Source organism: Flavobacterium sp. FG68 (assembly GCF_057808895.1).
This window is the reverse complement of the sequence record NZ_JBMDIY010000037.1, coordinates 1-57,671: the sequence shown is the minus strand read 5'-3', so window position 1 is coordinate 57,671 and position 57,671 is coordinate 1. Positions and strand designations below refer to the sequence as shown.

The 57,671-nt window shown below is 35.0% G+C and carries 34 protein-coding genes (1 of these 34 running past the window's edge); 30 read left to right on the top strand and 4 right to left on the bottom strand.

Features of this window, described 5'->3' with window-relative positions:
• Nucleotides 1-2,071: the 3' end of an HYR domain-containing protein gene (locus tag ACODSB_RS20175; protein ID WP_488938341.1), read on the top strand. It extends 3,137 nt beyond the left edge of the window; 2,071 of the gene's 5,208 nt are visible here — the last part of the coding sequence; its start codon lies off the left edge, out of view; it ends in the stop codon at nt 2,069-2,071.
• A 3-nt stretch (nt 2,072-2,074) separates the two neighbouring features.
• Nucleotides 2,075-2,992 carry a PorP/SprF family type IX secretion system membrane protein gene (locus tag ACODSB_RS20170; protein ID WP_488938340.1) on the top strand — a complete coding sequence of 306 codons (918 nt, stop codon included), beginning with the start codon at nt 2,075-2,077 and terminating at the stop codon, nt 2,990-2,992.
• A gap of 1 nt (nt 2,993) precedes the next feature.
• Here the strand turns inward: ACODSB_RS20170 and ACODSB_RS20165 are convergent, their stop codons facing one another.
• Both ACODSB_RS20165 and ACODSB_RS20160 read right to left on the bottom strand, forming a co-directional pair.
• On the bottom strand, nt 2,994-3,635 hold the full coding sequence (locus ACODSB_RS20165; RefSeq protein ID WP_488938339.1) for a response regulator: 642 nt from the start codon (nt 3,633-3,635) through the stop codon (nt 2,994-2,996).
• A 12-nt stretch (nt 3,636-3,647) separates the two neighbouring features.
• On the bottom strand, nt 3,648-5,840 hold the full coding sequence (locus ACODSB_RS20160; RefSeq protein ID WP_488938338.1) for a tetratricopeptide repeat-containing sensor histidine kinase: 2,193 nt from the start codon (nt 5,838-5,840) through the stop codon (nt 3,648-3,650).
• Nucleotides 5,841-6,143: 303 nt separating this feature from the next.
• Between ACODSB_RS20160 and ACODSB_RS20155 the strand changes: the two genes are divergently transcribed.
• From ACODSB_RS20155 to ACODSB_RS20060, 20 genes are all read left to right on the top strand, one after another.
• On the top strand, nt 6,144-6,581 hold the full coding sequence (locus ACODSB_RS20155) for a PepSY-like domain-containing protein (RefSeq protein ID WP_488938337.1): 438 nt from the start codon (nt 6,144-6,146) through the stop codon (nt 6,579-6,581).
• Between the two features lie 134 nt (nt 6,582-6,715).
• A complete protein-coding gene (locus ACODSB_RS20150) occupies nt 6,716-7,744 on the top strand; it encodes a LacI family DNA-binding transcriptional regulator (protein ID WP_180856796.1) in 1,029 nt (342 codons plus the stop codon).
• Nucleotides 7,745-8,028: 284 nt separating this feature from the next.
• Nucleotides 8,029-10,182, top strand: a complete 2,154-nt coding sequence (locus ACODSB_RS20145) for an alpha-glucuronidase family glycosyl hydrolase (protein ID WP_488938336.1) — start codon at nt 8,029-8,031, stop codon at nt 10,180-10,182.
• Nucleotides 10,183-10,354: 172 nt separating this feature from the next.
• Nucleotides 10,355-11,092: an SDR family NAD(P)-dependent oxidoreductase gene (locus tag ACODSB_RS20140; protein WP_488938335.1), complete on the top strand. Its 738-nt coding sequence runs from the start codon at nt 10,355-10,357 to the stop codon at nt 11,090-11,092.
• 115 nt (nt 11,093-11,207) lie between these two features.
• Entirely contained in the window at nt 11,208-12,368 is a 1,161-nt protein-coding gene (gene uxuA / locus ACODSB_RS20135; protein WP_488938343.1) for a mannonate dehydratase, read from the top strand.
• A 183-nt stretch (nt 12,369-12,551) separates the two neighbouring features.
• Entirely contained in the window at nt 12,552-15,158 is a 2,607-nt protein-coding gene (locus ACODSB_RS20130) for a glycosyl hydrolase 115 family protein (protein ID WP_488938334.1), read from the top strand.
• A 210-nt stretch (nt 15,159-15,368) separates the two neighbouring features.
• Nucleotides 15,369-16,478, top strand: a complete 1,110-nt coding sequence (locus tag ACODSB_RS20125; protein ID WP_488938333.1) for an endo-1,4-beta-xylanase — start codon at nt 15,369-15,371, stop codon at nt 16,476-16,478.
• Nucleotides 16,479-16,733: 255 nt separating this feature from the next.
• On the top strand, nt 16,734-18,167 hold the full coding sequence (locus ACODSB_RS20120; RefSeq protein ID WP_488938332.1) for an MFS transporter: 1,434 nt from the start codon (nt 16,734-16,736) through the stop codon (nt 18,165-18,167).
• Between the two features lie 23 nt (nt 18,168-18,190).
• Nucleotides 18,191-19,225: a glycoside hydrolase family 43 protein gene (locus ACODSB_RS20115; RefSeq protein WP_256637185.1), complete on the top strand. Its 1,035-nt coding sequence runs from the start codon at nt 18,191-18,193 to the stop codon at nt 19,223-19,225.
• 257 nt (nt 19,226-19,482) lie between these two features.
• Nucleotides 19,483-20,490, top strand: coding sequence for a GntR family transcriptional regulator (locus tag ACODSB_RS20110; protein ID WP_488938331.1), 1,008 nt, complete (start codon nt 19,483-19,485; stop codon nt 20,488-20,490).
• A gap of 2 nt (nt 20,491-20,492) precedes the next feature.
• The gene (locus tag ACODSB_RS20105) at nt 20,493-21,974 is read left to right on the top strand and encodes a xylulokinase (RefSeq protein ID WP_488938330.1); all 1,482 of its coding nucleotides are present in this window, start codon (nt 20,493-20,495) and stop codon (nt 21,972-21,974) included.
• An 8-nt stretch (nt 21,975-21,982) separates the two neighbouring features.
• Nucleotides 21,983-23,308, top strand: a complete 1,326-nt coding sequence (gene xylA / locus ACODSB_RS20100; protein ID WP_053473041.1) for a xylose isomerase — start codon at nt 21,983-21,985, stop codon at nt 23,306-23,308.
• Nucleotides 23,309-23,911: 603 nt separating this feature from the next.
• Nucleotides 23,912-24,568, top strand: a complete 657-nt coding sequence (fsa, locus tag ACODSB_RS20095) for a fructose-6-phosphate aldolase (RefSeq protein WP_488938329.1) — start codon at nt 23,912-23,914, stop codon at nt 24,566-24,568.
• Between the two features lie 533 nt (nt 24,569-25,101).
• Entirely contained in the window at nt 25,102-28,269 is a 3,168-nt protein-coding gene (locus tag ACODSB_RS20090) for a SusC/RagA family TonB-linked outer membrane protein (protein ID WP_488938328.1), read from the top strand.
• Nucleotides 28,270-28,281: 12 nt separating this feature from the next.
• Nucleotides 28,282-29,913, top strand: coding sequence for a RagB/SusD family nutrient uptake outer membrane protein (locus tag ACODSB_RS20085; protein WP_488938327.1), 1,632 nt, complete (start codon nt 28,282-28,284; stop codon nt 29,911-29,913).
• Nucleotides 29,914-29,947: 34 nt separating this feature from the next.
• On the top strand, nt 29,948-31,315 hold the full coding sequence (locus tag ACODSB_RS20080) for a glycan-binding surface protein (RefSeq protein ID WP_488938326.1): 1,368 nt from the start codon (nt 29,948-29,950) through the stop codon (nt 31,313-31,315).
• Nucleotides 31,316-31,327: 12 nt separating this feature from the next.
• The gene (locus ACODSB_RS20075) at nt 31,328-33,526 is read left to right on the top strand and encodes an endo-1,4-beta-xylanase (RefSeq protein WP_488938325.1); all 2,199 of its coding nucleotides are present in this window, start codon (nt 31,328-31,330) and stop codon (nt 33,524-33,526) included.
• Between the two features lie 82 nt (nt 33,527-33,608).
• Nucleotides 33,609-35,237 carry a GH35 family beta-galactosidase gene (locus tag ACODSB_RS20070; RefSeq protein ID WP_488938324.1) on the top strand — a complete coding sequence of 543 codons (1,629 nt, stop codon included), beginning with the start codon at nt 33,609-33,611 and terminating at the stop codon, nt 35,235-35,237.
• 210 nt (nt 35,238-35,447) lie between these two features.
• Nucleotides 35,448-37,355, top strand: a complete 1,908-nt coding sequence (locus tag ACODSB_RS20065; RefSeq protein ID WP_488938323.1) for a sialate O-acetylesterase — start codon at nt 35,448-35,450, stop codon at nt 37,353-37,355.
• A 380-nt stretch (nt 37,356-37,735) separates the two neighbouring features.
• A complete protein-coding gene (locus ACODSB_RS20060) occupies nt 37,736-38,347 on the top strand; it encodes an LbetaH domain-containing protein (protein WP_488938322.1) in 612 nt (203 codons plus the stop codon).
• Nucleotides 38,348-38,673: 326 nt separating this feature from the next.
• On the opposite strand, the gene ACODSB_RS20055 is transcribed toward ACODSB_RS20060, so the two are convergent.
• The gene (locus ACODSB_RS20055; protein WP_488938321.1) at nt 38,674-42,624 is read right to left on the bottom strand and encodes a hybrid sensor histidine kinase/response regulator transcription factor; all 3,951 of its coding nucleotides are present in this window, start codon (nt 42,622-42,624) and stop codon (nt 38,674-38,676) included.
• Between the two features lie 390 nt (nt 42,625-43,014).
• Here ACODSB_RS20055 and ACODSB_RS20050 point away from each other — a divergent pair, with 390 nt between their 5' ends.
• The 8 genes from ACODSB_RS20050 to ACODSB_RS20015 all read left to right on the top strand — a co-directional run bounded on the left by ACODSB_RS20050 (nt 43,015) and on the right by ACODSB_RS20015 (nt 55,591).
• Nucleotides 43,015-46,017 (top strand): SusC/RagA family TonB-linked outer membrane protein, encoded by a 3,003-nt coding sequence (locus ACODSB_RS20050; RefSeq protein WP_488938320.1) that lies wholly within the window; start codon nt 43,015-43,017, stop codon nt 46,015-46,017.
• 17 nt (nt 46,018-46,034) lie between these two features.
• Nucleotides 46,035-47,558 (top strand): RagB/SusD family nutrient uptake outer membrane protein, encoded by a 1,524-nt coding sequence (locus tag ACODSB_RS20045; protein WP_488938319.1) that lies wholly within the window; start codon nt 46,035-46,037, stop codon nt 47,556-47,558.
• Nucleotides 47,559-47,642: 84 nt separating this feature from the next.
• Nucleotides 47,643-48,818 (top strand): glycoside hydrolase 5 family protein, encoded by a 1,176-nt coding sequence (locus ACODSB_RS20040; protein WP_488938318.1) that lies wholly within the window; start codon nt 47,643-47,645, stop codon nt 48,816-48,818.
• Between the two features lie 118 nt (nt 48,819-48,936).
• Entirely contained in the window at nt 48,937-49,977 is a 1,041-nt protein-coding gene (locus ACODSB_RS20035) for a glycoside hydrolase family 43 protein (RefSeq protein ID WP_488938317.1), read from the top strand.
• A gap of 268 nt (nt 49,978-50,245) precedes the next feature.
• On the top strand, nt 50,246-52,057 hold the full coding sequence (locus ACODSB_RS20030) for a glycoside hydrolase family 2 protein (protein WP_488938316.1): 1,812 nt from the start codon (nt 50,246-50,248) through the stop codon (nt 52,055-52,057).
• 102 nt (nt 52,058-52,159) lie between these two features.
• The gene (locus ACODSB_RS20025) at nt 52,160-53,182 is read left to right on the top strand and encodes a glycoside hydrolase family 43 protein (protein WP_488938315.1); all 1,023 of its coding nucleotides are present in this window, start codon (nt 52,160-52,162) and stop codon (nt 53,180-53,182) included.
• Between the two features lie 55 nt (nt 53,183-53,237).
• Nucleotides 53,238-54,413, top strand: coding sequence for an aldose epimerase family protein (locus tag ACODSB_RS20020; RefSeq protein ID WP_488938314.1), 1,176 nt, complete (start codon nt 53,238-53,240; stop codon nt 54,411-54,413).
• A 191-nt stretch (nt 54,414-54,604) separates the two neighbouring features.
• A complete protein-coding gene (locus ACODSB_RS20015) occupies nt 54,605-55,591 on the top strand; it encodes a glycoside hydrolase family 43 protein (protein WP_488938313.1) in 987 nt (328 codons plus the stop codon).
• A gap of 573 nt (nt 55,592-56,164) precedes the next feature.
• On the opposite strand, the gene hmpA is transcribed toward ACODSB_RS20015, so the two are convergent.
• Entirely contained in the window at nt 56,165-57,373 is a 1,209-nt protein-coding gene (hmpA, locus tag ACODSB_RS20010; RefSeq protein WP_488938312.1) for an NO-inducible flavohemoprotein, read from the bottom strand.
• Nucleotides 57,374-57,671: the final 298 nt, after the last annotated feature.

Here is a 57,671-nt window from a genome sequence, read left to right as displayed (position 1 = left end):
TTTTGATGATATTATTGGAAGCAGTATTATGTATAATTCTTCAGGTTCTGTAAAAATAAATGAGGATCCGGGAAGAGTATATGTTATTTACGGAAGAAAAAATATAACTGATACCGAAAAACCAGTAATAGCGAACTGTCCAGACAACGAAATTATTGCCGAAGGAGACGAAATTCCAAATTACACAAACAATATAACAGTTACAGATGATTGTGATGAATATCCTGTAATCGAGCAAAATCCGGCTCCGGGAACCATTTTTACAGGAGGAAAACAAACCGTAACCTTAACCGTAACCGATGCCAGCAGTCATTTTCAAACTTGTACTTTTACTGTTTCAGATGGTATCGACCATGAAGCACCTGTTTTAACCTGTCTGGGAAATCAGAAATTAGCTTGTGGCGAAAAAGTTCCTAACTATCTTCCATTACTAACTGTAACAGATGACCTCGATACAAATGTAACGCTTACGCAAAATCCGCCGGCAGGAACTGCTTTTTATGACGGAATGGAAGTTGTTTTTACCGCTCAAGATGATGCTGGACACTACACTAATTGCAGTATAATTATTAGTGCAACTGGTGCAGATACCAAACCCCCAACATTTACCATCCCATCAAATGTAACGCTATATTGTGGAGAATTTATCCCCAATTACGCATTTAGTCCTATAATGAATCTGCAGGATAATTGTAGTGATAATATTACTGCAGAAATGACACCGCCAGTCGGAACTCGTTTCTATGATGGGATTTCAATACACATAAAATACACAGATGAATCTGGAAATTATGACGAATGCACCTTCGTTGTACATTCGGCAGAACAAGATTTTACGCCGCCATTAATCTATAACTGTATCGGAAATCAGACTTTAGCCTGCGGATCAAAAATTCCAGACTATACACTTTTAGTTAAAGCAACAGACGAATGTGATCCATCGCCGGTAATTACTCAGGATCCAGCTGCAGGAAGTGATTTTACAGACGGAATGACCGTTACCGTAACCGCTACAGATGCATCAAATCAATATTCAGAATGCAGTTTTATTGTCAGCCTCTCTGCAGATACTACCCCGCCAGTAATAACCTGTATTGGAGATCAGAATTTGCTTGTGGGTACGTCGCTTCCAGATTATCGTTCGATGATTACAGTTTCAGATAATTGCGATTCAAACTTAACCGTAACACAAACCCCAGGCCCAGGTTCTGCAATTTCTGACGGAATGGATGTAGTAATGAATACTATGGATAATAGTGGTAATGAGACCAGTTGTTCCTTTGTGATACATATTGTATTAGATAATGAAGTGCCTGTTTTTACCTGTCTTACAGATCAAATGGTGGAATGTAATAGAACCGTAATTCCAGATTATAGAAAAATGATTTCTGCAACAGATAACATGGATCCAAATCCTTCGATTGTTCAAAATCCAGCAGCAGGAAGTGACTATTTAGCAGGAATGACAGTTAAAATAACAGTTTCAGATCAAAGTAATAATTCAAAAGATTGTTATTTTCAACTATTTACAAATCCAATTGTAGTTGAGGCAGGAAATGATCAGCAAATTACAGAAGGACAATCTGTAAACCTTGAAGCAGTAACTTCAGAAAATGGAACTTTTTTATGGACGCCTTCAGATGGATTAAGCAATAATGCAATTGCAAACCCAATTGCAACACCTTTAACAACCACAACGTATAAAGTAGTTTTTAAAAATGAATACAATTGTGAAGCCGAAGATTCTGTAACAATAACAGTTGTTCCAGAAGATAAAGACGAAACAAAATATGGTTTTTCTCCAAACGGCGACGGAATAAATGATTTTTGGCAAATCGATGACATTACAGATTATCCAAATAATCAGGTTTTGATTTACAACCGTTGGGGCGATTTAGTTTTTCAAACTGAAAACTATGATAATGCATTAAATGTATTTACCGGAATCGCAAACAAAAGCCGAAATCTGGGTGCCAATCAATTACCAGAAGGAACTTATTTCTTCGAAATCCGTGTCAACCAACCACATCACTTTAAAAAACTCAAGGGATATCTTGTTTTAAAACGCTAATTCATGAAAAGTATAATAAATAGTATTGCAGCCTTACTCATCATAATCATTTTTTTAGAAAAGGCCTACGCCCAGCAAACACCAGTTTTTTCAAGTTATAATTATAATACCATTTTAATAAATCCCGCACATGCGGGATATTATTCAGATATAGATATTGCAATGACAACAAACGGATATTTCAACTCTTTTGATGGAAGTCCAAAAAACGTTGATCTTTCGGTAAACAAATCAGCATGGTCAGACAGATTAGGATTAGCAGCCGGAATATCACATGATGAGATTGGAGTTACAAATACAACCAGTTTTTTTACTTCCTATTCCTATAAAATTTATTACGGTTCAGATTATAAAGCCGGACAGCCAAGATCAGCTAATTCAAAGATGATTTCATTTGGAGTCACAGCCGGAGCAATGCTTTATAATGAGAATTTAACCGAATTAGGATTAGAATTTGATCCGGAATTTCAAGAAAACATTCACACTTTTACACCAACAGTTGGCGTAGGTTTTTTATATAATTATAATAAATTTTACTTAGGATTATCAGCACCAAACTTGTTAAATGAAGCCTTCAATTCAAAAAATAATACCAATTTAAAAAATGTATATTACAGTTATTTAGGCTACCGATTTTTTACAAGCAACCGCGAAGATTTACTTTTAAACCCAAGTGTTTTAGTAAAATATATGGAAGGGTCACCCTTTCAGGCCGATTTTAATTTATTAGCAAACTACAAAAAAAAACTTGAATTTGGAGGCGGTTATAGAACTTCAAACACAATAAATGTTCTGGCAGGATTTCATGTTTCAGATCATTTCAGAGTAATCTGTACCTATAACAAATCCTTTGATAATGTAGTAATTCCAGACACTTTCGGGCTCGTTTTAAATTACCGAATGGGCAAAGGATTCGAATAAATCAATCAACCAAGCCATTTTCAACCGCATATTTTACCAATCCCGCCGTATTTTTAGCATTCAGTTTTGATAATAAATTACGGCGGTGTGTATTAACAGTATTTAAGCTGATAAACGTTTTTTCGGCAATTTCAGCCGTATTATATTCATGTGCGATCAAAATCAAAATTTCCTTCTCACGCGAACTCAGTTCTGTTAAATTCGAAACCTGTTTTTCAATTTTAGAACTGTTCGAAAGATGTTTTTCTTCCAGCTCTTCGGCAAAATAATTTTCTCCCGAAGCAATCGTATTAATCGCTTTCAAAAGTTCAGACTTCTCAGCATTCTTAAGTAAATAACCATTTACACCAATTCTAATTAACCTCGAAATCATCATCACATTACTGTGCGTGCTTACAATTAAAATTTTTACATCTGGATATTCTTTTTTCAAAATCTTACTCAATTCAATACCATCCATTTCCGGCATACTGATATCCAGGATAATAAAATCAACATTACCCTTTTTAATTATTTCCAATGCATCAATACCGTTTATCGCTGTATCTATAACGCTAATATTCGGTTCGTTTTCCAATAAAGACATAATTCCCTGAAGGAACATCGTATGATCATCGGCAATAAGTAAATTTATTTTATTCATCAAACTAATATATTAGTTACTTTGTAATTCGTCAAGCTTATTTTTAAAATCAATTCCCTTAATTTTATTTTTTGATCTTGGTTCTAAAACCGGAATTTCAATATTAACAATTGTACCTCTTTTCAATTTAGAATCAATTACAAACGAACCCTTTAAGGTATCAATTCGCGTTTCTAAATTAATAAAGCCAATTCCTTTTGAACTTTTTTCCGTATCAAAACCAACACCATTATCCTCAAATAAAAGATTTAGAATATTCTCAATATAATTCAGCTGAATTTCCACTTCAGAAGCCTTTGCATGTTTAATCGTATTCGTTAAAAGTTCCTGAATAATTTTAAACGTTTCAATTTGAATATCTTCATCCAAATCATTAATCTCTTTTTTCGGATACGGAATAAATGAAATTTTAATCTTGCTTGCCTCGCTGATATTTTTGAAATAAGATTCTAAAACTTCCAAAAATTTATTTTGGCTGAATTTCTTCGGAAGCAAAGTATGCGACAAACTCCGAACCTGCTGATACGTTTCATCCAATTGCAGGCTGATTTTCTGAACATTCGAAAAATTAGAAACATCTAAATGATTCACCTGCAGTTTTATCGCCGCCAGATTACCGCCGATACTATCATGTAATTCCTGCGAAATACGCTGTCTTTCCTTATCCTGTCCGCTTATCGAAGCCTTAATCAATTCTAATTCCTGATCTTTCAGAATTCCGTCAATTTTTTGGGAACTAATTTCGGCCTGTTTAATATTCAATAAATGCTGAACCTTAAAACGTTTATAATACTGAAATAAAAGTCCAATAATAGGTAGTAATAAAATCAGAAAAGCAATTATAGTAAACAATTTTGTTTTTTTCTGCTGATTGATTTCTAAAGCCTTTAATTGCTGATCCTTCTTTAAAAGCGAAATTTCGTTTCGTTTTTTATTTGATAAATTCTGAAAAGACAAAATCGTGTTTTCATTATTTTTATTGGAAATTTCCTCCTGAAGCAGCATATTTTTTATCGCCTCTTCCTGATTTGCCAATGTTAGTTTTTTAGTCTCATTTTCAAATTTCAAAACCTCAATTTCCTTTTGTTTTTGAGCTGTTTTGTATTTGATTTCCAATTCATTAATTTCCTTTATTTTCTGAAGTTTATTAATAGAATCCTTAATATGAGTTGATTTTTCAAAAAACGAATAAGCACTTTTATAATCATCCTGCTGAATCGCAATTTTTCGCAATTCATCATAAATATAACTTTGATTTTGAAGCAGTCCAAAATGAACCGATTTCTGAAGCGCTTCAGAAAACATCAATTTTGCATCATTATATTTTTTAAGTGAAATATAAGCATCGCCAATACTGCTTCGGCATACAATTGACAACTGGTTCTGCTCACTTTTATCAGCAATTAAGAGCCCTTCCTGAAACATTTTTAAGGCTTCCTGAGGCTTATTTTGTAGTTGATAATTCTCGCCAAGACCTAATAAAATAATAACACGTCCCTGATTATTATTGGTTTTTTCGCAAAGAACCTTTCCCTTCTTATAAAAAATACCCGCATTTTCATAATCCTTCAGTTTCGAATAAATATCACCAATATTAATATAACTTCCCAGAATAATCTCATTATCATCTTTATATTCAAGGCATTGTTTAAACAATTTTAATGCATTGATATAATCGCCCAATTCGCTGTACGTTTGCGCTAAACCATGCGTATGCGTATAAAAAAGATTTTTTTCATTGTATTTCTGAGAAGCCTCAATACCCTTTAAATGCCATTTTTTACTTTCATTCAGCAAACCTCTTTTTTTATAATTAATTGCCAGTAAATTATAACCAAGAGAAAAAAGTCGGTTTTTTAAAGAATCGTTTACGACAGTATTGAATTTTAAAGCTTGATTCGTGTAATAAATAGAAGAATCAATAATAGCCCTTTTATTAAAATAATAAGCAAGAAGTAAATTGGTTCTGGCTATGGAGCGATTTCCCGCCGCACCGGATTTTAATATCGAATGCGCTTTTTTATACGCCTTTTTTTCTTCGCCTTTATTGTATAAATCATAAAGTGCCAGCGTATTTTTATCCTCTTTAATCTCTACAGGATTTCTGGAAACAAAAGTTTTCTTTTTATTTTCAATCTGCGCCTGCAGACTGAACGATAAAAAGAGAAAAATCAATAAAAAAAGTCTTTTAGACCAGATTGCCATACGTTTTTGGTTTGTCCTCTAAAACAGAATCAGAGTATTTTTTAAAGCCTTGTAAACTTGGGGTTTATGAAATCTGTTCAATTTTTGACAGAGAGGTAAAAATAGCACAAAACAATTAAATACCAGTTTCTTAAAATAGATTTTTTAATCAAAGTTGTGATATAATTGTTTTAAAAAAGCAAAATTAAAAACGCTTGTAAATCAGTTAATTGATAAGTATAAAAAAACTAAAAATTTCTTAAATAGATTTGAAGCCAGATTTTCTTGCAGTAAATTAGTAATACTATACTTAAATAAACGATTATGAAAAATAGAATATTTTTAGCCATAGCATTGTTAACGCTAACAATCTCGGCCAGTGCGCAGAAGAAAATCGAAGTGACAGAACTTCCAAAACCAGCGCAGGAATTTTTAAAGAAACATTTTAGCCACACCACAGTGGTAACTGCCAAAAAAGACGCAGAACACGGAGAAAAAGGTTTTGAAGTAATATTGAAAGACGGAACAGAAGTAGAATTCTGGAAAGACGGATCGTATCGTGAAGTTGATGGAGAAGGCAAACCAATTCCAATAGCTTTTATTCCGGATAACGTCAAAGCGTATGTTGCCAAAAATCATCCGAACGAAAAAATAACGCACATCGACTATGGGCACAAAGATTTGGATGTTGATTTAACAAACAAAATCGATTTGGAATTTACCAAAGACGGTAAAATTCTAAAAGACGAAAAAGACAAATAAAGATCTTTTATTGGTTTATATTCCCGATTAAATCACAGGCTGGTTTAATTGGGAATTTTTTATTTAACACCAATTTATAGTTAAGAACATCTTGAACGAAAATAGTTTATATTTACATTTCTATTTTTTATTTCATGGAAGAGAATAAACATGTAACGATTTACGATATTGCCGAGCGTTTAAACCTGGCAACATCAACTATTTCACGCGCTTTAAAAGACCACCACACCATAAGTGACAAAACGATAAAGAAAGTGAAAAAAACTGCAGAAGAAATGGGATTTGTTCCCAACACTTTAGCGGCAGGTTTACGCGGAAATAAAACCAGAACCATTGGTGTTTTAATTCCAACCGTTACACAGCCGTTTTTATCATCATTAATCAGCGGAATCGAAATCACAGCCCAAAAATCGGATTATACCGTAATTATTATGCAGTCGCATGACTCTTACGAAGAAGAAGTAAACATGGCCAAATCCTTGTACAGCAATCGTGTAAGCGGTGTGATTTGTTCACTTGCAATGGAAACCAGAGATACGGCACACTTTCATCAGTTTTCAAACAATAATATTCCATTAGTATTTGTAGACAGGGTTCCTAAAGATTACAATACTTTTAGAGTTGTTATCGATAATTATACAGCAGGTTACAAAGCCACAAAACATCTTATTGAACAAGGCTGTATCAGAATTGCACATTTAACAGCCGGTTCAGAATTAGGAAACCTTTATAACGAAAGAAAAAGAGGTTATATAGAAGCCTTAAAAGATCATAATATTACTGTAGAAGAAGAATTGATAATTAATTTAAATTCAGTAACCTACGAAGACGGAGTAAAAGCCAGCAACGCCTTATTTGATTTAAAACCAATGCCCGACGGACTATTTGCTCCCGGAGATATTTTAGCTGTAAGTGCTGTGCAGACCGCTAAAAAAAGAGGCATAAAAGTACCAGAAGAATTTAAAGTAATTGGTTTTAATAACGATCCAATTTCGCAAATTATAGATCCTAATTTGTCGACAATTACGCATCCTGCCGAAAAAATGGGAAAAGCAGCGGCCGAAATTATTATCAAAAATTTGAAATCATCTAAAAATGATGATGCAAAAGAAATTACCTTCTTAAATACCGAAGTACTGGCAAGAGAATCTTCTCAAAAATAAAATATAAAATTTAGGATTTAAACACTGAATTCAAACCCTCTAAAGCAGGATAGTTTTTATAATTATCCTGCTTTTATTTGTTACAGAAATATATTTTTCGAAAAAAAGACAGTCAAAATTTTTTTCTTAAACAACAATCCTATATTTTTACGCAACCGATTGCAATTGTTGTTTTGTTTAGAATAATACATTTTTTAAATTAAATTTTTATCAAATAGTAATATTCAAATGCAAAACGTTGATGTTGTAAAGATGAAAGTTTTTAAGAATAAACTAATTAGTAAATGACTTCAGTAAGATTTGTTTTTCTGTTTCTTTCGATTTCCTTTTCTGCTTTTGCGCAAAAGGATTATAAACTATGGCTTCAATATGACAGAATAACTAATTCAAAAATTGCTTTAGAATATAAAACCAATATTCAGGGAATTGTTTCTTTAGGAAATTCCGAAACTGATCAGGTTTCCGTAAAAGAATTAGAAAACGGAATCTCCAGTATGCTGGGAAATAAACCGGAAATTAAATCAGAAATAAAAGGAGTAAACAATCTCATTATTGGTTCTCAAATTTCTTTAAATCCGGATTTACAAAAAATCTTAAAAGAAGATTTCGACAAAATAAACGACGAAGGTTTTATCATTAAATCAATTCGTTTTAAAAATAAAAAACAGCTTATCATTTCAGGAAAAAATGATGTAGCAGTTTTATACGGAGTTTTTAATTTTTTAAGATTGATGCAGACCAATAAATCAATTCAAAACTTAAATATTACCGATTCACCAAAAACAAATATCAGAATCCTAAATCACTGGGATAATCTCGATCGAACTGTTGAACGCGGTTATGCAGGTTTCTCTTTATGGAACTGGCAGAAATTACCAGATTTTATCGATCAGCGCTATATTGATTATGCCAGAGCAAATGCCTCAATAGGAATCAATGGAACAGTTTTGACGAATGTAAATGCAAATGCTTTAATCTTAACGCCGCAATATTTAGAAAAGGTCGAAGCCTTGGCAAATGTTTTTAGACCTTACGGAATAAAAGTCTATTTAACTGCAAGATTTTCAGCACCAATTGAAATAGGAAACCTTAAAACTGCCGATCCAAAAGATCCTGAAGTGATGAATTGGTGGAAAAATAAAGCAACTGAAATTTACAAACGAATTCCAGATTTTGGAGGATTTTTAGTGAAAGCCAATTCAGAAGGTCAGCCCGGCCCTCAAAATTACGGAAGAGATCATGTTGACGGCGCTAATATGCTTGCCGATGCCGTTGCACCGTTTGGTGGGATAATTATGTGGAGATCCTTTGTATATTCAGAATACGACGCAAACGATCGGGCAAAACAAGCTTACGCCGAATTTCAGCCATATGACGGAAAATTCAAGGAAAATGTAATCGTCCAAGTAAAAAACGGGGCGATTGATTTTCAGCCCAGAGAACCGTTTCATCCGTTATTTGGCGCCATGCCAAAAACACCTTTAATGATGGAATTTCAAATCACACAAGAATATTTAGGATTTAGCACCCATTTGGTTTTTCTGCCAAAATTATTTCAGGAAGTTTTAGAATCAGATACATATCAAAAAGGAAAAGGTTCAACCGTTGCCAAAGTCATTGACGGCACTTTATATCAAAATAAACTAACCGGGATTGCCGGAGTTGCCAATATCGGGAACGATTTAAACTGGACAGGACATCCTTTTGCACAAGCGAATTGGTACGGTTTCGGAAGACTCGCATGGAATCCGTATTTGGATTCGGAAACAATTGCTGACGAATGGTTAAGAAGTACATTTTCAAACGATGAAAATTTCATAAAACCAGTTGCAGCTATGATGATCGAATCGCGTGAAGCCGTTGTAAATTATATGACACCACTTGGTTTGCATCATATTATGGATACGGGACATCATTACGGGCCAGGACCGTGGGTTTCTAATTTATCAAGACCAGAATGGAACCCAACTTATTATCACAAAGCAGACAAAAACGGAATTGGTTTTGACAGATCAAAGTCGGGAACAAATGCCACTTCGCAATATGCGCCAGAAATAGAAAAACTTTTTGATAACATACAAACTTGTCCGGAAAAAGATTTATTATGGTTTCATCACGTTTCATGGGATTATAAACTTAAAAACGGAGAAACGCTTTGGAACGGCTTGGCATTGAAATATCAAGAAGGCGTAAATCAAGTCAAAGAAATGCAAAAGGTTTGGAATCAAGCAGAAAAATATGTTGACAGCGAACGTTTCAATGAAGTTAAAATGCTGCTCGAAATTCAGCAGAAAGAAGCAAAATGGTGGCGAGACGCCTGCTTATTATATTTTCAGCAATTTTCAGGAAAAGAACTTCCTGTCGGAGTAGAAAAACCAACCCAAACTTTAGAGTATTTTAAATCATTAAAATTCCCATTTGCACCGGGAAATGGGTAAGTAAATTATGAAGTAAATGTAACGCGGATGACACAGATTAGCTATCGCGAAGACACTAAAAGAAAGGATTTTTTCCAATAAAAAAGAACAAAAAAATCCGTGTAAATCAGCGTTTTCGCGATAGCGAATCCGTGTCATCCGCGTACCAAAACGAAAATATATTTTGAAAATTATGAGTAAAAAAACAGCAATAGTAACCGGAGGAAATTCAGGTTTAGGATTTGCAACCGCAAAGAAATTATGCGATAACGGAATAACAACCTACATTATCGGAAGAACAAAAGAAAAAACAGAAGAAGCCTGCAAGGAAATTAGCGAAAATGCAATTCCGGTAATATTCGATTTAAACGACCTGAAAGGAATTCCAGCCATGATTGAAAACATCGCAAAAAACGGTTCAATTGATATTTTGGTAAACAATGCCGGAATCAACATGAAAAAAGAATTTACAGATGTTACCGATGAAGATTTCTTAACGATAATTCACACCAATCTTTTAAGCGTTTTTGCTGTAAGTAGAGAAGTCGTAAAAAACATGAAAGAAAACGGAGGCGGAAGTATTATCAACATAAGTTCGATGGCATCACAATACGGAATTCCAAAAGTAATTGCGTATTCATCAAGCAAAGGCGCAATCGAATCCATGACGCGTGCCATGGCGGTAGAATTGGCTCCGTCTGGCATTCGTGTAAACTGTATTGCGCCAGGGTTTATTAAAACCAAAATGTCGTCAACAGCTTTGGATAATGATCCTGAAAGAAAAAATAAAGTTTTGGGAAGAACCCCAATGGGCTTTTTAGGCGAACCTTCGGACATTGCAGATGCCGTTTATTATTTCGCTTTAAGCGAATCAAAATATACAACGGGAACAGTTTTACCGGTAGATGGAGGAAATAGTATTGGGTTTTAATTGTGAAAATGCCACAAAGCCGCTAAGTCACAAAGTTTTATTTTAAAAAACTTTGAAGAGAAAAACTTTGTGACTTAGTGCCTTCGTGGCAAAAAAAATAGTCAGTATGATAAAAATGCAGCAAACTATGCGATGGTTCGGATCAAACGACAACGTAAGTTTAATCGACATTAAACAAGCCGGAGCAACAGGAATTGTAACCGCTTTGCATCAAATTCCCGTTGGCGATGTCTGGACAATTGCTGATATAAAAGAAAGACAAGAAATCATTCGAAATTACGGACTGAAATGGACTGTGGTTGAAAGTCTCCCAGTTCACGAAGAAATAAAAAGAGCCTCAGGAAATTATTTGCAATACATCGAAAATTATAAAATCAGTTTGCGGAATCTGGCCGAATGCGGAATCAAAATAATCACCTATAATTTCATGCCGATTCTGGATTGGGTACGTACGAATCATAATTTTATCAACGAAGACGGGAGTAAAGCCTTGCTGTACAATCAGGATGCTTTTACCTATTTTGATGTTTTTCTTTTAAAAAGACCAAACGCCAAAAAGGATTATTCTGAAGTTCAAAAACAAAACGCACTGCATTTTGGAAATAAACTTTCAGAATCAGAAAAAGAATTATTATTTAAAAATGTTCTGTTAGGATTACCGGGAAGTACAATCAATTTTACAGCAGAACAAATTTTGTCTTTATTAGATAATTATGCGAATATCGACAACGAAAAACTAAGAGAGAACTTGATTTATTTTTTATCAGAAGTAACTCCGATTGCAGAAGAAATAGGATCAAAACTAGCTATTCATCCAGACGATCCGCCGTTTTCAGTTTTAGGACTTCCGAGAATTGTTTCAACTGAAGCTGATTTAAAAGCCATTTTCAATGCCGTTCCATCAACAGCAAACGGATTGTGTTATTGCACAGGTTCATTAAGCGCCGATCCGAAAAATAATCTTGAAAAAATAATAGATGATTTTGGAGACAGAATTCACTTTTTGCACCTTCGAAATACCATCCGCGAAAGCGAAACTATTTTCAGGGAATCAGAACATTTAAACGGTGATGTCAACATGGAAGTTATCGTAGAAAAATTAGTATTGTTAATGAACAAAACAAAAATAAGTCTTCCAATGCGCCCCGATCATGGCTTTTTGCATTCGGTTGATGAGACGACAGAAACGTATCCTGGATATTCTTTGACAGGTAGATTGAAAGGTCTTGCTGAGTTACGAGGTTTAGAAATGGGAATTGCTTATAAATTGAAATAATACGCTCTGTTTGTCATTCCGAGGAACGAGGAATCGCACGAGAAATTCCGCACAGAATGTCTCCAATCTTTGTCGAATCCCGAGTGCGATTTCTCCTTACGTCGAAATGACAAAACTGGCGAAAGCTATGTTTGTTTAAACAAGTGAAACGCCTTTTTACAGACAAACAAAAACTATGTCTCTATGTGTTTAAATTTTAAGTTGCTATATAAGTTTTTACTGCTTTCCTTAATCGGATTAAGCACAAAATTATATGCCATAAACCCAGAGAAATACATAATAAATCAGGCTTCCGCCGAAAACTTTCCTTTGGTTTCAAAAGAAAAAACGGCTTCCATTTTAGTAAGTGCAACTGATTTTTCAGGCGTTTTAAAAGTTGCAGGACATTTAGAAAATGACATTTTTCAGGTTTCAGATTTGCATCCAAAAAGAATCAATAAAATTTCTGAAGCAGAAGATTTTGTGGTTATTATTGGAACTTTAGGAAAAAGTGAAATTATCGATCAATTGGCGAAAGAAGGAAAAATTAATGCAAACGAACTTCGTGGAAAATGGGAAAAATTCACCACTCAAATTATTGAAAATCCATTTAAAGGAATCAAAAAAGCGTTGGTAATTGCAGGCTCAGACAAAAGAGGAACGATTTACGGAATCTACGATCTATCGAATCAAATTGGTGTTTCGCCCTGGTATTTTTGGGCAGATGTTCCGGTGAAAAAACAATTGGAACTGCATGTTTTACCTGGAATTCATTCGCAGGGAGAACCAAAAGTAAAATACAGAGGAATTTTTATAAACGATGAAGCTCCGGCTTTATCCGGCTGGGCATTTGAAAAATTTAGCGGATTCAATTCAAAATTCTACGATAAAGTTTTTGAACTGATTCTCAGAATGAAAGGCAACTATTTATGGCCGGCCATGTGGGGCAGAATGTTTTATGTAGAAGATCCGCAGAACGCTGTTTTAGCCAATGAATACGGAATTGTAATGGGAACTTCACACCATGAACCATTAACGAGAGCGCATGCCGAATGGGGAAAAGCAAACGGAAAATGGGATTTTAGTACCAATTCAGATGCTTTGATTAATTTCTGGAAAGACGGTATTAAAAGAATGGGAAATAAAGAAACCATTGTAACTGTTGGGATGCGCGGCGACGGCGACGAACCTATGACTGAAGGAACTGCAATTGGTTTACTGGAAAATATCGTAAAAACCCAAAGAAATATCATTGCAGAAATTACGAAAAAGCCAGCCGAAGAAACACCTCAAATGTGGGCGCTTTACAAAGAAGTTCAGGATTATTATGATAAAGGAATGACGGTTCCTGATGATATTACGCTTTTGTTGTGTGATGATAATTGGGGAAATATCCGCAAACTTCCCGAACTAGATTCAAAACCAAGAAAAGGCGGTTACGGAATTTACTATCATTACGATTACGTAGGCGGACCGCGAAATTACAAATGGATCAACACGAATCAAATCGAAAGAATTTGGGAACAAATGGATTTAGCATATCAATATGGCGTTAATAAAATCTGGATCGTAAATGTTGGAGACATTAAACCAATGGAATTTCCAATAGAATTTTTCTTAGATATGGCGTGGAATCCTGAAAAATTCAATGCTGGAAATTTAGATCAATATTATGTGAATTGGGCAAAAGAAAATTTTGGAGATCAAAATTCCGAAGATATTGCTGAAATTCTAAAATTATATACCAAATATAATTCCCGTAGAAAACCTGAATTGCTAGATTTAAAAACCTACAGCATCACCAATTATAATGAAGCAGATCGAGTTGCTGAAGACTATCAAAAATTAGTTGAAAAAGCCAATTCAATAAACCAAAAATTGAAACCGGAATATAAAGATGCTTTTTATCAATTGGTTTTATTTCCAGTTTTGGCAAGTGCTAATTTAAATGAAATGTATGTCGCTGCGGCTAAAAATCATTTGTATGCAAGTCAGGGAAATGCCATTGCAAATGTGTATGCTGAAAAAGTAAAAGAATTATTTGAGAAGGATAGCTTGTTGACGGACTATTATCACACAAAATTGGTTAACGGAAAATGGAATCACATGATGTCGCAAACACATATTGGTTATTATAATTGGCAGCAGCCGGATAAAAATGTGGTGCCGAAAACAAAAACAATTGAAGTATCAAACAAAACTCAAACAGGAATTTCTACAGAAGATTCTCCAAAGGTTGAAACATCAAATACTAAATATAGATATTTAGATCATGTTCGAGGTTTTGTTGAGGAGAACGGTTACATTTCAATAGAAAGTAAAAATTATTCTAAAGCCATAAATTCGGATTTAGTAAAATGGACCATAATCCCAAATCTAGGTAAAACAGATTCTGGAATAACAATTAAACCTTCGAATATTAAGCCGATTGAAATCTCAAAAGAATCGCCAAGATTAGAATATGACGTTCATTTTTTCAGTAAAAGAAATGTAAAAGTACACGCTTATTTTTCGCCAACCATAAATTTTACAATTCGTGATGGTTTGAAATACGGAATTGGTTTTGATGATGAAAAGCCTCAAATAATCAATTTTAATTCAAATGATTCAGAGAAAAGTTGGGCAGAATCTGTTGCAAATAATATTAAAATAATAACATCATCGCATACGATTGAAAAGACAGGAAATCACGTTTTAAAGTTTTACGGGATTGATCCGGCTTTAGTGCTTCAGAAAATTGTAATTGAGACTGAAGAAGGAAAAGTCTTGGAGTCGTATTTAGGACCGCCGGAGAGTTTTAGGAAGGAATGATTCCGTATTGTAACACGTTTTATTTGTCATTTCGACGTAAGGAGAAATCTTCGCAAGAAACTCTACAAAGTTGATCCAGCATGCGGAGCTACTTACGAAGATTTCTCCTTACGTCGAAATGACAAGATTGAGGGGAAGCGTTACGGATTTAAACCTGTCGGGTCTCCGTTGAGAAAGAAAAAAACGATTAACTATTAAACCAAAAAATATATGAAATTTATTAAACCTTATTTGTTTGCCGTCACAACTTTGCTGACTGTAAGCTGTACATCGCAAAAAGAAACCGCTTCATTAAAAGATGTTTACAAAAACGACTTCTATATCGGTACAGCATTAAACGCAGATCAAATTGAAGAAAAAGATGCAAAAGTAGATTCATTGATTAAAAAAGAATTTAATGCAATCACGCCAGAAAACATTATGAAGTCGATGTTCACGCATCCTCAAAAAGATAAATATGATTTTGCTTTATCGGATAAATTTGTGGCTTACGGAGAGAAGAATAAAATGTTTATTCACGGACATACTTTAATATGGCACAGTCAATTAGCGCCGTGGATGGAAAAAATATCGGATAGTACCGAAATGAAAGCTTTCATGAAAGATCATATTACGACAATTGTTTCAAAATATAAGGGCAGAATTAATTCGTGGGATGTTGTAAATGAAGCTTTAAACGATGATGGAACTTTGCGACAATCTGTTTTTTTTAAAACACTTGGCGAAAAATATCTTGTTGATGCTTTTAAACTCGCAGAAAAAGCAGATCCAAAAGTAGATTTATATTACAACGATTATAATATTGAAGAACCAGCTAAACGAGCCGGAGCCATTGCTTTAATCAAAAAAATAAAAGCAGCAGGAGGAAAGGTTGACGGCGTTGGTATTCAGGGACATTGGAGATTGCAGAGTCCGTCGGTTGAAGAAATTGAAAAAAGTATTTTAGAATATTCGGCATTGGGAATTAAAGTTGCTTTTACAGAATTGGATATTACCGTGCTGCCAAACCCGTGGGATTTAAAAGGTGCTGATGTAAATCAGAATTTTGAGGGAAGTGCAAAAATGAATCCGTATCCTAAATCATTGCCGGATTCTATTCAGAAGCAATTGGCAGAACGTTACGCATCGATTTTTAAGCTATTTTTAAAACATAAAGACAAAATCAGCCGAGTTACTTTTTGGGGCGTTTATGATGGGCAATCATGGTTAAATGACTGGCCGATAAAAGGAAGAACGAATTATCCGCTTGCATTTGATGCAGCTTTAAGACATAAGCAAGCTTACGATAGTATTTTAAAGTTGAAGAAAACGGAAGAATAACGAGTTAAAATGGCTTTCAATTAAAATATTATTAACAATCGGTTGTTTTTAAAAATATTCTTGAAATAAAGTAAAGTAAATTTGCGTAATATGTTTTTTTGTATAATTTTACACAACCGATTGTTTTAATCGCAATTCGTTTTCCTGCAAGCTTTTCAAAACCTTGTAGGTATATTTGAGAGGGGTATTATAAAACAATTTAAACCTACAAGGTTTTGAAAACCTTGCAGGAACTAACTAACCACAAACCACAAAATGAATAACATTTCACAAAAATTATCCATCAAAGAAAAAATTGGATACAGCTTAGGAGACTTGGCTGCCAATTTAGTTTTTCAAACTTTGATGACCTATCTGGCTTATTTCTACACCGATATTTACGGATTATCGCCAACAGATTCTTCTATCATCATGTTGATTGTGGGTTTAGTTGCAGCTTTTATTTTTAATCCCATTATTGGCGTTTTAGCAGATAGAACCAGTACAAAATGGGGAAAATTCAGACCGTGGATTTTGGCAACCGCAATTCCGCTTGGAATTGTAGCGCTGTTAGCATTTTCAACTCCTGATTTCTCTTATAAAGGAAAAGTCATTTATGCCGTTGTAACCTATACTTTATTACTGCTTTTTTACGCCGGAAATAACCTGCCATATTCTGCTTTAAGCGGTGTAATTACAGGCGATATGTCCGAAAGAAACAGTATGTCGTCGTACCGTTTTGTGGCTGTTATGTTTGCACAGTTTTTTGTTCAGGTTTTTATGCTCGGCATTATAAAAAGTGCAGGAAACGGGGACAAAGCAATTGGTATCGAAAAAGTAATGACGGTTTTGGCAATCATTGGAACTATTATGCTTTTGATCACATTTTTGACCACAAAAGAAAGAATCATTCCGAAACCGGAACAAAAATCAAGCATAAAAGAAGATTTAAGCGATTTGGTCAAAAACAGACCGTGGATAATTATGCTTTCGCTTACGACTTTGGTTTTTATTACACTCGCAATGAAAGGCGGTTCGTATGTGTATTATTTTGAAAACTATGTAGATAAAGAGCAATTAGCCGTTTTTATTCAGCCTATTTTAGATACTTTATCGAATATTGGATTAAATCATTTTGGTAATGATCCCGTTTCAGCCGGATTCGGATTGTTTAATGCGGGCGGAATTATCTTTATGATTGTGGGAATTACATTGTCTAAAAACCTGGCAGATAAATACGGAAAAAGAAATATTTTCGGATTGTTTTTATTCATTTCAACGTTGTTTATTGTCGCTTTCTATTTCTTTCCGTCAACGTCAATAAGCTTCATGTTTTTCTCCCAAATCTTACACGGATTTTTCTACGGAATCACAATCCCAATTCTTTGGGCAATGATTGCCGATGTTGCCGATTACTCAGAATGGATGAACAATCGCCGTGCGACAGCGATTATTTTCTCTGCCATGATGGTAGGATTAAAAGCAGGATTAAGTATTGGCGGTGCTTTAACAACCTTGTTTTTAGGATATTTTCATTACGCGCCAAATTCTGTCGTACAAACAGAAACTGCGATAAACGGAATCAAATTATTGGTCAGCATTTTTCCTGCAATTCCATTTTTAATTGGAGCCGGATTATTGTTTTTCTATAAAATCAATAAACAGATGGAAGTGCAGATCGAAAGTGAATTAAAAGAAAGAAGAACTTAATTATTTAAAACCAAGATATTACTATGCCTGAAGATAGCATTGAACAAATTAATTTCGAGGAAATTAATGAACTGGCGATTTCAAAGCCTTTAGTCTCTCACATTTATACGGCCGACCCGTCGGCGCATGTATTTAATGGTAAAATTTATATTTATCCGTCACATGATATTGATGCGGGAATTCCGTTTAACGATAACGGAGATCATTTTGGGATGGAAGATTATCATGTTTTTTCGATGGAAAGTATTTCATCAAAAGCCGTTGATAATGGTGTTGCATTGCATGTAAAAGATGTTGCCTGGGCCGAAAAACAAATGTGGGCGCCAGATGCGGCACAGAAAAACGGAAAGTATTATTTGTATTTCCCTGCAAAACGTGCTAATGGAATTTTCCAAATTGGAGTTGCCGTTGGAGATTCTCCGGCAGGTCCTTTCAAGTCAGAACCGGATGCGATAAAAGGAAGTTACAGTATTGATCCGGCAGTTTTTGAAGACGAAGACGGCAAGCATTATATTTATTTTGGCGGAATCTGGGGCGGACAGCTGCAGAAATACAGAAATAATAAATACGATCAAGACAATGAAGAACCTTCTGGAAACGAACCTGCTTTAGGACCAATTGTAGCTTTGCTTCGTGATGATATGCTGGAGTTTGCAGAAGAACCAAAAGAGATTAAAATTCTGGATGAAAACGGAGAAATTCTGCTGGCTGGAGATAATAACCGCCGATTTTTTGAAGCTTCGTGGGTTCATAAATACAACGGAAAATATTATTTCTCGTATTCAACTGGAGATACGCATTTTATTTGTTATGCAATTGGCGACAATCCGTATGGGCCGTTTACGTATCAGGGAAGAATTTTGAATCCGGTTGTGGGATGGACTTCGCATCATTCTATTTGTGAGGTTGAAAATGAGTGGTATTTGTTTTATCACGATTCGAGTTTGTCAAAAGGAGTGACGCATTTAAGAAGTATGAAAGTAACTAAAATCGATTATCTGGAAGATGGTTCGATCGTTACGATTGATCCGTATGGAATAAGAAGATTGATAGATTAAAAAAATTTCTTGAAAAATACAATCGGTTGTGTTGGTTTTAGGGTTTCTTGCAAGGTTGGTTTGCGTGAGGGATAGTAGTGGAAAGCCCACAGCCTGACGAAGGAAGTGCGAGGACTTGAAGCGGATAGCCCGACCCGGAGGGGCACGCCCAAAGTATTATTTTAGATGGAATAAAAAGATAACAATTTTTAATGTAAAAGTATTTTTTTATAAGATACAATTATTTACTTTAGCATAACAGAACGGAACAGAACGGTATGCTAAAAGAAGAAGAAAAATTTGAGTTTATAATTAATCACGATAGTGATATTCCGAAGTACAAGCAATTGGTTGACGGGATTACGAATGCTATTGCCGAAAATATTTTACAAAAGGGAGATTTGCTTCCGTCAGTAAATGTAATCTGCAAAACATATCAGCTTTCGAGAGACACGGTTTTTAAGGCTTATACGATTTTAAAAGACCAGAATACGATTGAGTCTGTACCGAATAAAGGCTATTATGTTTCGGGTGAAACGAGAAAAGTGCTTTTGGTTTTAGACACTTTTAAGGCATATAAAGAGGTTTTGTACCATTCGTTTGTGAATAATCTGCCGGATAATGTGATTACTGATGTGCAGTTTCATCATTATAATATTGATGTTTTTAAAACGATCATCAATAACGGAATTGGGAAGTATTACAAATACGTGGTGATGAATTTTGATCACAAGGAAATTGCTCCGGCTTTGTCGGCAATTTCAAAAGATAAACTGCTTTTGATAGACTGGAATATTCAGGCTGATAAAAGTAATAATTATGTTTTTCAGGATTTTGGAAAAGCGTTTTATGAGTCTTTGACAGAAGCAGCTGATTTGTTTAAAAAGTATAAAAAGATACAATTTGTGTATCCGGATTTTACCAATCACCCGAAGGAAACGGTTGATTTTTTTAAGAAATTCTGTGCCGATTTTAGTTTTGAATATGAGATTGTAACAGATCCTAAAAAGTTCAATATTGAAAAAGGAATCGCATATATAAGTGTAAGTGACAGGATTTTAGGATACTTTTTAGAGCAATGCAAAGAAAAGGATTTTGAACCCGGAAAAGATGTTGGTTTTTTGTCGTATAACGAAACGCCAATGAAGAAATTTATATACAAAGGAATTTCAGTTGTATCAACTGATTTTAAGGAATTAGGAACCAAAGCAGCGGCATTTATTACGCATGACGAAGAAACGAAGTGTTATGTGCCGACAAAATTAATAATAAGAGAATCATTGTAAGTATGTATTATATCGGATATGATATTGGAAGTTCTTCGGTCAAGGCAGCCTTGGTTGAAGCTGAAACGGGTAAAAAAGTAATCGTTTTGAATGAACCGCAAAACGAAATGGAAATCTTGTCTATTCACCCGGACTGGGCAGAACAGGATCCTGAAATCTGGTGGCAGCACATTTGTACGGCAACCAAAAGAGCGATTCGCGAAGCTAATATTGATGCATCAAAAATTCAGGGAATTGGTATTTCGTATCAAATGCACGGATTAGTAATTGTAGATAAAGCAGGAAATGCGCTTCGAAATTCAATTATTTGGTGTGACAGCCGTGCGGTTGAAATTGGAAATACCGCTTTCGCCGAAATTGGAGAACAAAAATGTATGGAGCATTTACTGAATTCTCCGGGAAATTTTACGGCTTCGAAATTAAAATGGGTGAAAGAAAACGAGCCCGAAGTTTACAATAAAATTGATAAATACATGCTTCCTGGAGATTATATCGCTTTGAAATTGACGGGCGAAGTAACGACAACTAAAAATGGTTTGTCTGAAGGAATGCTTTGGGATTATAAAGAAAATAAAGTAGCCGATTGGCTTTTAGATTATTACGGAATTGACAAGTCATTAACTCCAAAAATTGTAGAAAATTTTACGAATCAGGGAATTGTAAGTGAAAAAGCTTCTGTAGAATCTGGTCTTCCAGCAGGAATTCCTATTGTTTACAGAGCGGGAGATCAGCCTAATAATGCTTTGGCTTTGAATGTTTTGAATCCGGGAGAAGTGGCGGCAACGGGCGGAACTTCGGGAGTATTTTATGCGGTAAGCGAAATGTCATCTGGAAAAAGTACGAGAGTAAACAATTTCGTTCACGTAAACTACGAGCTGGAAACGCCTAGAGTTGGTAAACTTTTAAATATTAACGGAGCAGGAATTCAATACAGATGGCTTCGTAATAATATGGGAAATGAGTCTTATGAAGTTATGAATGAAAAAGCTTCGAATGTTGAGGTAGGTTCAGAAGGAGTTGTTGTGATTCCGTTTGGAAATGGCGCTGAGCGTATGTTCAACAATAAAAACATCGGAACTCATTTTTTAAACCTCAATTTGAATATTCATAACAGCGCACATTTGTTTAGAGCTTCTTTAGAAGGAATTGCGTTTTCGTTTGTGTACGGAATGGAATGTTTAAAAGAGGATAATGCGACAATTAATGTGATTAGAGCCGGAAATGATAATTTATTCCGTTCGGAGATTTTCTCTAATACGGTGGCGACTTTAATTGGTCACGAAATTGAAATTTATAATACAACCGGAGCTGTTGGAGCAGCAAGAGCTGTTGGTTTAAAAGATGGTGATTACAGCAAATTTGGAGCTAATGTTAGCGACAACGATCATGTAATGACGTTTTTACCGTTGCACAATAAACAACCTTATGAAACTGCTTACCAGAAATGGAAACAAGAATTAGAATTAATATTAACAACTAAATAAAAGAACAAATGATAGTTTTAGGAGATAAAGAATACTACAAAGGTATTGGCCAAATAAAATTTGAAGGAAAAGAATCTGATAATCCGCTGGCATTTAAATATTACAATCCAGACCAAGTTGTAGCTGGAAAAACAATGCGTGAGCATTTTAAATTTGCTATCGCTTACTGGCACACCTTCTGCGGACAAGGAAGCGATCCATTCGGACCAGGAACACAGCAATTTGCCTGGGATCAATCTTCAGATCCATACCAAGCAGCAAAAGATAAAGCTGATGCAGCTTTTGAATTTATCAGCAAAATGGGATTCGATTATTTCTGTTTCCACGATTACGATTTAATTGCTGAAGGTGCAACTTTCGCAGAATCAGAAAAACGTTTGGCTTTTATTACAGATTACTTAAAACAGAAAAAAGCAGATTCTGGAATTAAATTGCTTTGGGGAACTTCAAACTGTTTCTCTAATCCAAGATTTATGAACGGAGCAGCAACAAATCCTGATTTTAATGTGGTAGCAAGAGCCGGAGGTCAAGTAAAATTAGCGCTTGATGCAACGATTGCTTTAGGCGGAGAAAACTACGTATTCTGGGGTGGTAGAGAAGGTTATATGTCTTTACTAAACACAGATATGGGAAGAGAATTAGACCACATGGCGCAATTCCTTGCAATGTCTAGAGATTACGCAAGAGCACAAGGTTTTAAAGGAACTTTCTTTATCGAACCAAAACCAATGGAACCATCTAAACATCAATACGATTTTGACTCGGCAACGGCAATTGGATTCTTAAAAGAATATGGTTTAGATAAAGATTTCAAAATCAATATTGAGGTAAACCACGCTACATTGGCACAACATACTTTTCAACATGAACTGGAAGTTGCTGCAAAAGCTGGAATGTTAGGAAGTATCGATGCAAACAGAGGTGATTACCAAAACGGTTGGGATACAGACCAATTCCCAAATAATATTCAGGAAACTACTGAAGCGATGTTGGTTTTCTTAAAAGCTGGCGGATTACAAGGTGGTGGAGTTAATTTTGATGCTAAAATCAGAAGAAATTCTACTGATTTAGAAGATGTTTTCTTAGCGCATATTGGTGGAGCTGATACTTTTGCAAGAGCTTTATTGACTGCAGATAAAATCATTACTTCTTCTCCTTACGAAAAATTAAGAACAGAAAGATACAGCTCATTTGATGCAGGAAAAGGAAAAGATTTCGAAAACGGAAAATTAAACCTTAAAGATTTATACGATATCGCAAACCAAAATGGAGAATTGACTCTTCAAAGCGGTAAACAAGAATTGTTTGAAAATATCATTAACCAATATATTTAATTGGTAAAATCAATAAGTTAGAGCTGACAGGTTTTTTAAACCTGTCAGCTCTAAATAAAAATTTATTAGTGAGAAACTATCTAAAGAAATAGAATTAAATTTTAATATGATAGCTGTAGAAAGTAATAATTATTAAATAGTTTTTTAGATACAAATAGAGAATGTGTATTAAGATTATGACTTATTTTTTGAGATTAAAATTTGAAGAAAAATAGATTGGAGGTTTAGTTGCTATTTTTTGAAAATTGAAGTTTAAAAATAAAGTCAGTTTGATAAAATTATTAAGTGAGTTATTTTTTTATTGAAGGTTTTTTGAAGAGCTGAATCGGTCGAAATACACATTTTTTTCTCACTGGAAGTTAGACGCACTGCTGTGCGTCTCTACAAATTACACACAATCTTGTCATTTCGAGGAACGAGAAATCTCCGCGAGAAACTCTACAAAGATTGACGATTCTCAGTGCGGAGCTACTTACGAAGATTTCTCCTTTCAGTCGAAATGACAAGATTGAGAGGAATTCAACTCATTAAAACTACACGATTATACTCCATTAAAACAATTGCAGACCACAAAATAACCACCAACCTTAAACAAAAAAACTTATGAAATTTTTTATTGATACCGCTAATCTGGAAGACATTCGGGAAGCACAATCGCTTGGCGTTCTTGACGGCGTAACCACCAATCCGTCTTTAATGGCAAGAGAAGGAATTACGGGAAAAGAAAACATCTTAAAACATTACTTAGACATTTGTAATATTGTTGACGGCGATGTTTCTGCTGAGGTAATTTCTACTGATTTTGACGGAATGATAAGAGAAGGAGAGGAGCTTACAGCTTTGCATCCGCAGATTGTGGTGAAATTACCCATGATTGGCGACGGAATAAAAGCTTGTAAATACTTTTCTTCAAAAGGAATTAAAACTAATGTAACTTTAGTATTTTCGGCAGGTCAGGCTTTATTGGCGGCGAAAGCTGGAGCGACTTATGTTTCTCCGTTTTTAGGACGATTAGATGATGTTTCAACAGACGGAATGCATCTTATTGCCGAAATCAGGGAAATTTATGATAATTACGATTATCAAACGCAAATCCTTTCTGCTTCGGTAAGACATACCATGCATATTGTAAATTGTGCCAAAATTGGATCAGATGTAATGACCGGGCCGCTTTCGGCAATTAAAGGATTATTGAAACATCCTCTTACAGATATTGGTTTAAAACAGTTTGTTGATGATGCTAAAAAAATGAATCTCTAAACCCTAAATACACAACGCAATGACTAAGCCCTTTTCATCTCGAAAAGGGCTTTTTTTGTAACTTTTTAACAACCGATTGCCTTTTTAAATAGTTTTTAAATCAAATATTTTTAGAGATGCGCTCGTATTCAGCTTTCCTTTAGAATATTAAGTTAAAATTTCAATTATTCTGTACTTTTTATATTACTAAAACGATGTAGATATATTGAAAATATCTTAAATTCTTCATTTTATGCTTTTTTTAATATTTTGAAGAAAACAGTTTTTTATTCATAATGTTTTGACTGATCAGGTTTGTAAATATGAATATAATTTAATTTTTTATGAATATAAATAAACTATATGTTTTTTTAATATACTATTTTTTTAAAATTCTTAAATAAAATTAACGCAACCGATTGTGTATTATTGTTTTTTATATATATTTGTTTCAATAATGATTATGAGTTGTTTTTATTCTGAAAACAGTTCCTGAATCATTTCATAAAAAAAACTAACTAAACTATACTATTAACTCATTAAACTAATTATTTATGACTAACCTTTTAATTACTAAAAGCAAATCAAAATACTTTAAAAACTTAGGGTACTTAATCCTGATGTTGGTATTTTCTGCTGCGGTAAATGCACAAACCACTGTGTCAGGAACAGTTTCTGATAGTAACGGACCAATACCGGGAGTAAACATTTTTGTAAAAGGAACTAAAATCAGTTCGGTTTCTAATTTTGACGGAACGTATACCATCAGCCCGGTTCCTGCAAATGCAACTTTATCTTTCAGCTTTATAGGTTATAGCTCAAAAGACGTTGCGGTTGCTAACAAAAGCAAAATAGATGTAACACTTGAAGAAGATGTAAGCAGCTTAAAAGAAGTTGTAGTTGTAGGTTACGGAACCATGAAAAGATCAGACTTAACAGGTTCTGTTTCATCTGTAACCAGTCAGGCAGTTACACAATCTGTAACAACATCCATCGAGCAGGTTTTACAAGGACGTGCGGCGGGTGTAAACGTACAGGCAAACAACGGTGCGCCGGGAGCAAGTTCTTCTATTCGTATTCGTGGTATCAGTTCGTTAACCGGATCAAATGAACCCATTTTTGTAATCGACGGTGTAATTATCGACAACACAACAAGTTCTGTAAACACGAATCCGCTTTCTATGATTAATCCGTCAGATATTGTTTCGATGGACGTTTTAAAAGATGCTTCTGCAACTGCAATTTATGGTTCCAGAGCAGCAAACGGAGTTATTATCGTAACTACAAAACGTGGTAAAAAAGGCGATCTTACTTTAAACTTTGACAGTTATGTAGGATGGCAGGAAATTCCGAAACACTTAGATTTATTAAACCTTAGAGAATACGGAACATTAAAAAATACACGTTCGGATTTAGGAATTGTACAGCGTGACAATACCTTTATTCGCCCTGATTTATTAGGTGAAGGAACAGACTGGCAAAAAGAATTGTTCAACACCGCTTTAATGCAGAGTTACAATTTATCAGCTTCAGGAGGCTCAGAAAGTACCACTTACTCTTTAGGAATTGGTTATTTAGATCAGGAAGGTATAGCAATTGGTTCTTCATTTGACCGTTTCAATTTAAGAGGAGTTGTAGATTCTCAGGTAAAAAGCTTTTTAAAATTGGGAGTAAACTTTGCCCTAAGTCAATACAATCAAACAACAACGGTTACAGATGATGCTTTAATTATTACGGCTTTAAAACAAACGCCAAACGTTGCGGTTCGTAATGCCGATGGAAGTTTTGACGGACCTGATACTACAGAATTCGTTCAAAATAACCCAATAGGTTTAGCTTCTATTAAAGACAATCACAATAAAAATTACGCCATTAGAGCTAATACTTATGCAGAAATTGGTTTTACAAAAGACCTTAAATTCAAAACACAATATTCATTAGATTACGGATTTGCAAACAATTACACTTTTAATCCATCGTATACTTTTGGAGCTTTGGTAAACGATGTTCGCGAAGGAACAAGAACAAAATCAAACAGTGCATTCTGGAGCTGGAACAATTTACTGACTTACAATAAAACTTTTGGCGCACATACCATTAATGCCATGTTAGGTCAGGAAATGCAGGAATCAAGCTGGGAAAACCTTTACGGATACCGTTCTGGTTACATCACAAACGGTGCTACAGATTTAAATGCCGGAGATGCTACAACAGCAAGAAACTCAAATGCAAGCAGTGTAAGTTCTATCAGCTCTTACTTTGGGAGATTGTTTTATTCTTTCAATGATAAATATTTACTGACTGCGACTTTAAGACGAGACGGATCTTCAAAATTTGCAGAAGAAAACCGTTGGGGATGGTTTCCGTCAGCCGCTTTGGCCTGGAAAATTTCAAATGAAAATTTCTTAAAAGAAAATAAAACCATCAACAATTTAAAATTACGTTTAGGATGGGGAGCTGTTGGTAATCAAAGCGCACCAAATTACGCTTATACTTCAATTTACGGATCTTCGGCAACAAACTGGGGAACTGGACAATTGGCAGGAAATACCGCAAACCCGGACATTAAATGGGAAACTACTTATTCAAGCAACTTAGGTTTAGACCTTGGACTTTTTAACAACAGAGTAGAATTGGTTGCCGATGTTTATTACAAAAAAACAAACGACTTATTGCTTGAACTTCCACTTCCGGCTTATGTAGGAACAACGGGACAAGGAGCTACAAGACCGCCAACAGTAAACATTGGATCTCTTGAAAATAAAGGATTTGAGTTTAGTTTGAATACCATTAACATGGAGAGAAACGATTTTATATGGAAATCAAATATTGTTTTCTCGATGAACAGAAGCAAAGTTTTGGCACTTAATACAGAATCTGGTGTATTAAATAAAAACATTCAGCAAGGTTCTGATGTTACGACTGTTACCAGAACGGCGGTTGGAGAAGCAATTGGACAATTTTACGGATATAAGGTGATTGGCCGATTTGAAAAAGCAACAGATTTCTATTATAAAGATAAAGACGGAGTGGTAAAACCAACCGCTTTGCCAGAAGGAATGGCCATTGGTGAAAACGGCGTTTGGATTGGAGATTATATTTTTGAAGATGTAAACAAAGACGGAATCATCAACGAAAAAGACCGCGATTACATCGGAAATCCTGCTCCGGATTTCACTTTCGGTATCGGGAACACATTCTCTTTCCAGGGATTTGATATCAACATTTTGCTGACAGGTTCTTACGGAAATGATATCGTAAACTACCAAAGACGCTGGTTAGAAAATCCTCGTGAAAACACCAATTTATTGAAATCTTCTTTAGGATATGCGCAGTTAGAATTAATCGACCCAAACGGGCCAAACGATTATAGAAATGTGCAAATTGTGGGCGGAGATCCTTATATGACCAGAATTGCGGCATCGTCTGCATCATCAGCTTCAAACTATCGTTTTAGTAATCGATTTATAGAAGATGGTTCTTATGTGAGAGTAAAAAATATTTCGATAGGATATAATCTTCCAAAGAAATTATATTCTAAATATGGAATCTCAAACATTAAGATATATTCTAACGCTCAAAACGTTTTAACCTTCACAAAATACAAAGGTTATGATCCCGAAGTGGGATCAATTAATCAGGATGCGCTTTTAAGTGGTATTGATAATGGACGTTATCCTTCGCCAATTATTACTACGCTTGGACTAAACGTTAATTTCTAAAATTTGCAGACTATGAAAACAAAAAAAATATTTTACACGGTTCTTATGATCGCATTGCCATTTGTTTGGACTAGTTGTAGTGATCTTTTAGATGTTGAACCAGAAGATCAAATCACAAAAGAGAATTTTTATAAATCAGAATCAGATTTTCAGTCGGCAACAGGCCCGCTTTACAACAGAGTTTGGTTTGATTTTAATGATAAATTCTATTACGGTTTAGGAGACGGACGTTCAGATAACTTGTACGCACCTTATTCTGATTACGTTTATCCGTTTACAGATTTATCTGAAACAGGATTAACCGGCCCTTTAGTTTCGGCTTGGGGATCTTTATATAATGTTGTACAGCAATCCAATAACGTAATTATCGGAATTTCAGGAAGTAAAGTAGATGAAAGCGTTAAAAATAAATATATCGCCGAAGCACGTTTTATGAGAGGAACTGCCTATTGGTATTTAGCTTCTTTATGGGGAGATGTAATTATTTCTACAGACCCAAGAGAATTGGTTAAAAACCCAATCGTAAACAAAAATCCATTAAAAGATGTGTACGAATTTGCGATTCGCGATTTAGAATTTGCAGCAAAATATCTGCCTGAAACTGCAGGACAAGCCGGACGTTTAACAAAATACAGCGCCTTTGGAATGTTGTCTCGTGTTTACCTATCCTATTCGGGAGTAAGCGACAATCCAAACAGCGGAACAAGAAATCAGCAATATTTAGATTTAGCTAAAAAAGCAGCCGAAAAAGTAATCACTTCAGGTCCATATACTTTAATGACAAACTACGCTGATTTGTTTATGGTTGATAACAACAACAATACTGAATCTATGTTTGCCCTGCAATGGGTTCCAAACGGAGATTACGGAGTTATTAATACACATCAGGCTTATTTTGCTTTAGGTTCTGATATTACAGGAGACGATGCAGCTTGGGGTTACTGGACAAGAGCTTCAAATGATGTTTTAAAAGAATACGAATCAAAAGACCTTCGCCGTAAAGCAACCTGGATGGGCGATGATGATTTCTATCCGGAAATTAATAAATCAAACGGAGGTTATACAGTTGATCACGCAAAAGAATTCTTAACGGTAAAAAAAGGAGTTGTAGGTTCTACAAAAGACAATTCTAAAATTAGTCGTATGAACTCAGCTTTAAATACTTATATGCTGCGTTTAGGAGAAGTCTATTTAAATTATGCCGAAGCCGCTTTAGGAAACAACGCTTCAACAGCAGATGCACTTGCTTTAGATGGCGTAAATAAACTTCGTGTGCGTGCAGGTCTTGATCCAAAAACAACCTTGACTTATGCCGATATTATTCACGAAAGAAGAGTTGAATTAGCGATGGAAGGACAATATTGGTACGATTTAGTACGACGCGCTTATTACAAACAGCAAGAAGTTATTAACTATGTAACGGCACAAAACCGCGGAACAATTGAGCCAATTCTTTACGATTCTGCAACAAATACCTTATCTATAGATCCGGCAAGAAGCAGCAGTCCGCGTTCAATTGGCGTAATCGATGCTACAATTTTCCTTCTTCCTTATCCGGAATCAGAACTGGTTCAGAATCCGTTGTTGAGAGAAAATCCGGTTCCGTATCAATTTACAGAAGAAAAAATAACAGACTTGTTCTAGTATTTTGAAAAACAACAATCTAAAAAATATTAATATGAAATATATTTTAAATAAAAAATATTGGGCACCCATCGCACTGCTGGGAATAATGTTCTTTAGTACGCTATTTACTTCTTGTGACAATAACGATTCTGAAGGCGGAACCATAACCATATCAAAAGTTTTTCTGGAAGATGTAAATTCAACCGTTCCGGATAGAGAAGTTACTTTTGCCCGTTTAGGACAAGCTTTGCGTATACAAGGTTCTGGTTTTACAGGCTTAAAAAGAGTTTACATCAACGGATATCAAACTTATTTTAATGTAGTTTTTGTATCCGATAATTCAATGCTGATCAATGTTTCTGCCGATACCCCAATTTTAGAAGCAGATCCATCGGTAAGAAACACGATTCGATTTGTAAACGATAATAATGAAACCACATTTTCATTTGAAATTCGTTCAGGAAAACCAGCAATTACAAACATTTCCAACACAATGCCTAATGCGGGAGAAACTATTACCGTTTCGGGAACTGGTTTAACCGAAGTAAGCAAAGTAGTTTTTCCGGGAAATATTGAAGTAACAACAGGAATTACTTCAGATGAAGACGGTGAATTTTTTACAGTTGCAGTGCCAAATGGCGTTTCAGAAAACGGAGGTTCATTATTCGTTCAGACTTCAAACGGAGGCGTTTATTCTCCGGCTTATTTCAACTTTAAAAAAGGTATTTTATTAGATTTTGACGGAAGAGGACAGCACGGTTATTGGGGAACTTCAACCAGCATGATTCAGCCCGAAGATTTAGCATCACTTGCTTTAGGAACAGGAAATATTTCGCAAGGAAAATATGTACCGCACCGTCCGGCAAGAATTGCTTCTTTTGATGCTGCCAAAAACAGATGTACAGAAGTTTGGACAGCAGGAAACGGCGTCGATAACTGGAGAACACAATTAACACCTTATATCCCGGCAAGCACGTCGCTGGACAAAGTAGCATTACAGTTTGATGTATACGTTCCGGATGCTTGGAAAGATTCTGGATTCTTAAAAATATGCATGGTCAATAATTTTAATGGAGGAGAATGGACAGGAGCAGTTTATAATTATGTTCCATGGATTGTTGACGGAAAATCGGTTGCTTTTCAAACCACAGGATGGACAACGGTTACAATTCCGCTAAATAAATTTTATGCATGGTCTAAAGAACCGTTCACTTTTGAAACCGTTTTAGCATATCGTGAAGCTGCAACGTATCAAAACTTCGGTTTTTTCTTTGAAAATTCTGATGTAAAACTAAAAGACGTTACAGGAACTGCAAGTGAAGTAGAATTTGCTTCAAAACCAACTTCAGTAAAAGTGTACACAGACAACTGGAGAATAGTATCCTTAGATACTCCGGTTTACAACGATTTTCCTAACTAAAAAAACACCAAAATGAAATATAAATATATAATACCAGTAATTGCTTCATCCTTAATGCTTCTGGCATCTTGTGATGATAATTTAATGGAATGGGAAAAAGATCCTGAGCATGGCGAGGTTACAGGAGCAGAACTTCCGTTAGAATTAGTAGAAAAAATAAGCCGATACGATAACCTTAAAACGTACACAGATTTTGTTTTAGGAAACGGAATTGGTGCCGATTTATACCTAACTGACGCGACGTACCGTAAAATTGTAAACGACAACTTTGATGAGGTTACGCCGGGTTATGAAATGAAACACGGTGCAATGGTAAACTCAAAAGGTGAAATTAATTTTACTAAAGTAGATGCCTTTATTGCCGAAACAAAAAAAGCTGGCTTAACCGTTTTTGGTCATACTTTGGTTTGGCATTCCAACCAAAATGCAAGTTATTTAAACAGCATAATTGCACCAACTGTAATTCCCGGTTCTAGCGGAACAAATACATTAGATGTTGCAGGTTTAAAAAACGGAACATTTACAAACTGGGCCAGAAACAATCCCGGAAAAGGAATTGCTATTGCAGCAAATGAAGGACTTGCAACAGGTTCGCAAGCTATTAAGTTAGAATCAAGCGCGACATCTTCTGCACCGTATAATCTGCAATTGACCTCTCCGGATGTATCCATTGTAAGCGGTCATAATTATGAGATTTCTTTCTATATTAAATCTGATGTAACTGGAAAAGGGCGTATTTCTTTCAATGCTTCATTAACCAACCAATATCCGTACAAAGACTGGTTTAGCACAGGCGGATCGTGGACAGAAGCTTTTGCAACAACATCAGCATGGCAGCAGGTTAAAATTAAATTAGCTCCCGGAGATTTTGTCGGCGGAAGCACCAATTTTAAATTCAATATCGATTTAGGATATCTGCCAAATGTGACGTATTTAATTGATGTAAATACAATTTCAGTTGTAGATCTTGATGCCGCAGCAACCGTTACAAATTTGGTTGCCAATGGTAATTTTAATGCAGGCATTAGCGGATGGTCAAAATACAATGGAGCTAATGATGCTTTAAGCGTAGCAGGCGCGTCTGATGCGTACGAAGGAAACGGAGCAATGAAAGTTGTAAACGCAACTTCGGATGCGGCAAATCAATGGAAAACACAAATTCATGCTGATTTTACTTCAACCTTCACTTCTGGAAAAGAATATACAATTTCGTATATGATTCGTTCTGAAGCAACTGGTTCTGTAAGATGTTCAACAACAGGAACAACAGCTCATTATCAGGGAGATCAGGCAACATCGCCAAGTTGGAAATTAGTAGAATGGAAATTTACCGGAAACGGAACCGAAACAGGTTTAAACTTTGATTTAGGTGGAGCAGCCGGAACCTATTATATCGATAATGTTTTAGTAACGGATGGATCATCTGGAGGAGGCCCAACAGCGCCAATAACGATCGAAAAAACCGATGCAGAAAAAACAAAAATCATTGGCGATGCTATGGCTGACTGGGTTTCTAAAATGATGACACATTACAAAACAAGTGTTTTTGCCTGGGATGTAGTAAACGAACCAATGAAAGAAGACGGAACATTAAGAACAGGAAATGAAGGCGATACCGCAGCAGATTTTTTCTCATGGATAAAATATCTTGGAAAAGATTACGCTGTAACGGCATTCAAACTGGCTCGTCAATACGGAAATGCAACAGACAAACTTTTCATTAACGATTATAATTTAGAATCAAGATTAGACAAATGCGACGGATTGATTCAATATGTGGAATATATCGAAAGTCAAGGCGGAAAAGTAGACGGAATTGGAACACAGATGCACATAGGCTTAAATACAGATAAAGATAAAATTGCCCAAATGTTCCAGAAACTGGCAGCGACAGGAAAATTGATTAAAATTTCAGAGTTAGATGTGAGATTAGGAACAAATGCTCCAACAGTTGCACAGCAGGCTTCACAAGCAGAAATGTATCAATATGTGGTAGATATGTATAAAAAACATATTCCGGCAGCACAGCAATATGGTATTACGGTTTGGGGAGTTTCTGATAACTCTAAAGAACATGAATTTTGGCTTCCGGACGAAGCACCAAATCTTTGGGATGCAAATTACGTTCGTAAACACGCCTATAAAGGAACTGCTGATGGTCTTGCAGGAAAAGATGTAAGTAAAGACTTTTCAGGAGAGTTGGTTAAGTAAGTTAAGTGTAGTCTTAATCCATAATATGAATCTGAAAGGATTTGTATTATGGATTATTTGTTTTTAATTTTAAAAGAATCAGATGTTTACGTTCCCAAAAAATACAATCGTTATACTGTTTTTTGCTTTTTTACAATTCGGATATTCCCAGGAAAAAATGCCGCATCTTCAAAAAAAAGGAAATAAAACGCAGCTCATTGTCAACGACAAACCTTTCATTATTCGCGGCGGAGAATTAGGAAATTCTTCGGCAACCACTATGGAAAGTATGGAACCCATTTGGGAAAAGTTAACCGACATGAACCTCAACACCGTTTTAACTCCAATTTATTGGGAATTAATAGAAAAGGAGGAAGGCAAATTTGATTTTTCGTTAGTTGATGAATTGATTTTAAGAGCCAGAAAAGAAAACCTAAAACTCGTTTTTCTTTGGTTTGGATCGTGGAAAAACAGCATGTCAAGTCACGCTCCTGAATGGGTAAAACTGAATCAGAAAAAATATCCCAGAATAAAAGACGACAAAAATAAAAGCCATGAAATTCTAACGCCTTTTAGCGAAGAAAATCTGCAAGCTGATTCAAAAGCGTTTCAAAAACTAATATCTCATATTAAAGATTTTGACCAAAAAGAACAAACCGTGATTATGGTTCAGGTTGAAAATGAAATCGGGATGCTGCCAACGGCACGCGATTATCATCCTTTAGCCAATGAAGCCTTCAAAAAAGAAGTTCCAAAAGAATTCATTCAATATTTACAGAAAAATAAAGAAAAACTAGTTCCTGAATTCTCAGCAATCTGGAAGAAAAACGGATTCAAAACAACTGGAAACTGGGAAGAAATATTCGGAAAAAGTCTTCAAACCGATGAAATTTTTATGGCTTGGTATTTTTCAAAATTCACCAATACAATCGCCAAAGCCGGAAAAAATGCTTATCCAATTCCGATGTTTTTAAACGCAGCCTTAAATGCACCCGAAAAAAAGCCGGGAGAATATCCAAGCGCAGGTCCGTTGCCGCACGTAATGGACGTTTGGAAAGCAGCGGGAAACGCTATAGATTTTCTTTCACCAGACTTTTATAATCCGTCATTTAAGCAATGGAATGATTTATTTACAAGACAAGGCGATCCGTTATTTATTCCCGAACATCGTTTTGATGAAACCGCACCGTTTAAAGGTTTATATGCAATCGGACACTATGAAGCCATTGGTTTTTCGCCTTTCTCGATAGAATCAGTAACCGATGCCAAAAAAGAACCACTCGGAAAAATTTACGATTTAGTACAGCAGTTAAAGCCAGTTATTGAAGCTAATAAAGGACAAGGAAAAATTGACGGAGTTTTATTAGATAAAGTAAACAACACACAAATAGTTAATCTAGGAAACTACGAATTTACCTTTAAACACGATTATACCCTAAATTGGTCCGAAGGTGCAAAAGCAGATACCTGGACAACATCAAGCGCCATAATTATAGAAATCACACCCGATGAATTTTACATTTCAGGTTCCGGAATTGTCGTGACTTTTAAACCTTTAAAAAATAAAAACGCAAACGCAGGAATATTAAAAACAGACCAAGGAAAATTTGAAAACGAAAAATGGAGAACCATAAGGCATTTCAACGGAGACCAAACCCATCAAGGCAGACATCTAAGAATTTCAGTAGGTGATTACGAAATTCAAAAAATAAAACTATACATTTATGAATGATTTAATTCAACACTAATTGCACGAATTTGCACAAATTATCTTTATACAAATAAAAAAATCTGCATAATCTGCGTGAAAAATTTTTAGCCACAGATTAAAATGATTTTTTAAAATTAATCAGTGTTAATCCTTATAATCTGTGGCAAAAAAACAACCAGTGTAAATCCGTACAATCCGTGTCATCAGTGGGCAAAATATAAACAAGATCAAATGAAAAAAATAATACTAGCAATACTTATAGTTTTCAATGCCAATGCTCAAATAAAACTCCCAAGACTAATAAGCGACGGAATGATTTTACAGCGCGATACAAAAGTCAATATCTGGGGCTGGGCGTCACCAAAAGAAAAAATCGAACTCGATTTCAACCACAAAACATACAAAACTATTACAGCGGAAGACGGAAAATGGATAATTCAGCTTCCATCACAAAAAGCAGGCGGACCATATGAAATGACTTTAAAAGCATCCAACACAATCACCCTGAAAAACATACTTTTTGGAGACGTTTGGGTTTGTTCCGGTCAGTCAAATATGCAGCTGTCAATGGAACGGCTTAAATATAAATATGAGGATTATATCGCTAAAGCGGAGAATTCGAACATCAGGCAATTTCTAGTTCCCAATCAATATTTTTTTGAAAGAGAAAATACCGATTTTTCTTCTGGAGAATGGATTTCAGCAAACTCAAACAGTGTTTTGAAATTCTCTGGAGTTGCCTATTTTTTCGCTTTAGAAATCTATGAAAAATACCAAATCCCAATTGGAATAATCAATTCTTCTTTAGGCGGCTCTCCCGCAGAAGCATGGATCAGCGAAGAAAACATTAAAAAATCCCCCGATTATTATCAGGAATATTTAAAGTTTAAAGATGGAAGTCTCGAAAAACAAATCGACGAAAACGATGATAAAGTAAGTTCAGACTGGGATAAATTACTAGACGAAACAGATCCCGGACTAAAAAATAAATGGGCAGCTGAAATCGATAATTCCGATTGGAAAACGATGAAAGTTCCCGGTTATTGGGCAGACGGTGAACTCGGAAATATAAACGGTTCGGTTTGGTTTAAAAAAGAATTTACACTTGAAAAAATAAAAGAAAATCAGGCGAAGATTATTTTAGGAAGAATCGTTGATGCAGATTCGGTTTTTGTAAACGGACATTTTGTTGGTACAACTTCCTATCAATATCCACCAAGAATTTATTCTTTCAATTCCAATATTTTAAAAGAAGGAAAAAACGAAATTACCGTTCGAGTTATCAGTAATTCAGGTAAAGGCGGTTTTGTATTGGATAAACCTTATGAATTAATTAATGGCGATCAAACCATTGATTTAAAAGGAATCTGGAAATACAAATTAGGTGTAAAAATGTTACCGCTTCCGGCACAAACTTTCGTCAGATTAAAACCAGTCGGACTTTATAATGCCATGATTGCGCCCCTTAAAAATTATGTTATAAAAGGCGTGCTTTGGTATCAGGGTGAATCGAGTACCAAAAAACCAGCAGAATATCTTCCTTTAATGGAAACTTTAATTGCGAATTGGCGCACGCAATGGAAACAAGAAAAACTGCCTTTTTTATTCGTTCAGCTTGCCAATTATATGGAAACAAAACCGGAACCAGTCGAAAGTAATTGGGCAGCTTTAAGACAGCAGCAATTGAATACGCTAAAAGTTCCAAATACAGGAATGGCCGTAATAATCGATGTAGGCGAGTGGAACGATATTCATCCTTTAAACAAATACGATGTTGGGAAAAGATTGTCGCTTCAGGCAAGAAAATTGGTTTATGGCGAGAAAAATTTAGTCGCTTCGGGACCGATTTTTAAATCAATAAAAAAAGAAGGAAACAAGTTAATTTTAAGTTTTTTGGATATTGGAACCGGATTGCAAATCAAAACCGGAAATGAATTAAAAGAATTTGCAATTGCCGGAAATGATGGAAAATTTGTCTGGGCAAAAGCCATTATCGATGGCGATAAAATAATCGTTAGTAATGATTCAGTCGCAGACCCTGTAAAAGTAAGATACGCTTGGGCAGATAATCCGGCTGAAGCCAATTTATACAATAAAGAAAATTTACCAGCTTCGCCTTTTGAAGCAGATATTAAATAATTTTTGCATCCATTTTATTCCGTAGAGACGCACAGCAGTGCGTCTTACGCAACGTAACCCCAACGAATATCATTTTGCGCATAAGACGTACTGCTGTGAGCCTCTACGATATGCCTTGTGTTGATATTGTTGTCATTTTTTATACCCATTTTTTACTGTAGAGACGCACAGCAGTGCGTCTAACGCAACGTAACCACAACGTATATCACTTTACGCATAAGACGCACTGCTGTGCGTCTCTACAGATATACTTTATGTTGATATTATTGTCATTTTTTGCATCTCAAGATCTTAGATTTATTTTATTAAATACTAAAATTCGAATTTTCGAAATCTTATCTTTATAAAATTAAATAATGCATTTTTAAATCAATACAATAATGATAAAGCCAATCGATTTTATAGAAAACTTTGATTTTTATTTTCCAGATTATATTAATACTGCGCCATGGAATATTGTCAATGAACTGGACAAAATACTTTTAGAAAAAATAAAACTACTTTCAACTGATTATAAAATAGAAGGGACAATTGCCATACACAAAACAGCCATAATAGAAGAAGGAGTAACCTTAAAAGGAACAATCATCATTTCAGAAAATTGTTATGTTGGTGCGCATGCTTATCTACGTGGGCCAATATTATTTGGGAAATCTGTAAAAATAGGCCCGGGTTCAGAAATAAAACAATCGTTTATTTCTGATAATTCGGCAGTAGCTCATTTTAATTATATAGGAAATAGCCTGATTGGTCAAAATATTAATTTTGAAGCAGGTTCAATTTGTGCCAATCATTACAACGAGAGAAAAAACAAAAACATTTCGGTTAAATATAAAGAAGACATTATCAATACCCATTCAGATAAATTTGGGTCATTGTTAGGTGATAATTCTAAAGTTGGTGCAAATGCGGTTTTATCGCCGGGGACAATTTTGGATAAAAACAGTATTGTAAAAAGATTACAGTTGATTGAGCAATTAGTTGAGGAATAACTTTGCGTAGACGCACTGCTGTGCGTCTCTACGATATGCTTTGTGTTGATATTTTTTTAATTGCCTCCAGCTTTAGCTGGAGAGATAGATATTTGTTATCAAAAAGGCTTTAGCCAAACGTCAAAGTTAGGCTAAAGCCTTTCATATTTTTCAAAATTTAACCTCCAGCTAAAGCTGGAGGCAATTGATTTTTTTTTAATAATATATATCCAGTTTTTGTTCTGTAGAGATGCACAGCAGTGCGTCTAACACAACGTAACCCCAACGAATATCGACAACAAAAACTTTGCGCATAAAGCCCCACAGCTGTGCGTCTCTAGAAAAAACTATTTATTCATCGCAATATACTCTGAAGGCGTCATCGTAAAATGCTTCTGGAAATTACGACCAAAACTCGTCTGCGATTTATAACCCACCATTTCAGCAATCTCATACATTTTATAATTCTCGTTTAAAAGCAATTCAGCAGCACGTTTTAAACGAACGATATTAATCAACTCATTCGGACTCAAATTCGAAATATCTTTAATTTTTCGGTATAAAGTTGAACGGCTCATGTTCATGATTTCCGCCAAAGATTCTACGCTTAAATCAGAATCCGTGATGTTTTTCAGAATTTCTTCGTCGAGTTTTTTCAGGAACTTTTCGTCGGTTTTATTGTGCGCAATACTTTTAATGTGCGAAAGCGGAGAACTCGCATAATAATTCATAATCTGCTTTCTGTTTTCGATTAGATTATTCACCTGAACTTTTAAATAATCCATCGAAAAAGGTTTTGCGATATACGCATCCGCACCCACTTCAAGACCGTCAATTTGCGATTTCAGCGAGTTTTTGGCAGTAAGCAAAATCACCGGAATATGACTTGTTTCTAAGTTGGTTTTAATCTCTTTACACAACGTAATTCCGTCCATAATTGGCATCGAAACATCACTTATAACAAGCTGAATATTCTCGTTATGAATTATTTTTAAAGCATTTTCTCCATTATCCGCTTTCAAAATAGTGTAAAACGGCGTTAATTCAGCCGTAATAAAATTCAATAAATCCTCATTGTCTTCCACAACTAAAAGCTGTGTTTTCTCGTGTTTATTTTCGATTTCTACAGTTTCAGATTCTGCTTCAATTTCGTCTTTCTCTGTTTCATTATAAAACATAAATTCTTCTTCCTGACGAAGCGGAACCACAAGTTCAAAAATATTCACTTTTGAATCCGGAATTACCTGCAGATTTCCGTTATGCAATTGTGTTATCGAATGTGCCAGCGAAAGCCCAATTCCCGTTCCCGAAGTTGTATCCATATTATCAACCCTGAAAAACGGCTCAAAAATTTTATCTTTTAAATGAAACGGAATCAGATTTCCATCATTTTTTACAATTAAAGTCAACTTCTTTTCATCTCTAAAAAGTGTAATCGAAGCTTTATCTTTAGAATATTTAATTGCGTTGCTCATCAAGTTGCTCAGGATTTTTTTGAAAGCCTCTTTATCCACAAAAGCAAAAATATCTTTATCGCCCAGTTCCAGTTCAAATTCAATTCCTCTTTCTTCAATCAATTGACTGAATCTCAAATGTAAATTCCGAACCATCGACGAAATATTCGCTTCTACGAAAGTGAGTTTTAAACCGCCAATTTCAGACTTTCTAAAATCCAGTAATTCATTTACCAGTTTTAATAAACGAGAAGTGTTTTTCTTCATTATCGAAAGATTCTGAGGCACTTCCGGCAATATGTGATCCATAACCAAAAGTTTTTCCAAAGGTCCTTTTATCAACGTCAAAGGCGTTCTGATTTCGTGCGCTACATTCGTAAAAAAGTCAATTTTAGCCTGATAGATTTCTTTCTCTTTTTCGTCGTTTAAATGTTTTATTTTTCGATTGTGTTTAATCTGAGTCAGATTTTGTGAATAACGAATGATGTAATAAAACGAACCGCATATCAGTATAAAATAGAAAAAATACGCATAAGAACTCGCCCAAAAAGGCGGCAGAATCCTGATTTTCAATTCCACTTCTTTACTCCAAACACCAAAACTATTCAGCGATTTTACTTTAAAAACATAATCGCCTGGCGCCAGTTCCGTAAAGAAAACTTTATTGTTACGTTCCAGATAAACCCAGTCATTATTCACATTTTCAAGTTTATACCAATATTCTGTAAGTTCCGGAGCCGTATAATTTAACGAAGCAAATTCAAGATTAAATGACGATTGACTGTTGTTAAGTTCCAGTTCATCAATATGCGCAATAGATTGTTTTATAGGCGAATCATTTTCATTAGCGTCAATATCCTTATTATTGATTTGCAGATTGGTAATAAAAGTCGAAGGCGTGTATTTGTTTTTGGTAAAATTCTTCGGATTGAAACTGATCATTCCGTTTAGATTTCCAAAATACATATCGCCGTTTGTATCTTTAAAAGCCGATGCATAATTAAATTGATCGCTCAATAAACCATTTGCGGTGGTGTAAATTTTAATGCTTTTATGATCAGGTCCAAATTTCACCAAACCTTTAGAAGTCGTCAACCATAAATTTTTAGCTTCATCTTCTAAAATAGAATAAACAACATTACTTGGGAATCCGTTTTTGGTCGTAAATTTTTTAAAAGTCCTTGTTTTTTTATCGAATAAATCCAGTCCGTTTTCGGTAGCAAACCATAAATTTTTAAAACTGTCTTCAAAAATATAATTGATCGAATTATTACTGATGCCGTTTGGGTTTTTGTAATCGTAAATAAAAACCTCTTTCTTTTTTGTTTTCGGATTATAATAAAACAAACCATCACGATAACTTCCTGCCCAGAGATTTCCGTCGCTGTCTTCTTTATAAGTCGTATAATGCGTAGTTTCAGGAAAAGTTTTTAAGGTTTCAAAATTGTCATTTTTTTCATTGTATAAATAAAGTCCCATTGTCGTAATCACAATCAATTCATCTTTTTTGGTTTCATAAAAAGAAAAAATGAAATTACTGCGCAATACCGAAGCCGGATTATTGGCACTATAGTGTCGCACAACGTTACCCGAATTTCGGTCTAAAACATCTAAACCATGTTCAAAAGTTCCTACCCAAATTTTGTCTTTTCTGGGCATTAAAGCATGAATATTATAATAAGAAACACTGCTTTTGCTTCCGTTTGGTAAATAAGATGTAAACTGCTGCGTTTTAGGATTAAATCGGTTTAAACCCGCATCTTCGGTTCCAATCCATAAATCGCCTTTATCATCTTTATGAATTTCCCTAACGGCGCTTCCGCTGATAGAATTTTGTCCTTTCTGAGGGAAATATTTCTTGAACTGTGTGTATTGTTTTTGATGGTAATTGATGCCGCCAAAATACGTTCCAACCCAAATCCCGTTTTCTTTATCAATCGTGATCGAATATGCTGCATTGTCTGAAATCGCATACGGATCATTATAATTTTTTTTAAGATTAATGCTGGATTTCGTTTTCAGGTTGTAAACATAAACTCCAGATTCGCTGGCAATCCAAAGTTCATCATTTCCCCTCTTTTTAAACTGTCGCACATAAACCGGTTTTTTAGTCGAAAATTCTAAACTCGAAGTTGTTTTATTGTGAATGTTATAAAGTAAAACGCCGTCGTCCTGCGTACCAATTACAATATTGTTTTTGTCTAAAGCATAAATAATCGTAATTCTAAAGTTAGAAGAACTTGCTGGTGGCGCAATCGGAATATTTTCAAACGAAAGATTTTCTTCAGAATAACGATAAATTTTATTCAATGAAGAAGCCCAGATTTGACCATTTGCATCTCTGGAAATCGAAGTGGCAATAAAATATTTATTCGGATTAAAAGTTTTGGTTTCCTTTTTTGTTGTCGAATATTTATAGAGAATATTGCCGGAGATAAACCAGATATTTCCGTTTTTGTCATGATTAATATCGTTGATACGGTCGTTAATCGCTTCGTTTAAAACCGTAAACTGATCTGTTTTTTTATCGTATTGATACAAACCTTTATCTGTTCCTACCCAAATTACACCTTTATATTCATGTAAAGACTGGATATAATTACTTCCTAAACTATGAATTGGGTCGGCGTTGCTTCTGTAAGTCTTAAAACGATAGCCATCAAATCGGTTTAAACCGTCTTTTGTACCAAACCACATAAATCCATCTTCGTCCTGTAAAGAAGTCAAAACGGTGTTGTTTGACAGACCTTCTTCAACCTGAAAATGTTTGAAATAATATTCCTGTGCCTGAATAAAATTTATCGAAAAAAGTGAAAAAAATAATAAAAGAAAGAATTTACGCATAGTTGTGTTTTTTAGGATAAAACAAGGACTTATTCAAATCGTGTCAATATTCAACAAAATGTTGCAAGTCACTATATTTCTGATCTTTTTTATACAATTTGAATCATTTGAGATAGAAATTGACACAAATGAATCATTTTATTTTGAATTAAAATCATCTACTTTGAATTTTCAAACAAATCATATTGATAATTTTTAGGCTAAAAAAATACAGCATCAATAAAATTAAGTTTTAAAAAATACACCATTAATAATTTTGAATTAAAATGAACACATTATTATTACTGAGCAATATTAATTATTTTTTTGCTCGCATCAGAGATGATTAGAATTTTTAAAAAACAATTGTAAAACCAACCAAGAAATGAAAACTATCTAAATGACAAATCAATGAAAACAAAGATCACTCAAATTTTAAAGCAGAGATATTACCTCTTGTTTTTCTTTAGTTTATTATTACAACAAACGTATGCACAACAGCAAATAACCATAACGGGAAAAGTAGTTTCTGCAGCAGGAGAATCAATTCCGTTTGCTAACGTTGTCATAAAAAACACAAAAAATGGTGCAGTTACCGATTTTGACGGTACATACAAAATAGCTGCTGCAGGAAACCAAACACTGGTTTTTAGTTCACAAGGCTATAAAACAACAGAAATTGAAATCAACAACAAAACGTCTATCAATGTTACTTTACAAGAAGATGCAATGAAATTGGATGAAATTGTAGTTGTAGGTTACGGTTCGCAGCAGAAAAAAGACCTTACAGGTGCTGTTTCGCTCGTAAAAGCTACAGAAATCCAAAAAAGACAGGTGACTACTGTTGCTGATGGATTACAAGGTTTAGTTACCGGAGTTAAAGTTCGCGGCGGCGGACGTCCGGGACAGGAAGCCAGTGTAGAGATTCGTGGTCTTAAAAATCTTCAAAATACAAATCCATTATATGTAATTGATGGATTAGTTACTTCGGCAAACAGAGATTTTAACCCAAATGATATTGAAAGCATTCAGGTTTTAAAAGATGCATCTGCTGCGGCAATCTATGGTTCGAGAGCAGCAAATGGTGTAATTATTATTACCACAAAAAAAGGTAAAAAAGGGCCGCTTCAAATTGATGTTTCTGCAAAAAGCAGTTTTACAACTATCCCACGCTATGATTTGGCGGGAACTGAAGAGTTTGCCAGATTAAATAATATGGCTTATGATAATGCCGGAATGACAAGACAAAATCTGAATATGGCAGTTAATACAGACTGGCAGGATGCAGTTTTTAGAACAGGAATGATGCAGGATTATAATGCCAGCGTTTCTGGCGGAAATGAAAACTCTACATTTTTTATGTCGGGGAATTATTTTGGAAATGAAGGAGCAGTAATCGGAACTGATTTTGACAGAATTTCATTCCGTGTAAATTCAAGCGGAACAAAAGGGATTTTCAGTATTGGAGAAAACTTAGCCATCAGTAATTCTAAAACAGATGAAATGTCTGGAAATCCAATTATTGATGTGTACAGAATGACACCAACAATTCCGCTTTACGACGCAGCTAATCCTGGAGGATACGGTTACGGTAAGCAAGGTGTTGCAGATACTTTTGGAACAAACCCTCTTGCAATTGCTGATTTTGCCAATACGATCAACGAAAATTTCAGAATTAGAGGAAATATCTGGTCTGAACTAAAATTTGCTCCATGGTTGAAATATCGTTTCAATTTTGGATATGAAACTAGTTTTGACTCTTATAAATTCATGAGAAAAGTAGGGAACTGGACGTTAAATCAACCGATAGATCCATCTCAGACAGATCAAAATAAAGGAAGATCACAAACAACATTGTTTGAAAATACTTTGACTTTCAAAAAAGAATTTGGAAAACATGATATAACGGTTCTAGTTGGTCAGACTTTTCAAAAAGACAAATACGATCAAATTTATGGTACAAAAAGAAACCTGCCAATAAACTCCGGAACTGGACAATATTATGAGGTTTTAAACCAAGGAGATTCACCGGTAGTTGGTGGTTTTATTAATGAAGCAGCTCTTGCATCTTACCTTGGAAGAATTGAATACAATTATGATAACCGTTATTTATTTAATGCTGTTTTAAGACGCGACGGATCATCAAGATTTAGTGATGCAAACAAATGGGGAAATTTCCCTTCTGTTTCAGCAGGATGGAGAGTAAGTAACGAATCATTTTTTAAATCAGAATTCATCAAAGATTTAAAATTAAGAGCGAGTTATGGAGAATTAGGTTCTGGAAATATTAAAGAGTACGAATATAAAAGCTTCGTTAATAATTTCGGACAGATTGTATTAGGTCAAAATTTATATCCTTCTGCAACTCAGGTAAAATTATCAAATTCAGAACTGCGTTGGGAAAAATTAAAACAAACCAATTTTGGATTAGACTTAGGCGTTTTAAATAATGATTTACGTCTTACAGCAGATTATTTTATCGCTCGTACAGAAGATGTATTATTTGGTTTCCCAATTTTATTAACGACAGGAAATGACGGCGGAAATCCAATTTCTAATGCTGCAACTGTTGAAAATAAAGGTTTTGAATTAGAATTAGCTTACAGCAAAAAAATCAATGAATTCTCGTTTAATGCTTCGATCAACTTTACAAAAGTTAACAACAAACTGGTTTCATTAGGTAACGGTCAAAATGAAAACATTTCGGGAAATACAATCACAAGAGCGGGTATGCCGGTAGGAATGTGGTATGTTTTACAAACTGATGGATTGTTTCAAAATCAACAGGAAATTGATAACTACAAAAATGCTAATGGACAAGTAATTATGCCAAATGCTGTTCCTGGAGATATTCGTTTTAAAGATGTTAATGGGGACGGACAAATTACAAGTACCGATAAAGCTATTGTGGGAAGTCCATGGCCAGAATTTGAAATGGGATTAAATGCAGGAGCAGAATATAAAGGTTTTGATTTTTCTATGAACTGGATCGCTTCTCACGGAGCAACTGTTTATAACGGATTTAGAAGTGTTGTAGACAGATTTGATGACAATAGTAATTACAGAGCTGGAATTCAGCCTTGGACACCTGAAAATCCAAATACTGATTTTCCTAGAATCACAAAAGGTTCAACTTTAAATTCAAGAGGAGACAGTGACCGTTTCTTAGAAAATGGAGATTTTATCAGACTTAAGTACATTGGATTTGGTTATAACCTGCCTCAAAGTGTCTTGAAAAATTCAGGTATTTCGAGAGCGAGATTAACATTATCGGCACAAAATATTATTACAATTACTAAATATAAAAGTTTAGATCCTGAATTTACAAACAGTAATATTTTTGAAAGAGGCGTTGATAATGGTGCTTTCCCAAATCTTCAAACGTATTCTTTTGGTGTTGATTTTAGCTTTTAATTTAAAAAAATAGCATAATGAAAAAAATAATCATAATAACCGCAGCTTTTCTGGGTCTTGTTTTTACAGCTTGTGAAAGTGAATTAGACCTAAACAGCCCAAATGATATTACAGTAGACCAATATTGGAAAACTGAAAGTGATGCTCAAGCTGGTGTAAACTCAATTTACGCTATGTTTTACAAAGACGGTCTTTGGGCAAGATGGATGTATTTTCGTTTAGATTTGACTTCTGATGAAGGGTATAGTGTAAGTCCGTGGACAGAATTAGCAGACTGGACGCGATTCAATTATATCAATTATAATTTTTGGGAAGGAAATGCCGTAACATGGAGAGATACCTACAAAGCCATTTTTAGATGTAATCAGGTTTTAGCAAACGTCCCGAATATTACCTTTCAAAATGAAGATGATAAAAAGAAAATCATTGCTCAGGCTAAATTTTTCAGAGCATTACATTATTACTATGCGGCAGTAATCTGGGAAGATATTCCGTTAGTTTTAGATCCATCAACACCAGCAGATTTACCGCAACAAAAAAAGGTAACTGAAATTTGGGCTCAGATTGAGAAAGATTTAAACGAAGCTTTTGTGGATTTACCAGCGCAATGGCCGTCTGATCAAACAGGAAGACCAGATAAAGGAGCAGCAAAAGCATTTTTAGCAAAATTATACATGCAGCAGCACAAATGGCCAGAAGCCAAAACAGCACTGGAATATTTGATTACTGGGCCAGGTGCAAGATATGGACTGGTTACTAATTACAGAGATAATTTTACAGATGTAAACGAAAACAACAGCGAATCTGTTTTTGAAATTCAGTTTGGAGATCAAAGAAAAGGAGGAACTGGTGAAGATCCAAACGCTGCAGTTTCCAGCAACCGTGGTCAGTTTTTTGCACCAAGAGGAATTGGATGGTCTGACGGACAAGCACGTTTATGGCTTGTAAATGCTTTCAAGGCCGAACAAAATAAAGATGGTGATCTTGATATTCGTTTAAGATGGACTTTATACTATCCGGAATTATTAGCTGATTTTGGAGATAAAACCTACGGAAGAAACTGGGAATGGAACAATAATGAAGCCTGGTTTAGAAAAGGAAGCCGTGATTATTACAGAAATAATGAAGATTATTACAGCCAGGTAAATTACAGATTAGTTCGTTATGCTGATATTTTACTGCGCTATGCCGAAGTTTTGAACGAAACAGGAAATACAGCACAAGCTTATCAATATGTTGATTTAGTAAGAGCCCGTGTAAACATGAACACTTTAGCAGTTGCTCATCCTGAAATAGGAAACGATCATGATAAATTCTTAGAGCGTTTAAAAACAGAGAGAGTTTTAGAATTAGCGGGAGAAAGCGTGCGTTGGGAAGACTTAAAACGCTGGGGAGATTTAAATTCTCAGGCTTCTGTTGATAAAATTGCGCTTCGTGATCCGGATTTTAAAAACTTCAAAGTGGGTAAAAATCATAGAATGCCAATTCCACAAAGTGATGTAGATAATAATCCAAATCTGGAACAAAATTCAGGATATTAAAAACTAATTTTTTTAAGGGAATCAGATGTGTTAGTCTGATTCCCTTATCATAAAGAACGATTGTTCATAATAACAAAATTTATAATGAGAAAAGTAAAATTGTGTCTGACATTTATGTTGGCAGGATTAGTATTGCTAAGCTGTAACAACAAAAAGAATATTACTGAAGAAAATAAAAACGAAACTGCTGCAGTTGAAAAAAGAGAAATCTGGACAAAAGATCAGGCCAATAAATGGTATGCAGAACAGCCTTGGTTAGTAGGTTCAAATTATTATCCTAGCACAGCTATAAATCAATTAGAGATGTGGCAGGAAGATACCTTTGATCCAAAAAGAATTGATCAGGAACTGGGCTGGGCAGAAAATTTAGGCATGAATGTAATGCGTGTTTACCTGCATGATTTATTGCACCAGCAAGATGCAGAAGGATTTTACAAACGCATGGACAAATTTTTAGAAATTGCAGATAAACATCACATTAAAACCCTTTTTGTTTTATTTGATTCCTGCTGGGACCCGTTTCCTGCTTTAGGAAAACAACGTGCTCCAAAACCGCACACGCACAACTCAGGCTGGGTACAGAGTCCGGGACAAAAAGTATTGCAGGACAAAACACAATATCCTCGTTTAGAGAAATATGTAAAAGAAACCGTTGCTCATTTTAAAGATGACAAACGTATTTTAGGCTGGGATGTTTGGAACGAACCAGATAATATGACAGGTCCATCTTACGAAAAAATCGAAATCAAAAACAAAGTTGATTTAATCCTTCCGCTTTTAAAAAATGTTTTTGTTTGGGCAAGGGAAAGCAATCCGTCACAGCCGTTAACTTCTGGAGTTTGGGTAGGAGACTGGAGCGACGAAGCCAAAATGAAACCAATGCACAAAATGCAGATCGAACAATCTGATATTGTTTCATTCCACAATTACAACACACCACAGGATTTCGAAAAAGTAATCAAACAATTACAGCGTTACGGAAAACCTTTATTGTGTACAGAATACATGGCAAGACCAAACGGAAGCACATTCGAAGGCTTTTTACCTATCGCAAAAAAATACAATGTTGGAATGATCAACTGGGGATTTGTAGATGGAAAAACACAAACCAAATACGCATGGGACAGCTGGACAAAAACATATACTGCAGAACCAAAAGTATGGTTTCACGAAGTATTGCACACAGACGGAACGCCATACATCAAAGCCGAAACAGATTTAATCAAAAAAATGACATCTGAGGCGAATAAGAAGAATTAGATAATTAGATAATGTGTCAATTTGATAATTTCTAGAATGCATAAATTAAATAATTTTCTAATTGACACATTCTCACATTTTCTAATTATCAAATTGACTAATTGACACATTGAAAATTATGAAAACACACACAATAAAACAGCTCTTTTTTCTGGCGGTAATTTTGGTTGGATTTTCTGCGAAAGCACAACAGCCAGATCCGCCGGGACAAGTAAAAGGAAGCGAAAAACCAAAAAACGAAGCCTATCTTTTTGCGCACATGACGCACAACGATTACGGCAGATTATACTATTCTGTAAGTTTGGACGGTTTACATTGGGAAAACCTCAACAACGGAAAACGAGTTTTTGAAGAATATAAAGGACATCCCGATATCTGCAAAGGCCCGGACGGAAAATATTACATCGCAGGAAATACAGGCGATGACGCAAAAAGCATCAACATCTGGGTTTCAGACGATTTAATTACCTGGAAAAAACACTCCGATTATACGCCGGATTTAAAAAGTACACCTGATTATTCAAATGCTTTACAACGAATTGGCGCACCAAAATTATATTACGACAAAGATTCTGAAAAGTTCATTATGACATGGCACACGCCGCATCTTGAAGGGACAAAAGAAGATGGTGAACGTTATTGGGCAAGTCAGCGAACGTTGTATGTTTTGTCTAAAGATTTAAAAACTTTTGAAGGAACACCAAAACGTTTATTCGATTGGGATATGGGAACTATTGATGTTTTTATTCGTAAAGTCGGCGATTCTTATTACGCTGTAATTAAAGATGAAACGTATCCAACATTGTATTGGACAACCGGAAAAACCATCCGAATTGCCAAATCGAAATCTCTTTTAGGGCCTTATTCTTTGCCCCAGCAATCTATCAGTCCAAACTTTAGAGAAGCACCAATGTTAATTCCTTCTCCAGATGATAAAATATGGTACATGTATTACGAACAATATCCGGGAGTTTCCTATGGATTATCAATTGCAGATAATTTAAACGGACCTTGGTTTCAAGCCTCAGGTTATACTTTTTTCTCAGATTGGGATAAATACAGCTTCCCTGAAAAAGTACGCCACGGCTGCATGGTTACAATCTCTAAAAATGAATACGACAGTTTAGTGAAGAAATTTGGAATCACTAAAAATAAATGATGAGTTATAAGTTATGAATTATGAGTTTGGAATTAGGCGTTTGTTAGTGTTTTTTGAGTTAATACGAAACAGAGATTATTTTATCGGAAATAAATTATAATCACACTTAAACCAACTCATAATTCATAATTAATAATTCACAATTATAAAAATTGGTTAGTAAAGTTAGTGTTTGAAATTACCAGACTATGTGGATATGGTCTGGTAATTTATTTAGTAAAGAAGAAACAGTAATAATCGAGGAAATTATTGCATAAAACGATATAGGATGAATAAGAAAACTACAGTTCTGGTGGCGCTTTTTTTAAGCTGTCTGGTTCATGCACAATGGAAACCGCAAGGGGATAAAATCAAAACAAAATGGGCAGCGCAGGTTGATCCGAACAAAACTTTACCAGAATATCCCCGTCCGATTATGGAGCGTAGCCAATGGAAAAATCTGAATGGATTATGGAATTATGCCATTCAGGAATTTGGCAAAACAGCGCCTTCAAAATATGATGGGCAAATTCTAGTTCCGTTTGCGGCTGAATCGAGTTTGTCTGGCGTGATGAGAGAAGTTGGAGCAAAAAATGAACTTTGGTACGAAACCAATTTTTCAATTGAATCAAACTGGAACGGAAAAAATATTCTGCTGCATTTTGGAGCTTTAGACTGGAAAACAGAAGTTTTTATAAACGACATAAAAGTGGGTTCACATACTGGCGGTTACACACCATTTTCGTTTGATATTACACCTTTTATCCAAAAAGGGAAAAATCAAAAACTGATTGTAAAAGTTTGGGATCCATCAAACGACGGACCTCAGCCAAGAGGAAAACAAGTTAAAAATCCCGAAGGAATTTGGTACACACCAGTAACCGGAATCTGGCAGACGGTTTGGATTGAACCTGTAAATGCTAAAAACATTTCAGAATTAAAAACAACACCAAATATCGATCAAAATACAATCAGTATTAAAGCCGACGTAAACGGAGCAGAAAAAGGAGATTTAATTGAGATTTCTGTTTTTGAAGGTGGAAAAGAAATTGCAAAAGAAAAAGCTGTTGTAGGCGAAAGTAATGATATTGTTTTAAATTCTCCAAAATTATGGTCGCCTGAAAATCCGTTTTTGTATCAGACAAAAATCCGTTTAATCAGCAAAAATAAAGTAGTTGATGAAGTGAAAAGTTATTTTGCGATGCGAAAAATTTCATCAAAAAGAGATGAAAACGGAATCATGAGAATGCAGTTAAATAATAAAGATTATTTTCAATTTGGGCCTTTAGATCAGGGTTGGTGGCCAGAAGGATTGTATACTGCACCAACTGACGAAGCTTTAAAATACGATATTATTAAAACGAAAGAATTAGGTTTTAATATGATTCGTAAACATGTGAAAGTAGAGCCAGAACGCTGGTACACACATTGTGATCAATTAGGAATTTTGGTTTGGCAGGATATGCCAAGCGGTGATGAACAACCGATTTGGCAAGATAAAAAGTATTTTGAAGGTACAGAATTACAGCGTACTCCAAAATCACAAGAAATCTACAAAAAAGAATGGAAGGAGATAATGGATCATTTGTATTCGTATCCAAGTATTGTAGTTTGGGTTCCTTTTAATGAAGCCTGGGGACAATTCAAAACAGTAGAAATTACAGAATGGACTAAAAATCACGATCCAAGTCGTTTAATAAATTCTTCAAGCGGAGGAAATCATTTTCAAACGGGCGATATTTTAGATTTACACAAATATCCAGCTCCGGAATTGTATTTGTATGATGCCAGAAGAGTTACTGTTTTAGGTGAATACGGTGGAATTGGTCTTCCGTTAGAAGGACATTTATGGAGAGCAAATGACAATTGGGGTTATGTGAAATTTAAAAACGAAGCAGAAGTTACTGCCGAATATGTAAAGTACGCTCAAATCCTTAAAAGCTTAGTAAAAACAGGATTTTCGGCAGCAGTTTACACGCAGACAACTGATGTTGAAGGTGAAGTAAACGGCTTTATGACCTACGACAGAAAAGTAGACAAAATGGATTTCAAAGCTGTAAATCAAATTAATACTGAAGTTATTAATGCTTTGAATCAGTGATTTTTTCCTCCCGCAGATTTCGCAGATTAAGCCGATAAAATAAATCTGTACAATTTGCTAAATCTGCGGGAGAAAATTTCAAAGACTAATAAAAAAACTAAAATGAAAAAATACCTATTCCTTTTTCTGTTCACAACCATAAGTTTTGCTCAGCAAAAAACATTCACAAATCCCATTTTGCCAGCGGGTGCAGATCCTTACAGCACATATTACAAAGGCTATTATTACTATACGAATACCCTTGGAAATCGTTTGGTTTTGTGGAAAACAAAAGATTTATCCGATATTAAAAATGCTGAAAGCAAAGTGATTTGGACACCGCCCAAAAACACGAATTATTCAGCAGAAATCTGGGCACCGGAATTTCATATTATCAACGGAAAATGGTATTGCTATTTTGCCGCAGACAATGGCGACAACAATAATCACAGAATGTATGTTTTAGAAAATAAAGCATCAGATCCGTTTAAAGGTAATTTTGAATTTAAAGCAAAAATTGCTGCCAAAACAGATAAATGGGCGATTGACGGAAATGTATTTGAATATAAAAAACAACTCTACATGATTTGGGCTGGCTGGGAAGGCGACACCAACGGACAGCAAAACATCTACATCGCTAAAATGAAAAACCCGCTTGAAATTGATGGCGATCGTGTTATGATTTCAGCACCAACAAATGATTGGGAAACACACGGCGCATTGCATGATGATGTAAATCCTGCGCAGGTAAATGTAAACGAAGGCCCACAGTTTTTAGAAAGAAACGGTAAAATTTTCATAGTATTTTCGGCAAGTGGATGTTGGACAGATTTCTATTCTTTGGGATTGTTAACTTTTAATGGCGGAGATAATTTATTAGATGCAAATGCATGGAAAAAATCTCCGGAACCAATATTTAAACAATCCGATAAAAATAAGGTTTACGCACCGGGACATAATTCATTCTTTAAATCTCCTGATGGAAAAGAAGACTGGATTTTATATCATGCTAATTCAAACCCGGGTGAAGGATGCGGAAACAAAAGATCACCGAGAATGCAGAAAATAGATTGGGATGCAAACGGATTTCCGGTTTTAGGAGAACCTGTTAGTGAGGAAACCAAACTGGCAATTCCATCAAAATAAAACTATAAAAACTAACCAGAGGATAATATTACTTTTTCCTCGCAATGACATAAAAATGAAAAATATTCAAATCGCTGCGGTTGTTTTACTGGCACTTTTTCAATTTAATTGTAAAGACAATAAAAAAGAAAATACAACTTTAAAAGAAACGACTGAAATAAAATCAGATTCAGTAAAAACCGTTTTAGAAACTAAAAATTTTGATACCATAATCGAAGGTAAAAAAGTCAATTTATACTGGATAGAAAACAAAGGAATAAAAGCTGCTTTTACCAATTACGGCGGAAGATTAATAGGACTTTGGGTTAACGATAAAAACGGAAAACCAACCGATGTTGTTGTTGGAATGAACAGTGCAAAAGGCTTTAAAACCTCAACAGAACCTTATTTTGGAGCAACAATTGGAAGAGTTGGAAACCGAATTGGAAAAGGAAAATTTACTTTAGAAGGAAAACAATATCAAGTTCCGTTAAATAATGGAAAAAATGCTTTACACGGCGGTATAAAAGGTTTTCAGGATGTAGTTTGGAATGCCGAAAAAGCAAACGAAAACACTTTGGTTTTTACTTACGTTTCGCCAGATGGAGAACAAGGTTTTCCTGGGAATTTAACTGTAAAAGTAACGTATACGATTACGGATGATAATTCGGTAAAAATGGAATACGAAGCGACAACTGACAAAACAACTTTAGTTAATTTAACCAATCATGCCTTTTTTAATTTAAACGGAGAAGGAAGCGGCACAATCTTAAATCACGAATTACAGATTTATGCTAATGAATTCACGCCGGTTGATGAAGGTTTGATTCCGAGTGGAGAGTTAAAACCAGTAAAAAATACTGTTTTTGATTTTACTTCAAAACATACAATTGGAGAAAGAATCGAAACAAAAGATGAGCAATTGAAATTTGGAAAAGGATACGATCATAATTATGTTTTAAACGGAACAAAGAAAAATGGACTGAATCATGCCGCAACAATTTCTGGAGATAAATCTGGAATTACAATGGATATTTTTACAGAAGAACCTGGATTACAGTTTTACAGCGGTAATTTCATGCAGTCGAAAAACACATTTAAATCTGGTTCAAAAGATGACTTCAGAACAGCTTTTGCTCTAGAAACACAACATTTCCCAGACGCACCAAATCAGCCAAAATTTGCCCCGATTGTTTTGAAAGTGGGAGAAAAATATCATACGGTTTCTTATTATCAGTTTTCTGTGAAATAATAAAATAGTTTAACCGCAAAGAGCGCTAAGAATTACGCAAAGATCGCTAAGAAAATGAGGAATAGCTTTGCGCCCTTCGACTTCGCTCAGGGTGACATAAAATGAGAAAAAAAACTTTGTGTCCTTTGCGTAATTCTTAGCGCTCTTTACGGTTAAAAAAACTTAGCGTTAAAACCTAAAACCAATAAAAAATGAAAAAGATACTATCCCTAATAACATCACTTTGTGTCTTCGCAGCCTGCTCGCAGGAAAAAGACACCAACCAATCAAAACCAATAGAAGTAAAACCAGCATCAGCAATTTTACTGGCCGACCCAACTATTTTTTATAATAATGAAACCTATTATTTATACGGAACCACAAGCGGAGATATTCCAAATGGAGAAGGATTTCAGGTTTATACATCTTCGGATTTAAAAGACTGGAAAGGTCCGGTTGGAGCGCAGAATGGTTTGGCTTTTAAAAAAGGAGATGCTTTTGGAGACAAAGGATTTTGGGCACCGCAGATTCTTTCGTATCAAAATAAATTTTATATGATTTATACGGCGAATGAAAATATTGCCGTTGCTACAAGTGACAGTCCGCTTGGGCCATTTAAAAACGATTCAAAAGAACCAATTATAAAAACCGGAAACCAAATCGATCCGTTTATTTTTATTGATGAAGATGGAAAAAAATATTTGTATCATGTTCGTTTAACTAACGGAAACCGAATTTTCGTGGCAGAAATAAACGACGATTTTAAAAGCATAAAACCAGAAACTTTAACGGAATGCATTTCGGGAACTATGCTTTGGGAAAATACACAAAACGTTAGCTGGCCGGTTACAGAAGGGCCGACGGTTTTAAAACACGACGGCTTGTATTACATGATTTATTCGGCAAATGATTTCAGAAATATAGATTATGCTGTGGGTTATGCAACCAGTAAAAGTCCGCTTGGACCTTGGAAAAAAGCGGCGGACAGTCCGATAATTAGCAGAAAAAATACCAAACAAAACGGAATTGGCCACGGCGATGTATTTTGGGATAAAAACAATAAAATGCATTATGTCTTGCACACTCATTATAGTGAAAGTGCCGTTTCGCCAAGAAAAGCCGGAATCATTTCAATTGAATTTAAAGATGGAAAAATAGTGGCTGATCCTGCAAGTTTTCAGTTTCTAAAAGTTAATTAATAACATCCAGTTATCATTCCGTAGGAATGTTTCGTCGGTAGAAAAAAATAAAGTTCAGTCAGATTTGCGTTCCGTAGGAACGTTTGGAAGATTATTAAAAATGATGCCAAAATCAAACGTTCCTACGGAACGTAAACAATGATAATAATATAATTTTCTACCAATGAAATGTTCCTACGGAACAAAGAAATATATAAAATAAAAAGAGGCTGTCTCGATTTTTGAGACAGCCCTTTTTTGTTTTCCTGTAAGGTTTCCAAAACCTTGTAGGTATTCTGTATTTTAAGTTAAAGCAATAAATTATTTGACGTAAAATTTAAGCCTGCAAGGTTTTAAAAACCTTGCAGGAGTTGAAACCTATATTAGGAATCTTTTTTATTGGAAAATATAAAAAATGAAAACAAGTTTGAAATCAAAGCAGCAACCAGCCAGGAACGCATCCAAAAAAATAAAAAAATAGATTTATTTGAGCAGTTAATACTGGCGAGAGTTAAAGTTATAAAAAACGTTGTTGTCAGATTTTGAAGTACTTGAATTAATAATTTCCTATTATAAAATCGGACAATGTTCATCTTAATTCAAATTGATAAGTTGAGGTCCAAATTCTTCGTAGAAAATATTTTCCTGACTTACATTTAAATTAATAAGCGCTTCATATTGTGTTTTGATAAACATTTCAGGCCCGCAGATATAATATCGGGCTTCTTCTAATAAAATAGAATCTTTGCATTTATGAAGATCAACGCGACCGTGAATTACTTCATTTGAAATTACATTTTCCGGCGTTACAGCATCATAAAAAGTAAAAGTTTCCAAATGATTTGCTTCTTTTAAAGCAGAAATCTGATCTTTAAAAGCATGAACAGATTCATTTCTGCATCCGTGAATCCAGATTGTTTTTTTGTTTTGAATAGAATTTAAATTTGTTTCCAGCATGCTTAACATCGGCGTAAGCCCAACTCCGCCGCTTATTAATACTAAAGGATTTTGAGAATCTTTTTCTAAATGAAATAATCCTGCAGGAGAAGAAATAGAAATAATATCGCCTTCAGATTTTGAATGCATTGTATTCGAAACCCATCCGTTTGGATTTGGCGCAATTCCGTTTTCTTTTTTTACCGAAATTCTGTAATATTCCGGATTAAAAGTGCTTGACAAACTATATTGTCTTGGCTGGAAAAGATCCAATTCTGGTACAAAAACCTGAACGCTGATAAACTGTCCGGCATGGAAATCGGCAATTGCTTTTTCATCTTCTGGATAAAGATAGAAGGATTTGATTTCAGCCGATTCTTCAACAATTTTTTTAATAACGAATTTTCTCCAGCCGTTCCAGCTTCCCGGTTTTGAGATATTTTCTTCGTATAAACCTTTTTCAAGATTAATCATAATATCGGCAAGTTCATAAAAAGCAACCGTCCAGGCTTCAAGAATTGGTAATGTCGCGGCTTCTCCAACCACTTCTCCAATAGAAGCGATAAGATGTGTTCCTACGATTTTATATTGTTCCGGCTGAATATTTAGGCTTCGGTGTTTGGTTCCAATTCCTTTTAATACACCAATTAAAACTGACGGATCTTCTATATTTTCGGCGTAAGCCAAAACGGCATTTGCTAACGCCGATTTTTGTCTTCCGTTTGCCTGATTTCCCATATTAAACATATTTCGCAATTCAGGATGATGCTTAAACATTCTGGCATAAAAATAATTGGTCAGGTCTTCACCGCTCGCTCGTAAAATTGGAACCGTAGCTTTAATAAGCTCTTTTTGATGTGGATTCATTTTGAATAATTTGATTAGGATTTAAAATTGAAATTCTAAGAAATAAAAGGCCTTAGAACTTATATTCGCAAATTTAATCCCACAGTATTGCTCCATTTTATGATTCAAATCATAATGGAAGAAGTTTTTTTGTTTCAGGTTTCAAGTTTCAGGTTGGGATAAAATTATTTTTTCACAAAATATATATTCTCATTTTATTCCGTAGAGACGCACAGCAGTGCGTCTACGTCTCGAATATCAAACATTGTGGTTACGTTGCGCAAGACGCACTGCTGTGCGTCTCTACGATATACGTTGT

Coding starts and splice junctions, on each gene's coding strand:
- ACODSB_RS20170 (WP_488938340.1), top strand. CDS start 2,075: ATGAAAAGTATAATAAATAGTATTGCAGCCTTACTCATCATAATCATT.
- ACODSB_RS20165 (WP_488938339.1), bottom strand. CDS start 3,635: ATGAATAAAATAAATTTACTTATTGCCGATGATCATACGATGTTCCTT.
- ACODSB_RS20160 (WP_488938338.1), bottom strand. CDS start 5,840: ATGGCAATCTGGTCTAAAAGACTTTTTTTATTGATTTTTCTCTTTTTA.
- ACODSB_RS20155 (WP_488938337.1), top strand. CDS start 6,144: ATGAAAAATAGAATATTTTTAGCCATAGCATTGTTAACGCTAACAATC.
- ACODSB_RS20150 (WP_180856796.1), top strand. CDS start 6,716: ATGGAAGAGAATAAACATGTAACGATTTACGATATTGCCGAGCGTTTA.
- ACODSB_RS20145 (WP_488938336.1), top strand. CDS start 8,029: ATGACTTCAGTAAGATTTGTTTTTCTGTTTCTTTCGATTTCCTTTTCT.
- ACODSB_RS20140 (WP_488938335.1), top strand. CDS start 10,355: ATGAGTAAAAAAACAGCAATAGTAACCGGAGGAAATTCAGGTTTAGGA.
- uxuA (WP_488938343.1), top strand. CDS start 11,208: ATGCAGCAAACTATGCGATGGTTCGGATCAAACGACAACGTAAGTTTA.
- ACODSB_RS20130 (WP_488938334.1), top strand. CDS start 12,552: ATGTGTTTAAATTTTAAGTTGCTATATAAGTTTTTACTGCTTTCCTTA.
- ACODSB_RS20125 (WP_488938333.1), top strand. CDS start 15,369: ATGAAATTTATTAAACCTTATTTGTTTGCCGTCACAACTTTGCTGACT.
- ACODSB_RS20120 (WP_488938332.1), top strand. CDS start 16,734: ATGAATAACATTTCACAAAAATTATCCATCAAAGAAAAAATTGGATAC.
- ACODSB_RS20115 (WP_256637185.1), top strand. CDS start 18,191: ATGCCTGAAGATAGCATTGAACAAATTAATTTCGAGGAAATTAATGAA.
- ACODSB_RS20110 (WP_488938331.1), top strand. CDS start 19,483: ATGCTAAAAGAAGAAGAAAAATTTGAGTTTATAATTAATCACGATAGT.
- ACODSB_RS20105 (WP_488938330.1), top strand. CDS start 20,493: ATGTATTATATCGGATATGATATTGGAAGTTCTTCGGTCAAGGCAGCC.
- xylA (WP_053473041.1), top strand. CDS start 21,983: ATGATAGTTTTAGGAGATAAAGAATACTACAAAGGTATTGGCCAAATA.
- fsa (WP_488938329.1), top strand. CDS start 23,912: ATGAAATTTTTTATTGATACCGCTAATCTGGAAGACATTCGGGAAGCA.
- ACODSB_RS20090 (WP_488938328.1), top strand. CDS start 25,102: ATGACTAACCTTTTAATTACTAAAAGCAAATCAAAATACTTTAAAAAC.
- ACODSB_RS20085 (WP_488938327.1), top strand. CDS start 28,282: ATGAAAACAAAAAAAATATTTTACACGGTTCTTATGATCGCATTGCCA.
- ACODSB_RS20080 (WP_488938326.1), top strand. CDS start 29,948: ATGAAATATATTTTAAATAAAAAATATTGGGCACCCATCGCACTGCTG.
- ACODSB_RS20075 (WP_488938325.1), top strand. CDS start 31,328: ATGAAATATAAATATATAATACCAGTAATTGCTTCATCCTTAATGCTT.
- ACODSB_RS20070 (WP_488938324.1), top strand. CDS start 33,609: ATGTTTACGTTCCCAAAAAATACAATCGTTATACTGTTTTTTGCTTTT.
- ACODSB_RS20065 (WP_488938323.1), top strand. CDS start 35,448: ATGAAAAAAATAATACTAGCAATACTTATAGTTTTCAATGCCAATGCT.
- ACODSB_RS20060 (WP_488938322.1), top strand. CDS start 37,736: ATGATAAAGCCAATCGATTTTATAGAAAACTTTGATTTTTATTTTCCA.
- ACODSB_RS20055 (WP_488938321.1), bottom strand. CDS start 42,624: ATGCGTAAATTCTTTCTTTTATTATTTTTTTCACTTTTTTCGATAAAT.
- ACODSB_RS20050 (WP_488938320.1), top strand. CDS start 43,015: ATGAAAACAAAGATCACTCAAATTTTAAAGCAGAGATATTACCTCTTG.
- ACODSB_RS20045 (WP_488938319.1), top strand. CDS start 46,035: ATGAAAAAAATAATCATAATAACCGCAGCTTTTCTGGGTCTTGTTTTT.
- ACODSB_RS20040 (WP_488938318.1), top strand. CDS start 47,643: ATGAGAAAAGTAAAATTGTGTCTGACATTTATGTTGGCAGGATTAGTA.
- ACODSB_RS20035 (WP_488938317.1), top strand. CDS start 48,937: ATGAAAACACACACAATAAAACAGCTCTTTTTTCTGGCGGTAATTTTG.
- ACODSB_RS20030 (WP_488938316.1), top strand. CDS start 50,246: ATGAATAAGAAAACTACAGTTCTGGTGGCGCTTTTTTTAAGCTGTCTG.
- ACODSB_RS20025 (WP_488938315.1), top strand. CDS start 52,160: ATGAAAAAATACCTATTCCTTTTTCTGTTCACAACCATAAGTTTTGCT.
- ACODSB_RS20020 (WP_488938314.1), top strand. CDS start 53,238: ATGAAAAATATTCAAATCGCTGCGGTTGTTTTACTGGCACTTTTTCAA.
- ACODSB_RS20015 (WP_488938313.1), top strand. CDS start 54,605: ATGAAAAAGATACTATCCCTAATAACATCACTTTGTGTCTTCGCAGCC.
- hmpA (WP_488938312.1), bottom strand. CDS start 57,373: ATGAATCCACATCAAAAAGAGCTTATTAAAGCTACGGTTCCAATTTTA.